Below are 57,671 nucleotides of genomic sequence, written 5' to 3'. Positions count from 1 at the left end.
CATCCGGAAACTTTACTGGAACACATCCGGAAAATGCACACAGCCACCACGAAGCCCTGGGGCGTTAATGTCCCGCTTTTATATCCGGAAATTGACAATCTGATCGATATGTTAATCCGTGAAAAAGTTAAAATCGTATTTACATCTGCCGGAAGTCCGAAAAAATATACCCCTTTGCTGAAGGCTCACGACATAACGGTAGTACATGTCGTCAGCAGCGCTACCTTCGCCCTGAAAAGCCAGGAAGCCGGAGTCGATGCCGTCGTAGCAGAAGGGTTTGAGGCCGGCGGACATAACGGCCGGGAAGAAACCACAACCCTGACTCTGATTCCCGATGTCGTCAGTCAATGTAATCTGCCGGTCATAGCTGCCGGCGGTATAGCCTCCGGAAAAGCCATGCTGGCTGCTTTCGCTTTAGGTGCTGCAGGTGTACAAATCGGTTCCCGCTTTGCAGTCGCGACCGAATCGTCCGCACATCAGGCATTCAAGCAAAGAGTATGGGATACCCCGGAAGGAGGAACGATGTTAGCATTAAAGAAAATCGCCCCGACCCGTCTCATTAAAAATGAATTTTACGAACAGGTAAAAGCATTGGAAGAAAAAGGCGCCGATACCGAAAAGTTAAAAGAATTACTAGGAAAAGGACGGGCTAAAATGGGTATTTTCGAAGGCGATATGAAGGAAGGCGAACTGGAAATCGGCCAAATTTCATCCATGCTTACCAAAGAAGAAAATGTGGAAGAAATTTTCAAAGCACTCCTTTCAGACTATAACAATACCCTGAAAACACTGAAATCTGATAATTTCCGGATGGAATAAGATAATCTTTCCTCCCTGAATTTCACATTTCCCAACTTTCAAATCTTTATTATGATTAAATTTTCACGCCATATTCTGGACAACGGTCTCACGTTGCTATGCAGCTACGATGCAGGTACTCCGTTCGTATCCGTCAACATATTGTACAAAGTAGGCTCCAAAAACGAAAACGCCGATAAAACGGGCTTTGCCCATCTTTTTGAGCACCTGATGTTCGGCGGCTCGCTCAATATACCGGATTTCGACCGGGAAATACAGCTTGCCGGCGGAGATAGTAATGCTTATACGACAAATGACTATACAAACTATTACATCACCGTCCCGGCTGCCAATATTGAAACCGCTCTCTGGCTGGAATCCGACCGTATGTTGAACCTGAATTTCTCTCCGCAGAGCCTGCATGTTCAGCAACAAGTCGTTACGGAGGAATACAAGCAACGTTACCTGAATGCACCATACGGAGATATCTGGCTGCGTTTGCGACCGCTGGCCTATAAAGTACATCCCTACCGCTGGCCTACGATCGGTATGTCGCTCGGGCACATCGAACAGGCTACATTGGAAGACGTGAAAGATTTTTTCAATAAATACTATACTCCGGACAATGCGATCATCAGCATTTGCGGCAATATAACCGAAGATAAAGCAGTAGCGCTCGTAAAAAAATGGTTCGGCGATATTCCTCCCGCCCATTACAGAAAACCCTTGTTGCCGGCAGAACCGAAACAACAGGAAGCCCGGAGACTTGTTCTGGAAAACAACCCGGTACCTGCCGATATGATCTGGAAAGTATACCACATGGGAAATCGTTTATCCGAAAATTTTTACCACTGTGACATCATCTCCGATATCTTATCCAACGGACAGTCATCACGCCTTTATCTCCACCTGATCAAAAACAGCGGCATTTTCTCGGATGTCGATGCTTATGTCAGCGGTGATACCGACCCGGGCCTGTTTATTTTCAGCGGTAAACTATCCGAAGGTGTTTCTGTTGAAGAAGCGGAAAAAGCGATGGAATCGGAATTGGAACATTTTATCAGTGATCCGATTTCCGAACGGGAACTACAAAAAATCATCCACAAAACGGAAGCCCGGATTTGCTACAGCGAGATCAGCTACCAAACCAAGGCCGGCAATCTGGCTTTCTTTGAATTTTTAGGAGACGCCGGGCTTATCAATTGTGAAAACAAAAAATACGAAGGGATCACCGTCGACAAATTAAAAAATACCGCCCGGGAATTATTCCGGCCGGAAAACTCATCGACACTGATTTACCGAAAAAAATAAATAATCCGACAAGCATTTAATCTTTTTATCCCATGAATATCAATCGAAAAATAAGTCCGGTAATCTCTGAATTAAGTGTTCCCACCCTTCTTTCATACACCCGTGAGACTTTTGCAAACGGAACGGAAGTGATCTGGGTACACGATCCCAATCAGGAAGTATTCAAAATGGACATAACTTTCGATGCAGGTGCATACTATCAGCCTCAGCCTTTAACAGCCTCCGCTACGATCAATATGCTGAATGAAGGCACAAAACGACACAGCTCCTCCCAAATAGCTGAAATTTTCGATTATTACGGAGCCTACACCGATTTCAACTCGGGTATGCACAAGGCCGAAGTCAATTTGTTTTCCATGAACAAATTTGCCGGAGAAACCATCCCGGTAGTAGCGGAACTGATAACCGAAAGTACGATTCCGGCCAACGAACTGGAAATATACCTTCGGAACAAATTACAGCAATTCAGGATAGAAAAGCAAAAAACAGCCTGGCTGGCCCGGAAAGAAATGTACCGGGTAATGTTCGGTACACGACACCCTTACGGCAATCAAATCTCCGAACAGGATTATACCCGGATAACCCCCGAATTGATCCGTCAATTCTATACCGCAAGAATCCTGAGCGGTAAAAGCCGGATAATACTCTCCGGTAATATCACGGAAACAATACGGAAACGGGTACAGGAATCATTTGCCATCTCCAACCGGCCGGTAAACGATTTACCGGAACCGGAACATGTATTCGAACCGGCAAAACCGGGCCGGTATCATATCGAAAAAGCCGATGCCGTACAAACCAGCATCCGGATCGGCAAAAAAGGTGTCGGTCTGGCAGACAAGGACTACGCCGGCTTTCTGCTGCTAAACACGGTGTTGGGCGGCTATTTCGGTTCCCGCCTGATGTCCAACATACGGGAGGAAAAAGGCTACACCTACGGTATACAATCGTTTAATGTATCCCTTCCTCTGACAGCCTATTGGGGTATCAGCACCGATGTAGACAACAAACACACCCGGGCCGCTATCGACGAGATATTGAAAGAAATCGAAAAGATCAGGCAGGAACCGATTCCTTCGGACGAATTAAACCGGGTTAAAAGTTTTTTTTATGGAGACTTGTTACGGGAAATCGACGGTGTTTTCTCTCAGGCAGATTCCCTGAAACAGAAATTAATCTACGGCAAAGACAACCGTTTCTATATCGACATTATCGACCGGGTAAAGCACTGTACTCCTGACGAACTACAGGAATTAGCCCAACGTTATCTGGATCCGGCAGAATTATACATTGTTACCGCAGGAAAAACAATATAAACCAAAACCGATGCCATGAAAAACATTTTTCTTTTATTATTGCTCTCCGTAAGCTTCACCTTACAAGCGCAGAATCATGTGGCCAAAGACAGCACATTTGAGCAATTACGAACTTTAATCGAAAGCGGGAACTTCCGTATCGAGGTAAACCGGGCATATCCCTCCGGAGGCCGGAGTGTCGACCTGTTTTCCAACCGGGGTTTTGTTAACGTAAAAGATTCCGTTGCCACAGGTTTCTTTCCTTTTTTCGGACGGGCCTATTCAGCTCCCCTCAACGGAGAAGGAGGAATAGAATTCAATGCACCCATGAAAAAAATTACCCTGACCGTAAAAAATAAAAAGAAGAACAAACGTATTCTATACCATTTTCAGGTAAAAGGGACAAACGACACGTATGACATTTATGTAGACGCTTCTGCAAGCGGCAGTTGTATGGTATCTGTACGAAGCAACCAGAAAAGTCATATTTCTTACAGCGGGGATGTCTTCCCACTTCCGGAAAAAAGTTCCAAACCTTAAAAATCACTTCATCGTATACGGAGAAAAAACTCCGTAACGATGAAACTTATCCTGCTTCTCTCTTTATTTTACATCTGTCAGTATTCCTACGGACAGAACGAAACCGAACGTATACAGAACGACTTTCAAAAAACCAAAGAAATCGTCGACGGCAATCATTTCAAAATCGTTTTCAGCATCGCAACGCCTTTAAGCGGTGTCAATGTTCGTATTGACAGTGCCTGGGTAGCTGTAAACGGAAAAAAAGCCTCCGGTTATCTCCCTTACTACACCGGAAATTACGGTTTCTCCATGACCGGAAATAAAGGTATTCTTTTCGACAACGAAATGCTCAACCGTACAGAAAAAATCAAAGGCCGGAAGGTAAAAAAAGCCATCAAATACAGTTTCGATATTGTCGGTAAAAACGATATCTACCGGCTCGAAATGGATATTCAATACGACAGAACCTGCTATCTTTATGTAACCAGCAACCGTCGTAGTCCGATCTCTTACATAGGTACCATTTATAAAACCGGCAGCCAATAACCGCCGGTTTTATATCCCGATTTTTTCTTTCAGGCAATTGAAACGCCCAATCCAAAACCGTACATCCGTAATCTATCTTTACAATTTCATCCGTTCATCCATACAGGCAGCAGCCCGGCGGCCATCCCCCATAGCCAGGATTACCGTAGCCCCCCCCCGGACAATATCGCCTCCGGCATACAAGCCCGGGATATTGGATTCCATCGTATTTTCGTCTACGACGATCGTTCCTTTTCTGGACACTTCCAATCCCGGTACCGAGTTCGGAATAATCGGATTCGGAGAAACACCGACAGCTACGACTACGACATCGGCATCGATCAGATATTCCGATCCTTCCACGGCTACCGGACTCCTCCGTCCGCTCTCATCCGGCTCTCCCAATTCCATTTTCTGCACCTTCACCTGTTTTACCCGTCCCTGCTCGTCCTGAATATATTCAACCGGATTCGTCAGTGTAATAAATTCACACCCTTCCTCCTTGGCATGTTTTACCTCTTCGATACGGGCAGGCATCTCCGCCTCACTCCGCCGGTATACGATCATAGCCTTATCCGCCCCCAGGCGAAGGGCTGTACGCACCGAATCCATAGCCGTATTTCCACCACCGACGACAACCACATTTTTCCCCCGGAAGACAGGTGTATCGGCATCCTCCTGATCGGCACCCATCAAATTAACCCGTGTCAGGTATTCATTGGATGACAACACCCCGTTCGCATTTTCTCCCGGAATATTCATAAAACGCGGCAATCCGGCTCCCGAACCGACATAAAATCCCCGGAATCCTTCGGCTTTCAGGTCTTCGATTGACGCTGTCTGACCAACAATAAAATTCGTAATGAATTTTACCCCCATTTGTCCCAAATTATCAATCTCTACATCTACAATCCGGTTGGGAAGACGAAATTCGGGTATACCGTACTTCAAAACACCTCCGATTTCGTGAAGGGCTTCGAATACCGTCACATCGTATCCCCGCTTGGCCATATCTCCGGCAAACGACAGTCCGGAAGGCCCGGAACCGATCACAGCTACTTTCATTCCATTGGAAGCAGCCACTTCAGGCACGGAAATATGTCCGGACTCCCGTTCGTAATCAGCGGCAAAACGTTCCAGATAACCGATCGCTACCGGATCTTTTTTCAATTTCTGCAAATAAAAACATTTCGACTCGCATTGCTTTTCCTGGGGACATACCCGACCGCACACAGCCGGTAAAGCACTCGTCTGCTTTAATACAGCCGCCGCTTCCCCTATTTCTCCCCGTTCTATATTTTTGATAAATCCCGGAATATCAATTCCGACGGGGCAACCTTCCATACAAGTCGGATTGACACAATCCATACAACGGGAAGCTTCCCGGCGGGCCATTTCTTCGGTTAAACCGGTATTTACTTCCAAACGCTGGCTTTTTACACGTTCCGAAGCCGCTCTTTCAGGCATCTTCACCCGTTCGATCTCCGTTCTTGCTTTACCCTTTATTTCTTCCCGGAGTTTCTTTCTCCAATCTGTATTTCTATCGCTTACGCTCATATATTCTAAATTTAAATCCCAAACGACGTCAACTTTCGGTTATCCGTAATCCAAGATTATTATATATGTTTCATTTTTTCAGTCTCTATATTCTTATATCCTCCCAATCTCGACATCATCTCATCGAAATCAATCTGGTGTGCATCAAATTCAGGGCCATCGACACAAGTAAATTTCGTTTTTCCGCCGACAGTTACCCGACAGGCACCGCACATCCCCGTACCATCCACCATAATAGCATTCAAACTCGCAATTGTCGGAATATCATACTTCTTTGTCAGTAAGGCACAAAATTTCATCATAACTGCCGGTCCGATCGTCACGGCCAAATCCACTTTTTCCCTTTGGATCACTTCCTCCATGCCTTCCGTAACCAATCCTTTCCGGCCGTAGCTACCGTCATCCGTCATCACAATTACCTCATCCGAATATCGTCTGATCTCATCTTCCAGTATAACCAAATCTTTATTGCGGGCCGCAATAACCGAAACCACCCGATTCCCGGCTTCTTTAAATCCCTGAACAATAGGCAGTAAAGGAGCAACACCGACACCTCCGCCACAAGCGAGCACTGTTCCGACCTTCTCGATATGAGTCGCTTTACCCAGCGGGCCGACCAAATCCGTAATATAATCCCCCTCGTTCAGATCACATAATTTTGTCGAAGAAACCCCCATCTTTTGAATAACCAAAGTAATACTTCCGCGCACGGTATCCGCCTCTGAAATCGTCAAAGGAACACGTTCGCCCCGTTCTCCGACCCTCACAATTACAAAATTTCCCGGCTTACGGGCCTTGGCAATCAACGGAGCCTCCACTTCCAGTTGTATGACCCGGTCAGAAAAATGTCTTTTTTTCAAAATTTTATTCATAGTTTTCTATCGGTTATAGTTTTTATCGTCTATATACAGTTGTTCAGACTTACAAAAATAAGTGGTATTTTTAACCTTACAAGTCTTCCGTAAATTTATTTTTAATTTATCCTCTTTGATTTACGCTTCCGGAAGAATCACAAAACCGTTCTGATTTTTAATTGTGCATTCCAACCGCATTTCCGGTCTTATTCCCTATTTTTAATTCTCCGGATATTCTGATTGTTATCTTCCAACCGGAATAAATAAAAACGGCTGCCCGACAAAAGCAATTTTAAAATATAAAACGCCCGAAAAGGAAAACCGGAAGACAGAAAACAAAATTTAAAAAATAAAATCCTCAGATAAAATCGTACATTTGCCGTATCGTTATTTATGAAAATCCATGCCGGACAATCTCATCGACAAAACCGGCAAAACCATTTCAGAAATAAACAAAACAACACGGAAAACCATGGCAAATAAAAAAGACAGAATCAATATCGTATATTCGACCAATCCCGATTTCAACTACGAATACAATCAGGAAGAAGCACAGGAAACCCTGAGTCCGGAAAAGCAAAATTTACGGGTAACACTGGACACCAAACAACGGGCCGGCAAAGTTGTCACACTGGTTCAAGGGTTTGTGGGTACGGAGAATGACCTGAAAGAACTCGCCAAACTACTGAAAAACAAATGCGGAGTAGGCGGCAGCATCAAAGACGGAATCATCATCATCCAGGGAGCCTTACGGGATAAAGTCCTGGCCATCCTCCAGGCCAACCGCTACCGCGCCAAATAAATTCAAGATTGTAGGTTTCGGATCGACGATTTGAAATTATCCCCACAATTCCCCTTAAATCTTTATGCTTCCAAATCTTCATCTCTGTTTAACACATCCTGTTACTTCCAAAATATAGAATATTTTATTCAAACGAAAAAAGAGATCGAAAAACAAAACTTCCCGATCTCTTTTTGATTTAAAACAGCTCTATAAACTACAGTTTAATTAAAAATTTTATCACCTTCAATTAAAAAGATAGACTGATACTTTTACGTATTTCTTTATTTCCAACCGAAACCATAATGCAAATAAAAACATACTTATCATCAGGATCCGAATTCTTAATCAAACAGAGATAACAAATAAGATATAACAGTTTAGAATATTATCATCAGAAACTCTCTTAATTCAGTTCAAATATATGTTCCTCAAAAACTATCCATAATTTACAAAAGCAATTGGAATCCTAATTTTGCTTTTTATTACCTCCTCCGAAAACAATACCAATGGAACATCCCCAAAAACTATAATCAGTCCTTAACAAACGATATTCAAATGTAACCCGGGCATGATGAAAAAACTCTGCTCCGATACGGGGATTTACACAATACGACTTCTCAACAACTCTATCGTTATCAATATCTATCGCTGCTAAACCGATTCCCAAACCGACAAAAGGATTGACTTTCTTACCTTGTCGGAAATTATAATCGGCAACCGGTTGGATAATAACATTCCGATATATTGTCTCCGAATTATCATTATTATTCAACCGTTCGTAAGCACCGACAAAAAGTTGCATTCCGAAATCAAAACATGCCTTGTAATTATAACGCATTTCCATAAATACATTTAATCCTGTCCGCACATCTTCTCCCTTTTGTTTCTGTATTCCCCAATTCGGTCCTATAGCTACTTCAAACTCAAATGGGGTAACAGTCTCCTGAGAAAAAGCAATAACAGGAATTAATACCAAAAACATAATAATTATTTTCATAGTGATCATATATTTAATCTCCTGTATAAATTCTGGCAGCTCTCCATTTCCCATTCCATTTAGCTGCCCCGTACACACAACCACGCTCGATATGGGCTCTATAAGGCTGACTATAACTTACAGAAGCATAAGCTATATTAGGATATAATTGTACTCCAACGGTATAACTTCCCGACCACCATGAGGTATCGAAACGATATACTTCCCTGCCGTCATTACGAGTATAACGCTCAATCTGAGGTATTACAACACGCAGGAAATTATCTTTCGGTTTGGGTTCACGGGTAAAGACCTGATATATATACAGGAGATACTCACCAAAACAAACAGACAGACAATCCCAAAATACTTTACTCCACCACACATTTTGTTACATATTTGGGATTAGGAGATTCCTTAATTTTACAAATATAAACTAAAATACCTATACTCCAACAACTTTATTTGTACAATTATAATCAAATAACTATACATTGGTAAATATTCCATTCAGTGATACACATAAAAATGTCATGCTGAACTTTGCCGGTAATTTTTTGTTTTATGGAAAAAATAAAAACGAGGTCCCTTTTCAGAGATCTCGTTTTAATGTGAAAAGCAGGCTTGATTAAACTGCTTTATTATTGTATCTGCACCGGATTACAGCCATTTTACTAAGGCGAAATCCTGACGGTGAGGCAGTAACGGATTTTTCGGATAAATACGCAATGCCAGATTGAGTACTCCCGGAGCATCGGCTGTCACATCGATATGATAAACAGCTTTTCCATCCTCCTGGGATACCGGTGTAAAATCGTGTTTCTCGCGAATCACCAGCTTGTCGTTATGTTGTTCGGCAGCTACCAGTTCCACACCTACATCTTCCATGGAAAGATCTCCGATTTCCAACGTCACTTTCCCCCAATACGATTTTCCGAGAGCGATGATCTGCTTGGAACGGCTCGGGATATCGAGGCTTACAATTTCAATGTTATCCCACTCCTGACTGACTTTTTTCTTCCAGGTTGCAATGTCCGTAGCCATAGCGAAATTATCGGCAATCATCTGATGATACCGCTCGGACATCGGAATATAGTATTGATTTTCGTAGTCGATCAGCATCCGGTTTGTGGTAAAATTAGAAGCCACTTTAGCGATCGTATTTTTGATGTAGCTGATCCAGCGCGGTGACATGCCGGCTGCATTCTTATCGTAGAACAAAGGAGCGATATCGTCGTCGATGATGTTATATATCATTTCAGAATCGAGTTCATCCTGATAAGCCTGGTTTTCATACGTCCGCTCCATCGGCAACATCCATCCGGCATCCGGACGATACCCTTCTACCCACCAGCCGTCGAGTACACTGAAATGCATAACGCCGTTCATGGCGGCTTTTTCCCCACTGGTACCGGAAGCTTCCTGGGGACGGGTAGGCGTATTCATCCATACATCCACCCCTTGTACCAGATTCTTCGCTAAATCCATATCGTAATTCGGCAAAAACAACACCTTACCGATGAATTTCGGATGTTTGGAGATTTCCACAATCCGTTTTATCAGATCCTGTCCTGCTTTATCGGCCGGATGCGCTTTACCGGCAAATATAAACTGTACCGGATGTTTCGGATTATTCACGATCTCATCCAGGCGGTCCAGATTCCGGAACAACAGATGAGCCCGTTTATAGGTAGCAAAGCGACGGGCAAAACCGATTGTAAGGATATCGTCACGCAATGTATCGTGAATCTCGATCACCTGACGCGGTGTAAAATAAGAAGCTGCCACGCCATTGGTCAGCATATGCTTGATATGGTCGATCAGACGCTTGCGCAAACTGTTACGCACCTGGAATACCGTTTCGTCGGGCACTTTATAGATTTCCTCAAAGCAACTCTTATCGTAATGGTGTGTCTGGAAAGCCTCTCCGAATATACGGGATTCGATCTTCTTCCATTCCGGAGCCGTCCATGTCGGATAGTGTACTCCGTTGGTTACATAGCTAATGTGCAATTCTTCCGGGAAATAACCGGGCCACAAGCCTTTGAAAATATCCCGGCTTACCTCACCGTGCAACCAGCTTACGCCGTTTACTTCCTGCGACAAGTTGGCCGCCAGGAAGCTCATCGAAAACTTCTCGTTCGGATCGGCTACATTGATCTTACCCAGTCCCAACAACTGCTCCCAACTGATTTTCAATCGATCGGCATAATGGGAAATGTAAGTACGCAACATGTTTTCAGAAAAAGCATCGTGTCCGGCAGGCACAGGCGTATGGGTCGTAAACAAAGAAGACGAACGGACAACCTCCATGGCTTCTGCAAACGACAGATTCTGTTCCGTAATATACTCTTTCAAGCGTTCGAGTCCGGTAAAAGCCGCATGTCCTTCATTGCAATGATAAGTCGAAGCTTCAATACCCAGTTTACGCAATGCCTGAATACCACCGCATCCCAGCAATAACTCCTGTTTCAGACGGTTTTCCCAATCTCCGCCGTACAAATGGTGTGTAATGGAACGGTCTTCCTGTAAATTATCCTCAAAATCGGTATCCAACAGATAAAGCTCAATCCGGCCCACATCTACCCGCCACATCCGGGCATATACGTTACGTCCCGGAAATACCAGGCTGACGGTCAACCAATTTCCGTCTTTATCCCGCACCGGCGTTACGGCAATCTTCATAAAATCCTGCGCCTCGTATTCGGCTTCCTGATCCCCCATTGCCGATAATTTCTGGGTAAAATAACCGTATCGGTACAACAGGCCGACAGCCGTAATTTTAGTGCCTTTATCACTGGCTTCTTTCAGATAGTCACCGGCCAGGATTCCAAGCCCTCCTGAATAAATCTTAAGGGAAGTATGCAAACCGTATTCCATACTGAAGTATGCGACTCCGGCCCCGCTCATATTCTCTTTAGCAGCCATATACGCCTTAAAATGCTCGTACACCGTCTGTAATTTACCCACAAATACCGGGTCGTTTTCCAATTCTTTGTAACGGCTCAACGAAATCTTATCCAGCAAAGCAATCGGATTGTGACCGCAAGCCCGCCACTGGTCGATATCGATACTCCGGAAGAGTTCCCGGGCTTCATCATTCCAACACCACCAAAGATTTTTCGCCAGTTCCTCGAGAGCTATCAGTTTTTCGGGTATCGAGCGATGAATCATCACACTCACCCAATGCGGGGTATTTACCGAAAGTTGTTTTTCTATATAAGAAACCTGCTCATTGACCGTAGCCGGCATATCTTTCAACCGGTCGTTTACACGATTCAAGGCAATCTCATACGCTTTTTTATAATATATGATCAGGTTATCCCACAAAGCAATCCGCGAAACATCCTTTGCATTCTCCTTATTATTCAATACCTCCTGACCACTTTGCAGGCTATATGATTTAATCCGTTCTGCAATTGCATCGATAACGGTATCGCTGTTTCCGTCTTCCCGGTGAATAACGTCTATCCCGGGATGATCCATATTGTAATGTTCTTTTACCCACAAACCGAAACCGGCCAAAGTCGTCGTAATCGTCGGCACTTTAAAGGCAAGGCTCTCAAGCGGAGTATATCCCCACGGTTCATAATAAGAAGGGAATATCGTCAAATCCATTCCAATCAGCAAATCGTAATAAGGCATATTGAAAATACCGTCGTCTCCGTTCAGATAACTCGGCACAAAGAATACTTTCACCATATCCCCTTCCCCGTTATACAATTTCTGCATCCGGATATTGTTCAGCACAGGATCGTGCATCGGATCGGTGAGGTAATGCGTAAGATAAGGATCGCCTACATTTACCGGTGAATTCGGAGTTTCCATATTGTGCTGCAAGTCCTTATTCGGACCGTTTTGTCCGGCAGGCACCAATACAAATGCCAAGACTTCCCGGCTTGTCCCGTGCTTCCGGTTCAAACGCCCCAAGGCTTCGATAAATACATCTATTCCCTTATTTTTAAACTCATACCGGCCGCTGATTCCGACAATCAAGGCATTGTCCGCCACCGGACGCCCCAATATGGCTTGGGCCACCTGCAAAAATTTTTCCCGGCCGGCTTCTCTTTTCTTCTCAAATTCAGAATCTTTCGGGGTAAATACGTTTTCAAATCCGTTCGGAGTAACAATATCTACCTCTTTATCCAGAAAATAAGCACATTCCGTCGCCGTAATTTCACTTACAGTCGTAAAACAATCCGCATTTTGGGCAGCGGTTTTTTCCAACGACTGTTTGGACACGACATTAAAGCGTCTGGCCAGTTCTTCCGGCACGTAATTTTTCATCTCACTGTACAACGGCAAGTTATTTCCGGCCACACAACGTCCCAATACTGTAGCATGAGTTGTAAACACACAACCCACTTGCGGCATGGCATATTTCAGATACAACAAACCGGTTCCTGTCATCCATTCGTGAAACTGCGCAATAATCCGCTGCCGCATCGTCGTATTGAAACGTACAAAACTTTCAATCACTTTTCCCGAAGCATACCCGAAAAGTGCCGGTTCGATATAATCCCACTGTCCGCTGATGGAGTCCAACTTATATTTTTCCCAAAAAGAAGAAAATATCGCATCTTTTTGTGTAATAAAAGTCGTAAAATCAACCAAAATCACGATCGGTTGGCCGGCCACATTCCAGCGTCCCACCTTGATACGCAACCCCTCCTGGGCCGCTCTAAGCCGCCAGGATCTGAACAAACGGGGATCATCGATAAATTCCGGATTCTGTTCCGTATATCTCCACACATCCGGACCGATTAAAATATGGCTGTTGCTGTATTCTTTCACCATATTCAATGCTTTCGTCGAAATCACGGTATGTATTCCTCCGACCTTATTACAAACTTCCCAACTTACCTCAAACAAATAGGCAGGATTCTTTAATTTATTGTTATCCATAATATTATATTTTACTTCAAGTGAGCGCAAAGGTATAAAAAAATAATTTTTGAACCACAAATCACGACTGAAAAGGAAGCTTAAAAATAGAAGCCAAGGAATAAGCGGCCTTACAGCCTTCTCATTCCCTGGCTTCCTCTATATCTCCCTTCAACTCATTCTCACTTTTTCTTCGTCTTTTTTACTTCAGATTCTACTTTTTTACCCGTCGTTTTCCGGGTTGTTTTTCCTTCCTCTTTTTTTACAGTTGCCGCTTTCTTCGTCACTTTGGCAGCCTGCGGCTCTGCCACTTTTTTAGCTACCGCCTTTGCCGGTTTCCCCTTCTTCTCGTCTTCCTCATCAACCCGGGCAATAAAATCACTCAATACATTCATGTAATTGATAAATGCCTCATAAGGTGAATCGTAAGGCGTAAAGTACTGATGCACAATTCCGTCGGCAAACAGCTTGGTACACATATAGTAAAAATGATCGCTGGCTTGCAGGCACTTGTAATCGTCGTTCAAAACCGGATCTTTCAACGCTTCTACCTTATGACGTATTTTGTACAATTCTTCAAAAGCTTCCATCTGTAATTCATTTCCCAGCCAAGCTGTCAGATCCCGTTCTTCATCCGCCCAGGAAATTGCAAAAGGAACGTGCAAAGGAGCCACCGGTAAATGTTTGGCAACCACTTCACGGGGTGTTAGAAATTCGAATGAACCGGTCGATAATACCTGTTCCGGCAAATTATATATAAAATCGAAAATTCCGGTATCAGAACTCTGATGTTCGCCCAAAGTCTCATAATCCATAAACAGATTGACAACATCGTCATCCTTTACAGCCTCACTCAGCCAACCGGTATATTTATCAGCACTCAAAGGCCATTCACTCCAGGATTTATCAGAAAAACGAAATGCTATATCATCGCTCAACCGGAAATTTTTCAACAATAATTTCAATTTAGGATTCAAGGCATTCGTATAGACATAATTAGGACTCTTCCAACCGAGAATATGTTTGGCTCCTTCGGTCAACATCGTCGTATATCCCATATGCGCTACCATTTCTCCGATCTTGTCCGAATATACCAACTCCGTATTCCGGAAGGTCACAGGGGTATAACCGAACAGTTTTTTAATCAGGTCGGCATGCATCTTTACCTGCAATTTGAATTCTTTCTCATCCACTAAACTTGCCAGAGAATGTGAATAAGTTTCGGCCAGAAATTCTACACATCCGGTTTTTGCCAATGCCTTAAAACTATCGATCACTTCCGGTGCGTATTTCTCAAACTGTTCGATTGCCAAACCGGATATGGAAAAAGTAACCTTAAAATTTTTTCCATATTTTTTTATCAGATCCAGCATCATCCTATTAGCCGGTAAATAACAGCGTTTAGCTACTTTTTGGGTAATAGTCCGATTGGCGAAGTCATCATAATATTCATGACTCTTACCGATATCAAAAAAGTGATATTTTTTTAAGCGTACCGGCTGATGAACCTGAAAGTACAAGCATAATGTCTTCTTATCCATAATATTATCAATTTATTGTTTATTTCGTATTGGTTCCCCCGTGATAAAAGCCTGTCTCCCTGTTGTTTTATTTCTTTACGTCTTCGTATATTTGCTTCAATAAATAAGCTGCATTTTCCCATTTCAGCGTATTTACTTCTTCCAAACCGCATCTTCCTGACATTTGCGATAATGCCGGATATTTCAGCAAACCGTAAATAGCATCTGCCAATGCGTCCACATCCCAGAAATCGACTTTCAAAGCATGTTTCAACACTTCCGCTACTCCGGATTGTTTGGAAATAATGGTCGGCACTCCGGAACGCATAGCTTCCAGCGGAGATATTCCGAACGGTTCGGAAACAGAGGGCATAACATATACGTCACTCTGAGCAAACATTTTCTGTACATCCTGTCCCCGGAGAAATCCCGTAAAATGAAAATGAGTAGCCATTCTCAATTTAGCGACCCTTCGGATGGAACGATTCATCAAATCCCCGCTTCCCGCCATTACAAAACGTACATCCGGATATGCCTTCAGTACTTTGTGGGCAGCTTCGATAAAATACTCCGGTCCTTTCTGATATGTGATACGTCCGAGGAAGGTAACGACTTTTTCCTTCACTCCGCGTTCCACATTCATATCTTTATACGACTGAAAATCAACAGCGTTATGTACAGTCACCACTTTTGCCGGATCTATTCCATAACGATTGACAACAATATTACGGGTCAGGTTACTTACTGTAATCACCCGATCGGCCGCAAGCATACCCTGACGTTCCAGATCAAACACCAACTGATTCACGTTTTCTCCGCTACGGTCGAATTCGGTAGCATGCACATGAATCACCAAAGGTTTTCCGGATACTTTCTTAGCAGCAATTCCGGCTGCATAAGTCAGCCAGTCGTGAGCATGTATAACATCAAACTGCTGCTGACGGGCGATAGTCGCAGCCACAATAGCATAACGGGCGACTTCTTCCATCAGGTTTGCCCCGTATTTACCCGAAAATGTATACTTATTCTTAAAACCGATACGATTTTCCTGATGACCGGTTTTCAACTGCTCGTTCACTTCTCTCTCAAAACGTTCCGGATCCATGTATGGAATCAGGTTCGACCCGATCTCCATAAAATTGATATTCTTCCAGTATTCCTCGATATCGACAACGTCGAACAAAGCTTCTACATCACTTGCATTGATAATTCTGGCGGCGCTCTGATCCTCATCCCCACTGGCTTTCGGCATCACAAACAAAACCTCAACACCCTGCTTGGCAAGCCCTTTCGTCAATCCCAAACAGGCAGTTCCCAATCCCCCGGCAATATGAGGCGGGAACTCCCAACCGAACATTAAAACTCTTGTTTTCATATATTCCTGATTTCTGATAATTAACAACCTTTATTTCTTCTTTCCCTTCGAAGCGCCCTTCTCAAACTTATGGATCAACGCCAGTCCTCTGAGAATTTCCCCAACACTCCAGGCCTGCGAGATGCAACCGTTAGGTGCATAAGGAGGATTACCGTCATATACTTCCGACACGGAACATACACCGTACAGAGTCATGTCTTCCTCAAAGCCGGCAAGCAATTCTTTCGCCTTAGATGCAAAAGACGTGCCATACAGCCTGAAATTAGCCTCAATATACGGTCCCGTCAACCAAGGCCATACCGTTCCCTGATGATAAGCTTCGTCCCGATCGGGCTGGCTTCCGCCATACAATCCCTTGTAATTGGGATTTTTCGGCGACAAGGTACGTAAACCCCTCGGGGTCAACAACTCTCTCTTTACAACGTCCAGAATCTTCCGCTTCATTTCATCAGTCAGCATGGAATATTCCAACGAACAGGCAATGACCTGATTCGGACGTACGAATATATTTTGTCCCTCCTGGCTTACATAATCAGCCAGATACTCTTTTTCTTCGTTCCAGAATATTTTCAGGAAACTGTCTTTTATACGCTCGGGCATCTGTTCCCAGGCATTCACAAATTTCGTGTCTCCGGCCTCTTGTGCCAATTTTAAGGTATAGCAAACGGCATTATACCACAAAGCATTGATCTCAACCTGATAACCGCCTCTCGGAGTTACCGGACGTCCATTTACGATGGCATCCATCCAGGTCAATGCTTTACCGGGCTCATCCGCCCATATCAAACCGTTCTCATGCATCTGCACATAGGCATTGACTCCTGCACGATAGGCCGTCAGGATAGATTTCATCCTGGAACCGTAATTTTTCCAAATCAATGCCGTATCACCGATTGCCTCGCCGTATTCCTGCAATGCCTTAAAATACCACATCGGAGCATCTACGGAATTGTAGGCGGCATTCTTGCCTTTTCCGACATTCGGGAACAATCCGTTGCACAACTGACGCGACATGGTATCGAGTACGTCTTTACACGTCCTGGTATCCCCGGCAGCAGACAATGTTACGCCCGGCAAAGCGATAAATGTATCCCGTCCCCAGGCTCCGAACCACGGATAACCGGCGATAATCTCCGTATCTTTCCCCTCTTTTACGACAAACTGGGAAGCTGAATATTTCAAACAATTCACAAAACTGTTTCGGGGAGCACGGGCATCAACCAGCTTCTGAAATTTACTCTTCAGCCTGCCCGTTGCTGCAGGTACGGTGGAAGCCGAGAAAATAATACTTTCCCCCTTCTTGATCGGTACTTCAAAATAGCCCGGTACAAATAAATCTTCCCGGAAGTCATATCCCCGGTTTTCTTCTTCCATATACTCGATATTCTTATACCAATCCGGGGTCGCAACAAACTCATTCCCCTTGCTCAACTGCATATGCAGGTAAGGGAAACCGTTATATAATTTAGAACGGATGCCGTTTTCTACCAACTCATATTTCGTATTGGCCATCATATTGGCCTTACACAGGCTATTCACATTGCGATATGCCAGGAACGGCTTCAGACGAAGTAAGGTTTCCGAATGGGCATCCACCAATGTATAACGGATAACGACCTGATCTTCATTATGCACCAGTACAATCTCTTTCTTCAAAACCACACCGCCGACCCTGTATGTCAGAGTATATACCGGCTCATATTCAAAATCAACAATATATTTATGTCCCCTGGGCTCATAATTACCCGGATATTTATGAATACCGAGATTAAAAGCCTGTCCGTGTTGTATCACAGTTTCATCCAGGGAAGACAATAACACGTGGTTCTCATTGTTGAACTCCTCGATAGGTACAATCAACAATCCATGATATTTTCGGGTATTACAGCAAATAATTGTGGAGGACATATAGCCACCCGCCCGGTTTGTTGCGAGAACCTCACGCTTCAGTGAATATTCCAGATTCACCAATTCATCTTTGTTAAATTTTAAATAGGCCATAATGAAATGATATCTTTTAATTTATTTTGATCTCGGTTATTAATCCTGTAATTTCAATACCAAAGCCGAACGGGCCGGTAAATATATGCTCATCTGATTTCCGTCACTCTCATCATACAATGTAAAATGTGCTGTTTTCTTATCGATCCGGCCGAATCCGTCGAATAACGTATCGTCAGTATCCAGTACATCCACGTATTTCCCCGGCTGTGTCCCGAAACGGTAATCGGAAAAAGACCGGGTCGGATTGAAATTAAAGGCCAGTACCAGACTTCCTCTGGAAAAAATCAGAATTTGCCTCTCATTATCCCTCACCATCGGTTCCGGACGATACCGGAATATTTTCTCCTTTTTCACCAACTTCAACATGGCCTTATCGAAAGCATTCAGATAACGGTAACGCAAATTGTCATCATCAACCAGATGCCATAACCGGCGTGCATGTTCATAGCTCCAGCCATTCCCTTCCCGGGGAAAATCAATCCATTCCGGATGTCCCCATTCATTTCCCATAAAATTCAGATAACCGTCTCCGGCGGTTGTAATCGTCAGCAAACGGATCATTTTATGCAAAGCCATTCCCCGGTCGACCACCATATTCCGCTGAAACACATTCATCGAAGAATAGATTTCCTTATCCAGTAAACGGAACAAAATCGTTTTATCTCCAACCATCGCCTGATCGTGGCTCTCGGCATAACTGACCGTATGCTCGTCCGCCCGTTTATTCGTCATCTGATAAAACAAATCCCCCACATGCCACTCTTCATCCTTCTTATCCTCAATCAATTTTATCCAGTAATCCGGGACTCCCATGCTCATCCGGAAATCAAACCCGATTCCCTCCTCCTCGATCGGGGCTGCCAATCCCGGCATCCCGCTCATATCCTCCGCAATCGTAACAGCATTCTTGTTGATCTGATGTATCAGCCGGTTGGCCATTGTCAGGTAAATAATCGCATCCTCATCCTGATTCCCGTCATAATAATATTTATACTCCGTAAAATCCCGGCCTAACCCATGATCCCAATACAACATACTGGTTATACCATCGAAACGGAATCCGTCGAAACGGTACTCCTCCTGCCAATATTTACAATTCGATAACAGGAAATTCAACACTTCATTTTTCCCATAATCAAAACAACGCGAATTCCAAAGCTTATGTTCACCCTGTTCCCCGGAATGGAAATACAGATCATATGCTCCGTCAAAACGACTCAATCCTTCCATCTCATTTTTTACGGCATGAGAATGGACAATATCCATAATCACGGCTATTCCCCGGCCATGTGCATCATCGATCAACCGCTTTAAATCCTCCGGTGTTCCGAAACGCGAACTCACCGCAAAAAAATTGGCCACCTGATAACCAAAAGAACCGTAATAGGGATGCTCCTGAACAGCCATCAATTGTATAGCATTATATCCCAAACCGGCCACCCGGGGCAGCACTTCATTCCGGAATTCTTCAAAGGTGGAAACACCCGGTTTTTCAGTACTCATTCCGACATGAGCCTCATAGATCAATGGATTTTTCAACTTTTTCGAAAAGTCATTCTGCCATTCATACACATGTTCAGGATACCATACCTCTGCCGAAAAAATCTTAGTCTGTTCGTCCTGCACAGCCCGGGTTGTATGACTCGGCAAACGTTCCCCATATCCTCCGTCCCACTCTACCCACAAACGGTATTTCATGCCATGCCGGAGCTGCCCGTCAACCAACGCAATCTCCCAATTTCCATTTCCGACAGGATACAAACGAAATTCTTCTTTCTTCTGCCAATCCGTAAAATCTCCGATCAGATAAAGAGCAGTCGCGTGCGGAGCCCATTCCCGAAAAACCCATCCCCCTTCTGTCCGATGCAAACCATAATACAGATATGAATTAAATGTATCCGCCAATTTCCGTTTTCCTTCGGTAAAACCAATCTCACGCAACACAAAGTTTTCATAACGCTTCCTGATTATGTTACGAAAGGGCTCAAGCAAAACATCTCGATCGGCAAAACTACATTTCATTTTTTTATCTGATAATTATATTCAAACTGTTTTATCAACCCATGGGTTCTTTTTAAAATAATTAAAAAAGATACACCATCTTTGACAAACTTTTATCTGCATACAAAAGTAATACATTTATAATAATATCAATTCCAATCACTCAACTAATTACGAATTTATTCGCGCATACGTTTCCTATACCTCTTTTCAATCTGTTTTCACATTATTAACATATTATACGACACTATGAGTAAAAATAACATTTAATATACATCACATCCTGCATCGGCAAGATCTGAAGTGCATTCGCAATATAACATTTATTAGTTTTATTTGCAAATTTTAAGTGTATTTTTATGTGCAAAATTTCCCGAATATTTGACTTTGATGACAAATACTACATATCATACTTGTAAATCAAATTATTATACAAACAAAAGTATTAATGAATTTTTAATATAATTTTACACAAAATCACATTACAATTTCATCGTAATTTATTCACCACTTATTACTAATTAAAATAATAAGGTTAAAATTTGATTTATACAAACGGAAAATAAGTTCGAAAAGTTTCTTTTCCAAGTTCATTTTCCAGGTTTTTAAATCGTTTTAACATTCTTTGATTTAAGACTATTTTCTGTAAATCACCAGTAAAGTATTCTGAAACATTCAAATACTTATGTTCACCTGAAAGCAACACAAACACTCAACGCATTTGCTTTTCTTCCCCCGTCCTCTTCCTGTAAAATACCAATATATCAGGATTTCAGATTCTTTCCGTTTCAGTCACATTTGTATATCTATAAAATGAAAAAACGGTATGATACGGAAAATTACCAAAAGCTTGTCTGCAAAAGATAAACTCACCCAAACTCCGGTTTATAGGTAAAGTATGAAAACAAGTGTGAAAAAAATAATATTTATTCTGTTCTCCCTATTTATTGCGATATCGGTACAAGCACAAGCCGGAAAAGTCGTTTCCTTTTCCGGCCGGGTCGTATCGGCGCAAACCCAAGACCCTCTCGAGTCGGCTACATTACAACTCTACTCTGAGAAAGGCGTCTTTTTCGGTACGACGACAGATGTAAAAGGAATTTTCCGGGTAAAAATCCCCACAGGCAAATACCGGGTTACCGTTTCTTACATCGGTTATAATTCCCTGACCCGAAATATCGAACTCGTCCGGAACGATTCGGTTACATACCATTTAGCCCTTTCCACCGAAAATCTGGACGAAGTTATTGTTACGGCTACCGAAGCTAAAGGCAGCAGCAGTACTACAAAAATCGACCGGGAAGCGATGCAGCACCGGCAACCCACGAGTTTCGGAGACCTGTTATCTCTTTTGCCCGGCGGTATGTCCGCCGTTCCCGCGATCGGTTCGGCTTCACTGATCATCCTGCGGCAGGCAGGTACGGCAGGAGAAGACTATGACATCAGTTCCCTGGGGACCGCTTTCCTTGTCGACGGCCATCGTCTGGCAACGGATGCCAATATGCAAAAAGTCGTCCAGATATCCGGTTCCAGTACAGACAGTCACAGCGCACTGGAATTTGCCAATCGCGGAATAGACATGCGTTCCCTGTCGACAGACCAGATCGAAAGCGTCGAAATCGTCAGAGGCTTGGCCTCTGTAGAATATGGAGACCTGACCAGCGGTTTGGTAAAAATCAATCGCAAAAAGGGATTCACTCCCTGGGAAGCCCGCTTCAAAGCCGATCAATACGGGAAACTGTTTGCTTTAGGAAAAGGTATTGAGTTTAAAAATCGCCGGTTAAGCCTCAATGCAGGACTCGATTACACCGATGCCCGCCCCGACCCCCGGGATGCCTTCTCTTCTTACAAACGCCTGACGGCCTCCATCCGTTTAAATAAACAGTGGGACATTACCGGTTATCGGTTGTCCTGGTCAATGACCGGTGATTATACCGGTTCTTTCGACGATCGGAAATCCGATCCGGAAATTACAAAACAAAAGGAAGACCGTTATAAAGCTTCTTACAATGCCCTCTCATTAGGAAATACCCTGCGTGCTGATTATAATCACGATCAGACGATAAAATTTCTGGAACTGACAACATCCCTGAGTTCTCAGACAGACAAAATCAAACAAACCAAAGTCGTCCAGCTGGACCGGGACCGGACCGTTCCGAACTCGCTCGAAGCCGGAGAACACGACGGCTTGTTTCTCCCCTATAAATACACTGCCCATCTGCTGGTCGACGGAAAACCTTTCCGGGCTGCCGCCAAACTAAAAACCGGACTGTCTTTTTCCGGACAGCGCATAACCCACCGGGTTCTTCTGGGAACAGAGTGGAGTATGGATAAAAACTACGGCCGGGGACAAGTATACGACATCAACCGACCGTTAAATCCGACGACGGCCTTACGTCCTACCTCATTTAGGGAAATTCCGGCAGGACACAAACTGTCCCTGTTTGCCGAAGACAATATAAACCTTTCTTTCGGAGCTCATCTTTTCAGATTTACAGCCGGTGTACGGGGGCAAATGCAAATGAATCTGAACCGACACTATCTGCTCCGGAATAAAATGTATTTCGATCCCCGGATTTCAGCCCAATGGCATTTACCCGCCATCGGTCCTAAAATAACTGCCGTATTATCCGGAGGCATCGGTTGGCAAACCAAAATGCCGACCTTACAACAATTACATCCCTATAAAATATATAACGACATCACTCAACTCAACTATTTCCATTTAAATCCGGACTACAGACGTATCAATATCCGGACGTATATTATCGATCCGACCAATTACGACCTCAAACCGGCCCGTAACCGCAAATGGGAAATTAAATCTGATCTTAGCTATGCCGGCAACAATCTGGTTGTCACTTATTTTCAGGAAGCTACACATTCCGGTTTCCGTTCATCTACCGAAGTCGCCCCTTACAGTTATAAAAAATACAACACCGACAATATCGATCCGAATGCCTTACAAGGACCGCCTGATCTGGTTGACTTGCAATGGCAAGCGGATACGATTCTGCAAAGCTACGGCAAAACCACAAACGGCAGTTCCCTGTTGAAAAAAGGAATAGAATTCCAGTTCGTCTCCCACCGGATAGAAGTATTGAAAACCAAACTGACCGTCAACGGCGCCTGGTTTCATACTACCTACAAAAATAGCCGTCCCATGTATTACTCTGTAAGTAAAGTGATCAACAACGTCGCTCTCAACGATAAATACATCGGTTACTACAACTGGAACGACGGATCTGTAAAACAGCAGTTCAATACGACATTCATACTGGATACCCGACTGAAACAACTGGGACTGACACTTTCCACCTGGATCGAATGCATGTGGTTCAGCAGCTCGCGGCGAATGCGGCAAAACGGTGTTCCCACAGCTTATATGGACGTTACGGGTACCCTACATCCCTATACCGAAGCCGACAGGGAAGACATATATAAAAAATGGCTGGTCCGGGAATACAATGACGAGTTATTCAAAAAAACGACAGAACCGTTTTACATGTATCTCAATTTCAAAGCCAGTAAGGATTTCGGGAAATACCTGAATCTTTCACTTTTTGTCGATCGGATACTCGACTATACACCGGATTATGATTCAAACGGTTACACGATACGGCGTAACATCAATCCCTATTTCGGTATGGAACTGAATTTCAGATTATAACAAAATAATATTACAAAATTAAAACTCAATTATATTGTTTAACTCAAAATAAATAAACATGAAAACACATTACTTAATGTTAGTATTTGCACTTCTTATCGGCTTTACAGCCTGTGACGACGACAAGAACAGTGTACCGCAAGTTACCGTCCCCATCAGTTTAAGTGCTCCGGACAGTGTACAAAATGCCGTAATTTCGAATGTAACGGCCACTCTGAAAAACATCGCTACCGGCAAGGAATCGACCGTCGTTGCCGCCCCTAATAACGTAAGAGCCACAACAACGTTTGATTTTACCGTTACAATAGATGAAGGTCTGTATAACATTACAGTTGAAGGAGATATCGCCTATACCTTCCAGGACAAAGAATGGACCAGCAGAGTAAGAGGATACAAAGGGAACGTTCAATTGACAGGTAATTCAGGCAGTACGACACCAACTGTTGCGTTGGAAGGTTTTCTGTATACCGACAATACGACGACCGGAGGGGATTTTGTCATCGCCGAAATATTCTTTACCGGAACTGAAACTCCTGAAGGCAAGCAATACACCGGAGATAAATATTTTCGCATCTTTAACAATTCTTCCGACACCTTGTATGCCGACAGGCTGATGATCGCCGAATCCCAATTCCAAACCGTAAAAAAATACGATTATACACCGGACATCACAGCCAATGCCCTGGCTGTCCAAGCCGTATATGTCGTCCCAGGTAACGGTAAGGATTATCCTGTAGCTCCCGGCAAATCAATCCTGATCTGCGACAATGCCATTGATCATACCAAGGCCAATACCAACTCATTCGACCTGACCAAAGCCGATTTCGAGTGGTACGATGAGTCGAGCAATCCGAATTTCACGGATGTCAACAACCCTGATGTACCCGATATGGATAAATACTACTGTTACACCGCAACGATCTGGGGACCGCACAACCGGGGTTTCCATGCATATGCATTGGCTCGCCTAGGCGAAAACGAGACCAAAACCTCTTATCTGAAAAATTATGCACACGCCTACACCTACAACATGGTCATCGGAGGAAATACCTACCCCATGTCCGATGACGGATACAAAATTCCGAATAGTTGGATTTTAGACGCCGTCAATTGCAGTATCAAATCCGAATTTGTCTGGCTGGTAACCTCACCCTCGTTAGACCTGGGCTGGACTTATTGCGGAACAGTCGATAAAGATGCCAGCCGTTACGGTAAAAGCGTACGCCGGAAAGTGGAATCCATTACTGAAGACGGAAGGGTTATCTTAAAAGATACCAATAATTCCAGCGTAGATTTCGACGCAGAAGTAAAAGCCGATCCTTATTATGTGTTTAAATAAACCCGATGAACTTACGTTTTTTTCTATTTCTCATAATTCTACTAACCAATGAAGTCGGTCAGGCTCAAAATACCATTCCTAGCCTGGCCCGGGTGACAGAATATCTGTCACCCGTCCCCGATTTCACACCCCTGGCCACATTAAATCCCGCCCTTCAATATTACCATTACGAATATTCGCATACCGAACTGTCACTGACCGGGAATTACCGGAAAGCCGATCGGGCGCAAATTATGCAGGAGGGTAACGGCTGGAAAGGTTTTCATATTCAGGCCCGTTCGTGGAACAAATTAAACAACAATTCCTGCGTATGGGGAGAAGCTCTGTATCAAAACGGCCGGACCGCCAATGTCCGCTGGAACGAAACGTCCGACTTCCAAACCGTCTATCCTTATATCATGGCGGACACAATAGGAGGTGACCTGCAATCCGAAACATACCGTTTTCAAGGGGGATATGCCCGGGATCACCGCCATTTCACCTGGGGAGCGGTACTTGCTTACAAGGCCATTATGGAATATCGGAAAAAAGACCCACGTCCCCGCAACATCGTTTCGGACCTGGATATCAAAGCAGGAATCGCATGGAAAATCGGTGGAAATTATGTCGTTGGTACTTCTATCCGGGCCCGCAAATACAAGCAGACCAACAACGTCAGATTTTTCAGCGAACTGGGAGTATACGAAGTCTATCACATGAGCGGACTCGGCATGAATTATGTCCGTTTTTCCGGTACGAACAACAACACTTATTACAAAGGTCATACATTAGACGGAAGTATCGAACTCTATCCCCGGACAAAGCAAGGAATATCGCTTTCTGTTCGTTACGATCGCTTTACTTTCGAAAAGATATTGTCCGACCTGAATAATTTACCCCTGAATAAAGTCACAGAAAACGACTTACAGGGAGAAGCCGGCTGGCAACACCGGTACGGTTTACAATACTGGGGCATCCGGTTATCCGGTCGTATCAAAAAACGCAAAGGCATTGAAAATCTGTTCGGTGATCCGGTAAGCAATGCTTACCCGCAAATCGGTAAGATCGAACAATATACCGACCGGCAAATCGAAGCCAATGTCATCCTGCTTTATGAAAACAGGCAAAAAACACGATTCGGATGGAATATCCGACCTACCGCAGGCTACCGTAAAATCAAAGAAAGTTATCTTTCTCCGGCACGGCAGATGATATACGACGAAATAAGTGCAGGACTGCAATTACAAACCGTCCACATCTTTGGGAAAGCCTGCCTGCTGCATCTTACGGCCACGGGTACACATTTCCAAAACCTGAGTTCCGATCTACAGTTAAACTCACTGGATGACAACCACAAACTCAATGAAATGTTATACAGCAATTACGAAATGTTAAGTTCCAACCGAACGACCCTTGCTTTATCCGCCCGCTGTGATTACAGCGGCTGGCTCAACAATAAAACCGTATTCTCTCAGATACAATGGCAATACAATCGATGGAAATCCGATATAAAATCCGACTATTTCTCGGTTTCATTAGGGATCGTATTATAGAGAAATTGCAGATTTCAGACGGAAAGATAAGATTGAAAAATCAGTGTGTCAGATGGAAAAGTTTCAATTACCCTACAGACTCACTTTACCGAAATATAAAAATATGAGAATCAGAACAGCTTATACCGATAAAATTTACAGTCTGAAATTCTTACAGACTTTGTGACTTATAATTAAAATAAATACAATGGAAAACGTGATCGAATGCAAAAACCTCACTCATTACTACGGTAAAAGGTTGATATATGATAATTTAAGCTTTAACGTTCCTCGCGGGCGTATTCTCGGTTTACTGGGAAAAAACGGCACCGGAAAAACCACAACTATCAACATACTCAGCGGTTATCTGCAACCCCAAGCCGGAGATTGTCTGATTTTCGGAGAAAACATCCGGCAGATGAATCCGCTTACCCGCCGGAGAATCGCCTTACAATTAGAAGGACATGTACAATACACTTTTATGAACATCGAGCAAATCGAAAAGTTCTATGCTGCTTTCTATCCGAAATGGGATCGGGCTGCTTATTATGAGTTAATGAAAAAACTGAAAGTCGCTCCCCGCCAAATGATTTCCCGTATGTCCTGCGGTCAGCGGTCACAAGTTGCACTCGGCCTGATTCTGGCACAAAATGCCGACCTTCTGATTCTGGATGATTTTTCCCTGGGCCTGGACCCGGGCTACCGCCGGTTGTTCATCGACTATCTCAAGGAATATACCAAAGCCGAAGAAAAAACCGTTTTTCTAACCTCTCACATCATTCAGGATATGGAAAAACTCGTCGACGACTGCATTATCATGGATTACGGTCATATTCTGCTGCAAATGCCAGTGACGGAACTATTGCAAACTTTTCATAAATACACCTTCCGGACCCCCGTTTCCGAACTCCCGGAAAACCCGAAATTATACCATCCGACAGTCATCAGAAACGAGGCCGAAGTATACTCCTTCCAAGCAATCGGATACGTAAAAGAATGGCTATATCAACATCAGATTCAGCACGAAAATTTATCCTCCACTCTGTTAAATCTGGAAGATACCTTTATCGGACTGACCGGAAAATATTAATCACATTTACATCTCATTAGTATGAAAAAAGCAATATTTATAAAGGAATGGATCAAAATGCGGATATTCTGGCTGATAGCCACAGTTGCCGGATCGGGCTTTATCGGCTACGCATTGTTTCAAATATACCGGATCACTCAATTTAAAGGAGTGGGACATGTATGGGAAATACTATTACAGAAAGACACCGTCTTTATCGATCTGCTTCAATACCTTCCCCTGTTTATCGGAATATTGGCAGGTATTGTGCAATTCGTACCTGAAATGCAAATGAATCGGCTGAAATTGACTCTCCACCTGCCTTATTCACATCTGCGAATGATTCTCATGATGCTGTGTATCGGATTCATGATGCTGATGTCACTCTTCATTCTGCATTACTTATTATTAGGCGGATATCTATATACAATCCTTGCATCGGAACTGGTTTCCCGTATCCTACTGACAACTTTACCCTGGTATATGGCCGGTCTTGTAGCTTACCTGTTGACTGCCTGGTTATGTCTGGAACCCACCTGGAAAGGCAGAGTCATCAATGCAATCATTACCGCAGCAACACTAAGGCTCTTTTTCCTATCCGATATTCCGGAAGCCTATAATCCGATGATTCTGATATTACTTATACTTACGGTATGTGTCGTCGGTTTTCCCTGGTTATCGGTACTACGTTTCACTGCCGGAAAACAGGATTGACCAGCTCCGGATTATGACTAAAACTCAATTCAATATCTGATTCAACATTTATACCTGATTTACGATTCTTCTCTTTACAGAAAAAGATTGCGGAATCAATCTAAAATCGTAAATCTGTAATCAAAAATCTAAATATGCATTTATCATGACTAAATTCAGCAAAATCATATTATTCATCCTAATTACTGCTCTTTCGGCATGGTTACTCCCCTGGAGCTATCGTTTCGCAACAGTCCGTCCGGACTCTTATCCTTTTACTTTATACAGTCCGATTGTACATTCTTTTGCCTTTCCGGATTACGCTAACGGGAAAGTCGAATACAAAGATGTTTTGGGACGTACCTATTCAGAACATCAATTCGACAGCATATTGCCCACATTCTACTATCGTCAATTACTATCCGACGGACGTTTACCGGCAACGATCGAAGGCATTCCGGTTGACGGCCGCTCCATACAACGCGAATACTTCATATTCCGGAGCAACACCACCCATATCAACACCGCAAAAACGCCGCTTTATCCCCTGCTCGAAGCAATGCCCGAACGGGTCGACCTGGAAATGCCCGACGACGTATTCCGGATGACCGACCGGATGGAATTTGTCGAAATGGCTACCAATCGGATACGGGAAGAAAAAAGCGGACATTTTACCCGCGCACTGCAAGAAAAAGGCTTTACTTTTCCCGCGCGTATCGTTGCCGGCAATCCGACAGCCCGCAAGGACTACGACGAAGGTTATCTTATTACAGATCGTAATCATCGCTTATTCCATGTTAAAAAACTTCGGGACCGTCCCTACGTACGCCCTATCGAAATTCCGGTGGAAATACATCCGCAACACTTGTATGTCACCGAATATCCCGGCCGGCATTACCTCGGCTTTCTCACGGACGATCAAAACCGGTTCTACGTTCTCGAATCGGGAAGCTATAAACTTCAACAATTACCTATTCCGGGCTTCGACCCCCAAACAGAAGATATGATGATTATCGGAGATGCTTTTTACTGGACGATCCGGATCAGCGGAAAAAAAAGCGAAAAGATATATGCCGTAAATCCCCGGAATTACAACCTAGAGGACAGTTTAAACATAGCACACCGGGAACAGGTTAGCACAGAAATCGCACAATACCTTTTCCCTTTTCAATTGTCGTTCACCTCTTACGAAGACCGCTTTGTCACCCCCAGGATTTCGGATATCTCCTACAAAGCACTGGTTCTTAATTTCGGATTAGCCGTTATCTGTCTTCTGATCTGTCCCGGAAAATTCCGGTTTCGTTTGAAAAACGCCGTGATACTATGTATCTTGGGACTGTTCGGGTTAATTCCCTTATTCCTTCGGAAAAAATAAATACCAAGTGAAAAAAACGGTTTAACAATTTACGATTCTTTGATTAACTCCCTACAGGTATCGCGAACTCAGCGAAATCTGTAGGAACAACAAGAATCGCAAATTCCATTCATTCTCCGTGTACGAACCATTCTTTAAATTCTGCCACGCGTACCCTGCTGATCAGAATCTTTTCAGGAACAGGAACGATCAAATTGACAGACAAACGGCCGTTAAACCACAAATCAATGTCTTTTATGGCTTTACGGGCAATAAGGTATTGACGATTGACCCGGAAAAAACGCATGGGATTCAAAGAATCAGCTATTTCATCCAATGTATGGGAAACCGGGTATTCTTTCCCCTCCATCGTAACGGCTTTCACAATCCCTTCATTGATATAAAAATAGTAAACAGACTCTACAGACAACGGGAGTAATTTATCTCCCTTTTGGGGAACCAGAAAATGAGTTTTGTAACTCTCCTGTCGTCTCAACATCCGGATTAATCCTTGTATATCTTCTCCGGACTCCGGTTCTCCGGTCGCCGTACGAAAAAGCTCCAGCTTTTTCAATGCATTACGCACATCTTCCGCGCCTATGGGCTTTAACAGATAATCCACGCTATTCACCTTAAAAGCTTTCAAAGCATATTCGTCATAAGCAGTTGTAAAAATCACAGGACAGGCTATTTCGATGTGCCTGAAAATCTCAAATGCCGATCCGTCCGCCAAATGAATATCCATAAATACCAGATCGGGACTTTTATGTTCTTTAAACCATTCCACCGATTCGGAAATACTGTCCAAAACAGCGATTACTTCCATTTCGGGCGTCACATCCGTCAACAAAGCCGTAAGATTACGTACGGCAGCCCTTTCGTCCTCAACAATTACCGCTTTCATAACAATGGAATTTTTACACAAAAGACATTATCCGAAGTTTCTATTACGATTTGTCGCTGAAACAGCAATTCATAACGTTTATTCAAATTTGCCAATCCGACACCAGTGGTCGATTCTCCTGTAATTTTCGGTTGGATCGGATTGCATACACTTAACCATGCTTCCTTTTCGTTCCGAATCGTTATGGTCAGCGGACGACGGTTGCTGATTTCATTGTGTTTTATGGCATTTTCTATCAGAAGTTGCACAGCCATCGGCGGAACCTGTTTGTCATACAATCTTTTGTCGACCTTTATATCGAATGTCAGATTGTCTTCATACCGCATCATTTGCAGAAAGATATAAGCGTTCACAAATTCCATCTCTCCGGACAAAGGCACCTGATGCATTTCATTTCCCTGCAACGTATACCGCAACACCCGCGACAACTCCTGAATATACTCCTGAGCCTTATCCTGGGATTCCCGCACCAGCGAGCGTAACGTATTCAATGAATTGAAAAGCATATGCGGATTCATCTGACTTTTCAACGCCTCGTATTGATTTTGCAGACTCTCGGCCCTCAACTGTTCATTTTCCAACTGTATCGATTGCTGACGTCCGACCAGATGAATGATATAACAACTTCCCGTTACAATACTGGTAATAATAAAATCCCGCAACGGATGCAAATAATGATGTACCATCGCGTCGATGGCTGGAATATCAAAATGCTCGTGTAAATAAACGAAAAACTGTCCCAGGCAACTACTCGATATCCAGGTAATCACAAAAGAAAATGCAATATGCCCGATTCCGATCTTCACATTTTTATCGTCAAACCTGAAAACCAATGTATTTATGGCAAACAAAACCAACAGAGAAAGAAAGGTAAAGATAATTTCAAAAGCCACATCCAGTCCTCTCATCCCCGGAAAAAGGCTGAACGCCTCATAGACATCGAAAAGCGATATCAATTCAGGAAAATGAATCAAGGATGCGACGACTGCCGATATGATGGTTATAATCAGCAAAAAACGCCTTCTGAAAATAACGGGATATAGTTTCATCGAAGGTCAAAATTAATAAATTTATCCTTGTTGTAAAACAACGCATATATTTTACACCACCGATAAGGTTCCGGACTCATTTAGGTCTGTCAATGAAGAATCCGCGCCGTGACATACATTCCGGGACGAAACATCTCTTCAACCGTATCCACCCGGGCATAAATCTCCAGCGAACGACTGATTTCGTCGACCTGCTGACCGACAGAAATCAATGTACCCCGGAAAACCTGATTCCCGATACCGTTCACAGTAAATTCGACTACGGCTCCTTTTTGTATATATGCCAGATCTTTTTCATAAGCCACTAAGCGTAACAATGTCCGCTCTTTATTGATCACATCACATACCGGCTCTCCGGCCGCAATATGTTTTCCCGGATTGATGCGCACATTTCCCACATACCCGTCTATAGGGGATTTTACCTCCAAATAAGGACGTATCCCGCTTTCTTCTATGCGGATTGGATCGATCCCCAACAATTGCAATTGGGCTGCTGCCGCCTGTTCCTTACTCTTCATCGATAAATAATCGGCTTTACTCTGTTGCAGTTTTTTCTGCGAAGCGGCTTGTTCTTTAGCCAGTGTCTGTTGTCGCCTGTATTCCGCTTCCAGGTATTCCAACTGTGCACGACTATCCAAATACGACTGTTGCAGGTCAATAAAAGCCGGATTCTCAAGTATCACCAATACCTGTCCTTTTCGGACAACCGTTCCGGACAACAGACTGCTGTTTTTCACCGTTCCTCCCATAAGGACGGTAACGGTCGCCTGACAATCGGGCGGCACGATCATCGTTCCGTTAAACAATACCTCATTCGGCTTCGATGTTGCAGAAGTGACGGCATCCGTCTTTATCGTATCCGGATCGGCTAAAGTCGTCAAAACAGTGTCCGTTGTAACGGCCGTTTCTTTTTCAGCCCGGTTGCCGGAACCGCTACATGCCGCTAATACGGATAACAACAACGGTAAAACTATTCTTTGTTTCATCTTATATTAAATTTAATCATATTCCTATTTGTTGAACTTCTCCTTCTCCGGATCGGTTTCTTTAATTTACTGCTTTCGTCGCTTCCTCAAAAACACCCGGAATTCGCAGATCGGCTTTTCAATTACAAATAAAAGACACTATCTTTCCTAAAATCCTTAAATCTACGACAGCCGGCAGATGCTCCCCGATTATTAATTTCACCTATATAATTCATATTCCAAAGCCGCAATATTATACTGATATACGGCCTCGATATATCCTCTGCGTATTTCCTTAACAGCATTCAGGCTCTGTATATATTCAACGATATCCGTCTCGCTTTCCCGAAACATCAGATCGGCGGCTTTCATCAATTCCTCCGCTTCACGAAGGGCAGAAGAACGGTAATATCTCACGCTTTCTCCATATTTATTCAACTGCACCCTCAATTCATCGACCCGGTTGTGCAATTCCCGGATACTCCGGTCGGTTTCTATCCGGCTGATATCGGCAGCTATCCGCGCTTGTCTGATTTTACTACGCTGAGGTACAAAATAAAGCGGTACGGCAACACCGACAGTCCACGAGTTCAATCCCTTCAACGGCATTATATTCTGACGTACATATCCGAACGACAGTTCCGGGAAAAAACGGCTCCGCTCCACATTCAGCATCGCCTTCTTCTCATTTGTCAGGCTATTGTAATAATTCCGGTATACGTCGTTTTCCATTACGGAATCTACTGCATACAATGACATATCCACCCGTACCGGCTCGATCAGCGTATCCGTATAGCAAGCCCATTGCAAACGCCGGGCTGCCACTTTCAATTCTTCCTGTGCCTGAAACAGACGGGTTCGCATATCCGCCGCCAACGTAGAGGTCATGCTCTTTTCCAACAAGGTAATCTCCCCCTGCCGGTAACGTAACTCCCCGGCCTGCTGTAAGCGATCAGCCAGACCGGATTGCTCCCGGTATAACTCCGACAGATGGTAAGCATATACATAATAACTCCAGGCCCTTTTGGCTTCGGCCTTTACTTCCCTCTCTACCAATAGCTTATAATTTTTACCGGTTTCCAGTTGCCGTTTTACCAAAACATTCTTATAAAAAGGAGTCAATACCGAACCCAAACTCTGACTGACTTCCAGTTGATAATCGTCACGTCCTTCGCCGTTCAGCTGGCCCCATGAATAATTAAATTCCGTTGCAGGTAACTCGGCAATCTCTCCCCGTCCTACCCGGTTGCTCTCCATCTGCGCCTCTGCAATTTTCAAACGGGGGCTGTTTTTTACGGCCAAATCCACCACCTGTTCTAAAGTCAAACGCCGCACCTGATCCTGCGCCTGCATCCGTCCCGGCAACAGTAACATCAATCCCAGCATAACGACACCGAAAAATCGCTTTAATAAATACCCTCTTTTCAACATAACAACGGAATGGACAATCAGATAAAATACCGGAATAACAATCAACGTCAGGATTGTCGAAACAACCAACCCGCCGATCACAACCGTAGCCAAAGGCCGTTGTACTTCCGCCCCGGCCGAAGTAGCAATAGCCATAGGTACAAAACCCAGCGAAGCGACCAACCCGGTCAGAAATACCGGACGTAACAAATGAGGAGTACTCTCCCGGATCACGACCCGGGTGGTCTTCTCATACCGGCTTTCCTTCCGGCATTCGGTAAAACGATTGATCATCAATATACCGTTTAACACAGCGACTCCGAAAAGAGCGATAAACCCGACACCGGCCGAAATACTAAAAGGCAGTCCCCGCAACCACAAAGCCAGTATACCCCCGATCAGCGACAGGGGTACCGTACTGAACACCACCAGTGTATAGGTCACACTACGGAAAGCAAAGAACAACAACAACAGTATCAATGCCAATGCTACCGGAATCACAATCAGCAGTGTACTGATAGCATTCTGCAAATTCTCAAACTGACCTCCGTACTCGAAATAATATCCCGGTTTCAGACGTACATTCTTATCCAATGTTTCCTGAATCTGCGCTACCACCTGCTGAATATCAGCATCCCGCACATTCACCCCGATCACAATCCGTCGTTTGGTAGCATCCCGGTTGATTTGCAAAGGCCCGTTCACCAAATCGATCCTGGCCACCTCACTCAAAGGAAGTTGTATGCCTTCCGACGTGTGTACGAACAACTTATCGATGTTAAAATCAGCAACCTTATCCTTATCCAAACGCACCACCAAATCAAAACGCCGCTCATTCTCAAACACGACCCCGGCAATCTCTCCGGCGTAAGCCGTACGGATCACCGTATTCAACTCCTCGATATTAATTCCGTAACGGGCCAGTTTCGTCCGGTCGTATTCCACTACCAACTGAGGTAATCCCATTGTCTGCTCTACAATGACATCGGCTGCACCGGGAATCTTTTCCACATATGCGGCGGCTTCTTTTGCCCGGGCATACAATTCATGCACATCTTCCCCATAAAGTTTGACGGCAATATCCGCTTTGGCACCCGTCATCAGCTCATTGAAACGCAATTGTATCGGCTGGCTGAAGTTAAATTCCGCTTTAGATTCCAGCGGTTCCAGTGCTTTTTTCATCTTCTCCACCATTTCGGCACGACTTGCAGCACTCGTCCACTCATCGAAAGGTTTCATGATAATCATTACATCTGCATCTTCTACCGCCATCGGATCCGTCGGAACTTCCGCCGTACCGATTTTAGCCACCACATGTTTAATTTCAGGAAATTTTTTCATCAGGACATCCTGCGCCTGCGTGGAGATTTCGATACTATTGCTCAATGAACTTCCGGCAGGTAAAGTCATCTGCATGGCAAAATCGCCCTCGTCCAATGTCGGAATAAATTCGGCCCCCAATCTGGTAAAAAGCAATACACTCCCGATCAAAGCAGAAAAAGCAACCACCACAGTACTCCACTTAAACCGCAGACAAAATGTCAATGTCCGCTGATATACTTTATTCAAACCGTTAAAAAACCGATCGCTCCAGGTTTGTTTGTCCCTGATTTCTTTCTTTAAAAACAGCGAAGCCATCATCGGTACGTAAGTCAACGACAACAATAAGGCTCCGATAATACAAAACACCAAAGTCTTCGCCATCGGAATAAAATATTTTCCCTCGATGCCCGTCAACGTCAGGATCGGGAAAAATACAATCAGAATAATCAGTACGGCAAAAGTAGCGGAACGTACGACACTTCCGGCACCTTCAGCAACCTCCGTATCCATTTCTGCCTGTGTAAGATGTCTTCCCCGGAATTGCCGGCTATAAATATGAGCCAATATTCCTTCCAGAATCACAATAGAACCATCCACCACAATCCCGAAGTCAATCGCTCCCAAACTCATCAGATTAGCCGAAACCCCGAACACCCGCATCAGAATAAAAGCAAACAGCATCGCCAACGGTATCACAGAAGCCACAATCAAGCCCCCCCGCAAATTTCCTAAAAACAAAATCAATACTAAAAATACGATAACGGCTCCATCTATCAGATTGGATATTACCGTAGAAATATTCCGGTTTACCAGAGCGGAACGGTTCAGGTAAGGTTCGATAGAAATACCCTCCGGCAGTATCTTTTGTAACTTTTCAACCCGTTTTTCCAATTCCTGAGTCACCACATTGGCATTAGCTCCTTTCAGCATCATGGCAATACCGCCGACACATTCTCCCTGCCCGTCCATTGTCATCGCCCCAAAACGCTTCGGTGCCCCAAAACGTACTTTTGCCAAATCGTTAATATGAACAGGTATACCGTTTCGGTTAGCCACGACAATATGCTCGATATCCTTCAGGCTATTGATCATACCTTCCGAACGGATATAATAAGCATGGTTTACTTTCTCTATATAACTGCCTCCCGTATTCTGGTTGTTTTTCGTCAAAGCATCGAATACATCACTAATGGTAATATTCAACGAATACAAAGCCGACGGATCAACCGCCACCTCGTATTGCTTTAAATAGCCTCCGAAACTATTGATTTCCACAATCCCGGGGATTCCGGATAACTGCCGTTTAACGATCCAATCCTGAATCGTCCGCAACTCCATCGCATCATACCTCTTCTCATATCCCGGAGCAACCTTCAAAATATATTGATAAATCTCTCCTAACCCTGTCGTAATCGGCATCAACTCCGGCGTTCCCAATTCCGAAGGAATCTCTCCGGCCACAGCCTGTATCTGCTCGTTGATCAACTGCCGGGCATCCAATGTCGGTACTTTTTCATCAAATACCACCGTCACAAGCGATAGTCCGAAACGAGACACTGAACGGATTTCCGTTACATTCATGATATTACTCATGGCTATTTCAACCGGGGAGGTAATCAGTTGCTCCACTTCCTGCGGAGCCAATGTCGGAGACACCGTCACAATTTGCACCTGATTATTGGTAATATCGGGAACGGCATCTACCGGTAAAGTCATCATCGCATACAAACCTCCGAGCAATAAGAACAATGTCGTCAATCCGACAAACAATTTGTTTCTGATTGAAAAATGTACAATGGCGTGAAACATCTGAAATATTTTATATAGTTCGGAACAAAAATATTTTTTTCCGAAAGACAATGAATCCGGAATCCATTGAAACAGATATTTTCAATACTGAAACGACAAAACTGACGGTTAAATGGAAATAACGCAAAAGAAGAAACAGGAAAACGGTTGTATAAAAATCTGAAGGGACATCAGATTCCCGCCGTTCAAAATAGAAATTAAATACATTCTTTATTTACGACAGAATCCGCAAAATTTGCGGATTCTGTCGTAAATAAAACCTACCATTTCACAAACAACACTTTCGGATTGATATTAAGGGAGAGCCATCCCCAATCCTGCCAGCATTTATGGTCTCCCCCCTTCACGATATCCATCGTCTTTGAACCTGCCATAAATGAATAACCGGCAGAAAGTTTTACGTCTTTCATCACCGTCACATCCAGTTGAAAATCAAGTTCCGATCCCAATCCCTTATCGTATTTTTTCCCGGCCGATTCGACCTTGGCTGTCGTAGCAAAATAATGGTAATTAAGGCTCAATCCGACTTTAGAGCAAGGCTTAAAGCCCACTCCCAATTGGGAGTCCCACAACCCCGGGTTAAAACCGGCCGCAAAATTGGAAGCATAAAAATAGTCCATACCGCCATAAAATTTATGGTGCGTACCATACAACGGATCAAAAGCCTTGAATTTTTTACCTCCAGGTTTATTACCGCTCAGATAATCGCTGGCGGCCATAAAATTCCAACGCTCATTCAGATTATATTGTGCCCGCAGATTCCACATATAAGCCGTAACACTCCGGTTTGTCTTATTTTTTCCTCCCTGATAATACAATGCTCCCGATAAATTCCATCTCCCCGGCTGATAGGTCAGATAAGTTCCCATCGTCTGCAAATAGCGGGTCCGGGCATCTTCCTCCGTCCCTGTCTCCAATCCCAGATTGATAAAAAGCAAAGAAGCGTTAAAATCCTGTTTACCGCTTTTATAATGATACCACAGAGTCTCCATATTCTTATAAGGTTGTCCGCCGTCTTTATAATAGGTTCCGCCGATCGTTTTCTCATCATTCTGATTGAAAGCCAGAATCAGGTGTAACTGATGTTTTCCGGCAGCATATCCCAATTTCAATGCATCGTGATAACGCCCTGCCACATTCCAATCCAATCCGCCCAAAATCCGTTCGTCATCGTACGACAATGTCTGCCGTCCCAACTATGCGAAAAATCCGGCTCCGAAGTTCAGCTTTGCCCAAGCCTCGTTCAATGCCAACCGGGCATCTCCCTTTTTATCCACCTGCGGTGACTGCCCCCATACCCCGACATGCTGTCCGGAAATTTTCATCGAAAGATCGTGCCGACGGTATTCCATGGAAAGCCGTGCCCGGTTATAGATAAAATAAGCAGGTACTTCTCCCTCCGAACGGGGAGATAAAGCTCCGTTGCGATACTCTGCACGCGGCCGTATCTGGGCCGTCATATCAAATTCGTTTTGCTGTTTCTCATTCTGCGCCCACACAGCGGCAGACATGAGCAGCAAGCAAGCTGTCAATACTTTTCTCATAAACCAATATATTTAGATTAATACTATCCCGTAAAATTATCCGGACAACCCGAATTTATCCCACATTATAAGTATGCACACTCACGCCCTGTGCAGCAGGCAGATAATTGATGCCGTACCAGCACATCTGCAACAACACGAAAGAGACGAGCATAACCACCAATGCCCGGCGATAAAAAACCGGATGATGACGCCGGAAATGAATATACACCAGATAAGCCAGCCACGTAGCGGCAGCCCAGGTCTCTTTCGGATCCCAGCTCCAATAATGTCCCCAGGCCTCTTTAGCCCATAAAGCCCCGAAAAGCATCCCCAATGTCATAAATGCCAGTCCCACATATACTAAATTATCCGTCAATTCCATTTCACGGCAATCAGCCTCCCCTCTTTTTATCCACAACAGGTAAACCGCCATAACGACAGCAGCCCCCAGCATGGCGTACGCAAACATATACACGATAACATGGGGAGCGAACCAAGGACTCTGTAAAGCCGGCATCAATGTTTTATTGTGTATCTCCGGTTTAAACAGATTGATGCAGATAAATACACAGGCAAGTATAAAACTGAACATAAGAATCCATTTGTATTTCCAGCGGACATAGGTGATCAATCCGACCAGAGGCAGAAAAAACGAATACCACAAACGGGTTTCTCCCATCGTACGCATAGGCGGTCTTTCCAAAGAAATCCACAAACCTAAAATAAAAGCAAAAAACACAACCAATCCGGTACCGGTCAGCACCAGAGACACCCAGGGACTCTTCTGTCGCCAGGCAACCACGGCTCCGGCCAGCCAACACCCCATTGCCACAAAAGCAAACCACAAAAAATAATCCCAACTCATAACTGCTCCTCCTTTCTTTTAGAAGCTGTAACAAACATCCATACTGCCCCCGCTATCAACATCCAGATTCCAATATACACCAACGGCAGCCAAGGATCGCGCACCAACTCAAACACACTGATATCGCTCCATTTTCCTTTACTCTCATCGTAACTCAACTGATATACTTTCCACCCCTCTACGGTCAAAGGCCGATTCACTTCGATAACCGCCTCCAGCTTTCTTCCCGACTGCGTATAAAGTTTCACATCAGAAGCAAAGCGCTGAGGTTCCCGCTCCGGCATTACCAGACTAACCTGTTCATCCAATCGCAAAGCTTTATACGGGAAAAGGAAACTCCCGCAACTTACCCAGCCTTCCCGCCGTACGCCCGTAAGCCTGTTGTCAGCTTCAATATACACCGCATACGTCGCTCCTATTGAATGAAATGCGACAAACTTTACCGTATCTTCCGTAGCCACCCGCGCCGACTCAGCCATCTGTCGTACAACCCGGATACGCCAGTCTGCCAATTGTCCCTCCTGTTCCCCAGCCCCCAATAACAGATGCTCCGGTTTTCCTTCCGGCAACACCTTACCCGTCCCGTTATCTATAAGCATCAGTTTGGGAGGGTATTCATCGATCGTAAAATGTTGAAGTTCTATTGCCAAAGGCAATTCCGACTGTTGTCCGGCCTCGTCATAGGCCCGCCATTCAGCCTTTCCGACAACAGTGGTCATCTTCAGCCGCTGCAGATCTGCATTTCCCAAAACCGCCGCCACCACAGCTACGAACAATCCCAAATGATTCAACAAAAAAGGAATATTCCGCCAACGAAAAGGATACAAATGCCGGAAAGCAGTCAATCCCAATACGGTGATCAACCAAGTGAACAACAAGGCAAACGGCCAGGCCGACAACATCTGTGAAAAACCCAGCCAAGGAGCCACGCCGCTCACCGTTTGCGGTCCGGTTTGCCGGATCAATCCCATAATAACCGTCATCACCACGACCGCAGCCAGCGAAGTTACAGCGGCGGCATAGCTTCCCAGCCAACGGAACAGATATATCCGTCCCGACAAACCGGATACCATCACCAACACAATGATATAAACGAGCAGCAGAATAATATTGACAGGCCAGGACAACAACTCCCAATCGATTTTCCCGACAGACCCCTGCAATAATATGCCTGTCAACAGCAACCCGGCAGCAATCGTTGCTCCTTCTCTATATCCCCAAGGCTTTTTCCACATATCATCAATTGCAAACGATCAGTTTCCCTTCCTCTTTTGCCTTTTGCAGCCATTGCGGAACCACCGTTTTCAGGAATTTCTCCTTGGCTTCACGCTCCTGCTTTATATCCAGTCCGATATATTTCTGCGCTTTCTCTTTTGTCGAGATATCCGGCATAGGAACATCTTCGGTAATCCCATGCTTCGCCAACACTTTAGCTACCGTCAAACGTGCCTGTAAAGCTTTGTCCAGACCGTGGGAAAGAATACGCTGTATCTCCTGTGGGGCATGAAATGCCCCCCCGTGTGAAGCGACCCCGAAATCCCAACGCCATTGAGCCTGACGGATCAGTTCCAGCACATCCTTCATTTGTTCCTCCGTAGCTCCGTGATCCCAGGCATATTTTGCTTCGATATGCGCCTTAACCAATTCCGTCTCCAGGCGATTACGGGCCTCGTTTGCCTTTCTCTGTCGTTCGTATACATTATTACGCAACGTCTCTTCACTCTCCCGGTGACACACCTGACACGTACGGTCGATCATTGCCAAAGGACTCTGAATATGGTGGTCGCTGAACTTTACGCCCCCCTCACTCTTATACGGCATATGGCAATCGGCACAGGAAACTCCCCGCTGGGCATGAATACCCATTTGTGATATTTCATAATCCGGATGCTGCGCTTTCAAAATCGGAGTCCTACTCAATGAATGTTTGTAGTCAAAAAAATCAGCCTCATCATAATAAGCTTCCATATCTTCAACCGTAAAACCCTTGTCCCACGGGAACGTCAAATACTTCCCGTCCCCTTTAAAATAATACTCTACGTGACATTGGGCACATACCAACGAACGCATTTCCTGAGGAGTCGCTTTTGTAATATCCTTTCCCTGACGGGCAAAAGCTTCAATCAAGGCCGGACGGCTGATATGCAGATTCATATTCTCCGGCTCATGACAATCGGCACAACCGATCGGATTGACAATTTCACTGCCCAATGCAGCCCATTTATTATTATAGAATGCCTCCACACCGAGGGCTTCCATCATACGGGGTACGTCCGGACTCTTACAAGTCCAGCAGGTAGAAGGTTGAGGACCGCTCTTATCGTCCATCGGAGCGCCTGTACGCAACGATTGGCGGATATCTTCCACAGCATGCATATGTCCGCGAGGCGTGGAATAATCCTTAGAAAAAGCATATCCGGCCCACAATATCACCATTTCGGGCCGTTTCTCCAACACATCCACCATTACGTTCCCGTTAAATTCACTCTCGAAATCCGTACGGGCCGTTTCTGTCCATGTCTGATATTCCCGGGGATAATCCGGCTTAAACTCTTCATTACGCGATTCGATTCCCGTAATCACCTTACGTTTGTTATTGAACACACTGGCCACTTCTGCCCGTCTTTCCATCAGAGCCGATACAGCCAATCCCAGACAAAATACGACAGCCATTGTTCCGCCGAACAACAGCCAACCTTGCCATGACTTTAATTTCTTTTCCATATCACGAGGTATTATTATATTTATTTTAGCATTTTCTTCAACCAATCAGGAGCCGGAGCGTCCGGATAAGGCACCAGCGCATTCGGGGTCATCGCCAGATTACTCTGTCCGCCATGAGGCACATCACGATGGCAATCCCAGCAAGCTTTACCTTCCCCGACTTTCGTTTTCATATAATCAATCTTTCCGGTCTTTACAAACTCCGTATTCAACTGGGTATGACAACGGATGCAGTTTTCCATAATCACCTGCGAACTCTGGTCGTTCGGCCGGATGACCTGCGGCTCTCCATTGGTCAGGAAAACCGCTACATGCCGCATACCGTCCATCCCTTTGAAGGCCCATTTTTTTATCCTATTTTCATGCGGTACATGACAATCGTTACAAGTTGCATTCCGGCTATGCGAACTATGAAACCAGGTAGCATAATAAGGAGCCATAATATGACAATTCACACAAGCCGACGGACTGTCTCCCAGATAAGTATGTGCCCGAAGCATGTAAAGGAATAAACCTCCCCCGCCTGCCAGCATACCCGCCAGGACGATCGCTCCGATTTTCCGTCTCCGGGTCGGAAAAAGGTATCCTATCAATCGTTTCAATTTTATCATTGCTTATCTTTTTTTACAAAAATAAAGGAATCATCCATCCGAATATGTAATTTAAATTACACTTCAAACATTTTTCTTTACTTTATTTTACTATTTTTGTAAAAACATCATAGCTGTTCCATGGATAAAATTGAATGTACAGATAAAATACAGGAATTACTTTTCAATATTCCGCTATTCAAAGACCTGCCGTCCAATATCAAACAGACTCTGTTAGAAAAACTCGATTGCCAGTTTTTTCATATTGGCAAAAAAGAAGTCATAGCCCGGCAAAATACCCCCTGTAAATATCTGTACGTCTTGCTGGAAGGAAAATTACGGACAGATATTATCGATGCTTTGGGAAACGAAATCCTGATCGAATACATCGAAGCACCACGGACATTTGCTACCCCTCATTTATTCAGTGCCGATTGTACCCTGCCCGCAACTTTTACCGTTTTGGAAGAAGGTATATTGCTTACCGCTACCAAAGAATCCTTTTTCCGGCTTTTTGCACAGGAACCGGGAATATTACGTAATTTTCTCCGGATTACGGGAAATTGCACGCATTGTACCGTCAAACGGCTACGCATGCTTTCCTATAAAAGTATCCGCAGCCGTATTACCGCTTATCTGATGGAACATCGCCAGGCAGGCAGCGATACGGTTACAATGGTACACAATCAGCAGCAACTCGCCGAATACCTCGGTGTCACCCGCCCGGCACTTTCCAAAGAAATCAACAAAATGGCCAAAGAAAACCTCATTCGCCTGGACACGCCTAAAGTGCATCTTCTCGCCCCTGACCTACTACAGCAATTCATATAATATAACCGGTCTTTATCTTTTCACCCCACATATTAAATAAACATAATTAACACAGAATAACTAACCTATCGACTTTTAGAAACGTTTCTATACACATATTTACGTATAATAAAAACGATGAATTATTCATGGTTTTTCAGAAATTGTATCCAAAAGCCGGTCGTGTTTGTTCTGACACTCCTGCTCCTCACTTGCTGTACAGACACAATCGGATTGTCCGTACCGGACAATTCCATTCATTTTTCCAACGAAATCGGTATACCCTCGTCACGTACCAATATGAACGGAAGTAACGCATCTTTTACGGCGAACGACCAGATCGGCGTATTCGAAACCCTGACCAACCGGGATAACGTACTTTACACTTACGACACCCCCAACTGGACGACCACCACTCCTATGTATTGGAGAAACAACATATCCCTGCACAAATTCTATGCCTATTATCCGTACAACTCCTCCTCTACCGGCCAGGCCGTCGCCGTTCCTGCCCTCTCGGGACAAACAATCTCCTCTTCCCCCGATGCCCGCTATGATTTACTGACTGCTTCCCTGAATACAACACATACCGCATCCGTCAACTTCAATTTCAACCACGCCCTGACCTTACTGAAATTCAATGTCTCTTTTGCCACAAGTCTCTTATCCACCTTAGCCTCAAGTAAGATAACCATTACCGGCGGAAATTCCACGACAAGCACGTATCCTTCGGGATTATTCAACACAACAGCCAGCCTGAGCAATCTCAGCTACAATTTAATCAATCAGCAACTGGTTATCGCTAACAATACAAGCAGCACTTTCCAGCAAAGTTTTACAGCTACCCTTCCCACCCTCGTTTCCGGAGCTACGACCATTTATGTCTTAGTACTCCCGGGCACTTACACCAATCCGGCTCCCTATGTCAAATTCAGTGTAAAGCTTATCAGTTTAATCGAACTCTCCACCTCCAGCCCTTCGCTCAATACAACAACCTTTCAACCTAACACGGTATATGAATATAATGTACAAGTTATTCCAAAACTTCTTTCCAGAGCAAATTCACCGGCTGATTCTATTGAGGTATTTATCACTCCTGTAAAGGAATTTTCCGGCACACACACGATTCAATAATGTATCACTTAAACTTTAAACTATGAAAACACTTCTATTTATCGCGTCCATAGCTGTATTATTTACAGCTTGCACAAAAGACGATTCTTACGACAATTGCAAAGACAACGACAAAGTATCTATTTCGGCACTAATGGCCGGATTAGCTCCCAACAGCCGGACCACAGACGACGGAACGAATGCGAATTGGGTAACCAACGATTCCATCGGACTCTTTTGCACACAATCGAATCCGGTTGCCAATAATCTGAAATACACCTACTCGGGTAGTAGTTGGTCAACCGTAACACCGATCTTTTGGAAGGATTATACCACACTTCATCAATTTTACGCCTACGCTCCATATGCCGGCGGAAACACGTTGACAGCCGTAAAGATTCCGGTTTTAAACACCCAAACCGGAACAATTAACCCCACGCACAATGTCCTTTATTCGAATAACCAAAGAGCCGGTATCAACCGACCGGCAAATAACGGAAGCGTTCCTTTGACATTCAAGCACGTCCTGGCATTAATACAACTGAATATCAAAATCGACGGGACCGTACCCGCAAACACGACATTAACAAGTGTGACTATCAACGGACAAGCCGGAGAAGGGTTAACAACATCGGCCACAGGAGCCACTTTCAGCTTATCGGACAGCACCTATACGGCAAACGGAGCAACAAACAACCTGATTACCGTCCAGCCGTCGTCCGCGCCCACACTCTCTACGTCGACAGCAACGACCCTGAATATATTGGTATTTCCAATCGCTACCACCACTCCTACCCTGACGATAAATTGTACTTTTCCGAACTCCACAACCGGTAGCGCCAGCATTTCTCTCGGCAGCAATCTTACCTTTACAAGGTCCACCAAATACATTTATACGGTCACTCTTTCCAGAAATGCCATCGTTATCACCAACGTAACCATTAATCCATGGCTTCCCGGAGGCAGCAGCACCATCAACCCGATATTATAAAACAAAATAAGCCCGCTGATTTCGCTGATTGATTTACGAGTGAACATCCGATAAAATGTTAATTTGAAATTTGCAAAAATTACGATCTCATCCGAAGAAGTAATCGCTCATTTTAAATCTGAAATTCATTAGCGAAATCAGCGGGTCCCATCCGGAATCAAAAATATCGTCTCAAAATCTCCCGGTCTGTAACAACCACTTTCCGTTGTTTGAATTCCACTGCCCCATCTTTTGCCAATTCTGTCAATACCCGGACCAAAGAAGGACGAGCCACGCCTAAACGGTCCGCTAATTGTTGCTGATTCCGGATCTCTCCGTTTTCATATAGCCAAACCGATAAACGCCCTTTTAAATCTTGCAACGCAAAAGCATTGACTTTACGACTCAAGAAAATACTCCGATCGGAAATCAGTCGCAGAAAATTCATCATCACGACCGGTTCCTGATGCATAAACCTGGCCATTTCCTCCCGGTTGACGACCCGGATCCTGCATTCCGCCAAGGTCACGATACTCACAGGAAAACGGTTATCCGTTGCAAATACAAATGCAGGCGCCAATACATCCGGAGCATCCAGTTCCTCCACGATAATCTGCTTTCCGTCACTCCCTGTCATATACGAGCGTACCCGACCGCTACACAGCAAATAAAGCCCCGTACAACGGGAATCCTGCATAGCAACGAATTCTCCTGCCGAATAATGTTTCACACCCAATGAAACCGAACCCGAAAAACGACGCAGATTCTCTTCCGGTAAACCCCGGAAAACAGATATTTCCAACAAATCTTCTATATTCTCCATACCGATTTATATAAAACAACGGTTCGACATGACAAAATTAAACACATTGTCTCTTCCGACGTGTAATCAAAAATACAAAGTAATCCGGAAATTCTATATTTCCCCGGCTATAAATACATTCCCACCACCTTAACTGACAAATTTCATTCTAAAACAAAGGATTGTAACATATGTGACAGTCCCGGAGTAAAAAAAACAGAATATTTGCCACCAGAAATAACCTAAAATTTCAGAAAATATGAAAGAAAACATGTTTTGCTTCCAGTGTCAGGAAACCGCCAAAGGTATAGGATGTACCGTTAAAGGCGTATGCGGGAAAATGAGTAGTACGTCGGCCATGATGGATATGTTGTTATTCTCCGTCCGTGGAATTGCTATCGTAGCCAATACGCTAAGAAACGGCCATCGCAAGATAGACGAAAAAATCAACCGGTTTATTGTCGACGCACTATTTACCACAATTACCAATGCCAATTTCGACGATCAGCGTATTATCCGGCTCATACGCAAAGGCATGGAACTCCGGAACGAACTGATAAACCAAGCCCGTCAAGCCGGCATCCCCCTACCCGAAACAGACGAATTACAATGGCAGGGCACAGAAGAGGAATATACCGCCAAAGCCTCACAAGTCGGCGTACTCCGGGAAACGGACGAAAACCTGCGTTCACTGAAAGAACTCACCCTATACGGCTTAAAAGGCATGGCTGCCTATACGGAACACGCCATGCACCTCGGCTTCAATGACGAATCTATACACACATTCATGCAACAGGCCTTATCCGATATGACGACCCAAAAACTCACCGTTCCGGAGCTCACCCAACTGGTACTCGAAACAGGAAAATACGGCGTAAGCGCTATGGCCCTGCTCGACAAAGCCAATACCCAAAGCTACGGTAATCCGGAAATAACGAAAGTCGATATCGGCGTTCGTTCCAACCCGGGTATCCTGATCAGCGGTCATGACCTGAAAGACCTGGAAGAATTGCTCGAACAAACGGAAGGTACAGGCGTAGACGTTTATACCCACAGCGAGATGCTCCCGGCCCACTATTATCCGGCATTCAAAAAATACAGCCACTTCGCCGGTAATTACGGGAATTCATGGTGGCGTCAACGGGAAGAATTCGAGACATTCAACGGCCCGATTTACTTCACGACCAATTGCATCGTTCCCCCGCTGCCTTCAGCTTCCTATATCAACCGGATGTATACCGGAAATTCTACCGGATATCCCGGATGCAAACACATTCAGGAAAATACGGATGGCTACAAAGACTTTTCGGAGATTATCGCGCAAGCTAAAAAATGCCTGCCGCCTACGGAAATAGAAACAGGCCATATTACCGGCGGTTTTGCCCACAATCAGGTTGTACAACTAGCACCTCAGATTATCGAAGCCGTACGCAGCGGAGCCATCCGCAAATTCATCGTTATGGCCGGTTGCGACGGACGAATGAAAAACCGCGAATATTACATGGAATTTGCCGAAGCACTCCCCCCAAATACAGTTATCCTTACCGCCGGTTGTGCCAAATACCGTTACAACAAACTGGGATTAGGCGATATCAACGGCATTCCGCGTGTCCTGGACGCCGGACAATGCAACGACAGTTACTCCCTGGCTCTTATTGCCCTAAAATTAAAAGAGATATTCGGCCTGGCAAATGTCAACGACTTGCCCATCGCCTTCAACATCGCCTGGTATGAGCAAAAAGCTGTCATCGTTCTTTTAGCTTTACTCAGCCTCGGTTTTAAAAACATACACATCGGTCCGACTCTTCCGGCTTTCGTATCTCCGGCTATACTGAACGTACTCGCCGAACAGTTCAATCTCGGAGGTATTACCGATGTAAAACAAGACCTCCAACGACTCCACATTGCCTGATACATCCGACCGCAGACTGTGCTTTAACCGGCACAGTCGTGTCTTTTAGCGATCGAGCATTTGCTGAAACTCTTTCAGAAAGCAACCGATCTGAAAGCCGCTGACAAAACCGTGATTCACCGACAAAGCGACGGGCATCACCCGTTTCCCATGTTCTTCAGTTACCTTACCAAAAGTAAAAATAGGGATATTCTCATGCGGCACCTGAGGTATTCCTACCTGCACACTCGTAAAGCGATACCACGGATTTACACTGATCAGAATAAAATCCCGGTTATGATCTTTCTCTTCGTGAGCCTGTCCCTCTCCCCGCTTGGCACGCTCAACAACCGGCAAAGCCTTTTCAAGAAAAACGTCCAAATCGTCTTCCAGCGGCAACAGCACCGACCGGTAGCTCCCGTCGGCAATAGAAATAGGGGTAAATAAATTTACCCGATCGTATAAAACCACCTCTTCCCCCTCCTGCCGGTAGCGCAATTCTTCAATACGATTGGCTGCCACCAATGCCGCATGCATATAATACAGCGAAAAAGGCACGCCCAACTCTTTAGCCCGCTGATATGCCAAGGTACAATCCACCTCGACCGTCACCGACACCATCGGATTCTGGAAGGTCCGGAAAAATAAAAATTCCTCCTTCCGCTTCCAATTTTCAATATCGATCACCTGTCTCATATTCAAATTTATAAAAAATCTCACTTCAAATCTGCAAACAAATGCTTACCTCTGCCGGCAAGCTACAAACGACAGAACCGGAACACAGCCTGCCCTCTATTCCGTCTTCAAAAATAAGGATAAAATAAGACTTTTACCGGCATTCGGACATTTTAACAAAACAACCGGTATATACCGGTGATCAATTACCGGGCACACTTTCAAGCCGGGCCACCAACTGATCACATTCATCCAAAACCTTTTGATCGAATTCTTTCAGATAAATCCGCGTTGTTTTTTCCGAGGTATGTCCGAGTCCTTCACTGATCACCGAAACAGGAATACCACACTCCTTGGCCTGAGTTGCCCAGCTATGGCGGGCGACATAGGTGGTCAACCCGACCTCATATCCCAACCGATCTCCCAATAGCTTGAGCTTCCGCTCCACCTTGCTGAGCGCACGGCGATATTGCCGGTAAGGCGACAGATAGGAAGATTCATCTATAACCGGAAATATGTAATCCGAGTCGCTCTGATAACGCGAGATAATCTCTTTCAATTTATCCGTCAGACTGACCCGGATAAGCTGCCGTGTCTTATGACGGTAATATTCGATAAAATTACATTTTATATTCTCCTTTTTTAAAAAAACCATATCCACAAAAGACATTCCCCGGGCATAAAAGCTGAACATAAACAGATTACGGATAAAATTAAGATCAGGAACATCCTCCAGCGGAAGCTGCATCAAACGACGGATATGATCACGGCTCATCGCCCGCTTGACAGTCTTGGCAGGACGGGTCTGCACATGCCGGAAAGGATTCACAGCCGGCTCTATTTCCCCCTCCAAAACGGCCTGATTATAGATAGCCCGCAGATTACGCATATAAAAACTCACCGTATTGCAACATACCCCGCTTTTTAATAGGTGTCTCTCATAAGTTCTGACAAAAGCGGGAGTCACCTCGGAAACAGCCATCTTTTCTTTACCGGTAAAATGCAACAGAGATGAACGGGTACTGCGGTAGGCTGCCGCAGTACCATATTTGCCCAGTTCCTCTTTCTGCCGGACACAACCGTCTATAAAGGCAAACAACCCTTCCCCTCTTATTTGTCCCTCGTAATATCCGGCAATATCGGCTACGGTAAAATCCGGCATACACTTTTTCAACTCACCGATCAGGCCGTTCAGCTTTTTTCGCTCCTTGATGATCCAACGATTGATACTGCGGACTTCACGGTGGGTCAACCTGTCCTTACAGTAAACTACTTTTTCTTTTACCGTATCAAACTCCGGGCCAGCAACCCGGAACGGACTATAAATCAATTTTTTACGCCTAGAATGTATAATCTGGAACACCAAAGGATAAGTTCCATTCAATAAAACACGATCTTTGTTTAATTTCAGTTTGACAGACGTCATATTTCTACCATTAATAAGTGCCATAAAACACTTCATATGAACATACGGCTTCGTAGTAAACAAAAATCCGGGAATAATTATCGGCAAATGAGGTTAAAAAGCTCAATTTCAAACCTAATATCAAGAAAAAAAACAACGCTTAAAACCCTGCACATACGCGGACAAATATGCAAAATAATTCCAAATCTACAAACAAAAACAGAATATTTGACACAGCAACCAATGGATTGTAAATAGTACATTATAGACTATAAACATGGAATTATTTGACAAACGGATCTGTTGCCGGATTCATTCAGAATCTGTCTTTATCTTTGATTTACGATTGGGAAAAAATTACACACTGGGACGGACTCATTGTGTAATTTTGGGTTTACGATTTTTGATTGAATCCCGCAGATTTAAGGGATTTTGCAGATGGATTACAAATATAAAAGCGTTGGCCGACTGATTCGTCGTCGGATTCATTTAATTTAAATTTAAAATCAAAATCCGGAATTACTTATCTCTCTGAAACGGCGTAAATAAGTCCACGTCCTCAATTGCAAGCAAAATAATCGAACTGAACTGTAAAAACACCCCCAATTTATGATGATTTAAAGATAATCGACAGCTTCCGGACCTGTATTAAAAAGTAAATCCAATATACTTAAATCCGGCGTAAACGGGAAACGGTCGGCAAACGTCTGGGTATAGGGTTTTGCTTTAAACAGAATGTCCTCCTTTTCCTGGCGGGCCGGTTTCGGATGGATCACACCACGCATATCACATACTTCTTCGGGGTAAGTTTGATAATCCGTTGTAAAAACAAGGGATCGCCGAATCTGTAAAATACCGAGTACCGTTTCCAGAATCGCCGAATTTAAATCGAGCAGATATTTTTCTTTTTTCTCAAAAAACGGAATAAAATCTTCCATGTAATAATCGTAATACGGAGAATTCTTATAGGCAGACTCGATTCCCTTGAAATGCAATTTTTGCCAACGGGTCGAATAATCGATACATGCCTCCTTTGTCAGAAATTTAACTTCGTTCGTCTTTTTCACGGGCACGGTAAGAGACAGAATACCATTGGCGGACAAAATCTCACAGCGGTTACGGTAACTTTGCTTCCCGTAGCTTTCCCATTGCTCTATACCAACCTCATCGTATCGATTCACACAGGCGAGATATTGTACCGGAGGAAAATAAGCCGTATTCAGTATTACTTTTGACATTGTATTGCTTAAAATCAAACACAAAAATAATTGTAAATTTACGATTTCAGATTAAATGAATCCCGCAACGGATCAGTTTGTCGAACGATTTACAATCTGTCTGCAAAATCTGCAGAATTCAATCAAAAATCGCAAATCAAAAATCAAGTTTTCACGGCAAAATTAATAAAATTCGAGTATTTTTCCCTCATCCTTCCGTATTCCCGGTTTTCTCTTTAATTTTGCAATACTAAACAAAACAGGAAAACGAAGTGATATATCCGGAAAATTTTGAGAGTAAGATAAAGTTCGACAGAATCCGGGAAATGCTTACCGGCAGATGCCGAAGTGATATGGGACGGGAACTGGTAAAAGCCATGACCTTTTCAGAGGAGGACATTTTTATCCGGGAAAATCTGGAAGAAACGGCCGAATTTATGCGTATTGTGCGGGAAGAAGAGTTTCCGGGAGACTACTATGCCGATGCCCGTCCTTTTCTGAATAAGATCCGCATCGAAGGACTTTATCTGGATATCCCCGAATTGGTTGCATTAAAAAACTCATTGGAAAGTCTGACCGCCATTGTCCGTTTTTTCAACGGTAAAAATGAACAGTATCCCCACCTGACTCAAAAAGCCGGACAGATACAGTTGTTTCCTTATGTTTTACAACGCCTGGACTCGATTGTTTCCAAACACGGTACGATTAAGGATAACGCCTCTTCCGAACTGAACGACATACGCCGCAATATCCTGAAAAAACAGTCAGGTATATCCCGGCGCATGCAATCCTTATTACAGCAGGCCCAATCTGAAGGATGGGCAGAAAAGGACTCTTCTATCGCCATCCGTGACGGACGCATGGTTATTCCTGTTCCCTCGGCCTACAAACGCCGCATCAACGGTATCGTACATGACGAATCGACGACCGGAAAAACCTCCTATATCGAACCGGCAGAAATCATCGAAACGAACAACGAGATACGGGAACTTCAACTGGAAGAAAAACGGGAGATCATCCGGATATTGCGTAAGTTCTCTGACGATATACGTCCTTACATCGACCACCTGATTCCGGCCTACAATTTTTTGGCCCATGTCGATTTCGTCAAGGCCAAAGCACTATTTTCCATTGAAATCGAAGCCATTGTTCCGGTATTTCAAAATCTTCCCGAAATGTGGTGGTATGAAGCCAGACATCCCTTGTTGTACCTGGCTTTTAAAAATACGGAAAAAAAACTGATTCCCTTAAAACTGGAAGTCAACGACGAACAACGAATCATACTGATTTCCGGACCGAATGCAGGAGGAAAATCCGTGTGTCTGCAAACAGCCGGACTTCTGCAATACATGTTTCAGTGCGGTTTACCGGTACCGGTAAGCGAGGCGAGTCGTTTCGGTATCTTTAAAAAAATTCTGATCGATATCGGTGACGAGCAATCCATCGAAAACGATTTGAGTACTTACAGTTCACACCTGATCAACATGAAAAACTTTGTCCGTTACGGCGACAAAGACACCTTGATATTGATCGACGAATTCGGCACCGGTACAGAGCCCATGCTGGGTGGAGCCATTGCCGAAGCAATTCTGCATGCTTTAAACAACAAAGAAGTAAAAGGAGTTATCACCACACACTATACCAACCTCAAACATTTTGCTTCAGCCACTCCCGGTATTGAAAACGGAGCCATGCTATACGACAACCACCGGATGATGCCCCTTTTCGAACTGCAAATCGGCAAACCGGGTTCATCCTTTGCTTTCGAGATTGCCAATAAAATCGGCTTGCCAAAAGAAATTCTGGACGAAGCTGCCGGAAAAATAGGCGAAGACCATATCAATTATGATAAACACCTGAAAGACATTGCCCGGGATAAACGCTATTGGGAAGAAAAGCGAAGGAAAATCCACGAAAATGAAAAACGCCTGGATGATGTCGTCGCAAAATACAGTAACGAACTCCAGGAAGCCTCCCGGCTACGAAAAGAAATCATCCGGGAAGCCCAGCTTAAAGCACAGGAAATTATTGCTAATGCCAACAAAACAATAGAAACTACCATCCGGGAAATCCGGGAAAGCCAGGCCGAGAAAGAAAAAACCCGGATTGTACGTGCACAACTGGAAGCAGAAAAACAAAAATTGCTCTCTGAAGAAGAGGAAGAAGAACGCCTGAAACGGAAAATCGAAAAAATAAAAAACCGGGAAAACCGGAAAAAGAAAAAAACCGAAAAAGAAACCGTTTCTGAATATGACAAGAAAGAAACATCCCTCCTCCTGCAAAAAGGAGATTATGTCAAGCTACCCAACCAGGCCATCGGAGAAATTCTGGACATCAAAGCCGGAAAAGCACTGATAGCACTCGGTAACATTCGTACCCAGATTGCAGTAGAACAACTCCGTAAAGCCTCTGCCAACCAGATCAAAAAGCAAACCCGCCCGGCAAACAGGTCTGCCTATCCGGATTTCCGGGAAAATATGAGTCAGAAACGCCTGATGTTCAAACCGGAAATCGATGTTCGTGGCCTTCGGGGAGACGAAGCCCTGCAAAAGGTCACCGAATTCATCGATGAAGCCGTAATGCTCGATTCCAAAAACCTGCGCATCCTCCACGGCACAGGCACCGGGGCCTTGCGGCAAATCATCCGCGAATACCTTAGTACCAATCCCGTCGTCGGTTCTTACTCCGACGAACAAGTACAACTAGGAGGGGCAGGCATTACAGTCGTCAAACTGGATATCTGACATCCGACATTTTGGTCGACCGAAATTATACGACAGTCCGGCAACTCTACGTGTATCTCCCGGACAAAACAGATATCCCCCCACTGGAATACCTCCAAAAAATACTGAAAAAAATCAGATTATAAAGGAAGCCCGCAGATTTCGGTGTTCTCGCAGATAATTAATTTAAAATCAATATATCTCCCGAATCTGTGGGCCACTTAATATTATCTCTGCCTCATTATTTAAATAATATTTTCTTTTCCGATATATTCGTTATGCCTTTCGACTGCAAATAGGCTCTTACTTTGGCAATAGTTTCCGGCCGGATCTTTTCAAAAATTTCAAGTTCCACATTTTTCACCTTGTCCGTACGAATCTGATCGATAAAAGAAACTGCATTTTCATATTTCCATACATCCCGCCTGGCCTGTAACCCGGAATTATAGGTAAATACCATCGTCAACTGGGGAAGTGCCCCTGTTTCCTGTGATATCAAGGTAGGCTGAATGCCTTTATCCTTCAAAAAAGAAACGATTTTATCCTTTGATAACCGACCTTTTATCTGCAGTTCGATATCTCCTTGTGATATCGGCCAGCCCTCTTTTTCCAACTTTTCTCCAAGTTGTTCGATATTTACAGCCCTAAGATGTACCGCCTTGCCTTCAGCCGTCTTATAGATCAGATTGATCGGATAAGCAGGTGGAGGTGGAGGAGCCTGAACCAGAGAAGGATCGAGGTACGGCTCTGTAATATGCGGCTTTGCAATATTCACCAATACAGGAAATTTTTTATCCATTTTATCCCGGTCGGACTCCGGAAGCTGCTGCCGCACCTCCGTTGTAAATCTATCACACACTTCACCGACAATATTTAACAGATCCTGCCATTTCTTATCGGAAGTTTCCTTATCCCTCATCATCACAATATATACCGGAGAAAAACGGGTATGCATCCCTTTGAGTTGTGCCGCCAATTTATCCGCTAACTGATCCCAGGTAACATTATCGGCTAATAAATTATTGACAATTAAAAGGATGTTTTTGCGATTGATGTATAAATTAAGAACACGCTCTTTCTCCAATTTCACGTTTTCAACACGGTCACCGAAATATTCCTTCCAGGTCTGCTGAAAAAAATCTTCCGTCCATTTTTCGGGCTTATCCGGAATTTGATTAACTTTGTCAAAGGAAGCCAGTTTCTCCATGGAAGAAGCTACTTCCGGACGAGCAAAAGCCTGCGCTATCAGCACTGCTAACGGTAAGAAAAATAAAATTTTCAACCGTGCCCAACGATTTGATTTTTCTTTTAACATCATAGTAATTCGATTTTTTAGTTTACTGTGATTAAAGCTGTTGGCAATAGATTCGACCCTGGAGCCGACAGCTTTTTTCACCAATAATAATTGATATTTAGTTGCATCGATGCCTTGTTTGATAACGCCTTCGTCAGCCTCATACTCATGAATATCCTGCAATTCCCGCCTTAACAGCCACACGGCCGGATTGAACCAATGAAACACGAGTAACAACTGAATCAGATATAAATCCCAAGTGTGTTTCTTACGAATATGGATACATTCGTGTGCAATGATTTCCTTATACCCTTCATAATCCTGGCGGGATAATACAATATAATTCCGCCAACTGAAAGGACAAATTTTCCCGGAAACAACGACTAATGTATACCCTTCTCTAGGTATAGATTCCCCGCTGCGAAGAATACCGAACATTCTCCGATAAGCAAGTAGCCAAAATAAAAGACAGATACCCATTCCCCCTACATAAATCCATCCGGTATAAGGAATATTTCCTTTGCTTTCTGTCAGGACTTCTGTATCGGTTGTTGGCAGCGCATAAATCATGGCAGTCTGTTCTTCTTCCGGTACATAACCCGTTATGACTTTTTCCAATTCATTCAGATGCTGGCGGAAAGGCGACGGTTCAGCTTCAAACTCAACAAAAGGCCATACCAGACAAAACAGTATCCCTCCCAGCAAAATAAAGCGATTCCATCTGAAAAAAGTATCCCGGCACAACAATACCTTAAAAAATATCAAAAACAAAGTCAGGCAAATCGTCGAACGAAAAATATAAAGTAAAAAAGCTTCCATAACTACCGTTTTCTTTTATTCTCGATCTGACGGATCAGGTCCTTCAGTTCATTTACAGAAATATTTTCTTCCTCAATCAAGGCCGATACAACCCGCGTATAAGAGTTATTGAAATATTTCGATACCACATTCTTAAGCGTGCCACGCCGGTACTCTTCGCGGGATACGGCTGCATAATACTGATAGGTATTACCATAAACCGTATAAGCAATAAAACCTTTTTCCTCCAATCCCCGTACGATGGTCGACAGCGTATTATAATGCGGTTTCGGCTCTTTGTAAAATTCCAGCAATTGTTTTACAAATAAAGGTCCCTTATCCCAAAAGAACCCCATAATTTCTTCTTCTTTAGCCGTTAATCTTTCCATTACCCAATTATTTAATAAGAACATTACAAATATAACTATATTTTTTAATTATACAACTACATGGAATAGTTTTTCAACTAAATAATTTAGTTGTTATTCGGAATAAAAAATAAAGGAGGAAGACATCTCCTCCTTTTATTCAGATTTTCATCACTCAAACCCGATAAATACGACACTCACAACTCCCGGAGACAGCTTGCAAACTTTAAATCAAGCATACAATCCCCCTTATTAAAAGAATCGTAAATCAAAAATTACACGCTGGGACGGACTCATTGTGTAACTTTCACCTCCCTGTTCTCAATTTTAAATCTAAAATCTAAAATTTAAAATCATAAACAACCTCCTCGAAAACCCTCTACAAATCAGCAATCTCC

39 protein-coding genes and 2 pseudogenes (1 of these 41 cut by a window edge) are annotated in these 57,671 nt (G+C 44.1%); 17 read left to right on the top strand and 24 right to left on the bottom strand.

Features of this window, described 5'->3' with window-relative positions; genetic code table 11:
• The 5 genes in view from DD657_RS00310 to DD657_RS00290 are tightly spaced (at most 51 nt apart) and all read left to right on the top strand, a layout consistent with a single transcriptional unit that may run on beyond the window.
• On the top strand, positions 1 to 819 hold the 3' portion of the coding sequence (locus DD657_RS00310; RefSeq protein WP_021987162.1) for an NAD(P)H-dependent flavin oxidoreductase. It extends 135 nt beyond the left edge of the window; 819 of the gene's 954 nt are visible here — the last part of the coding sequence; the start codon falls outside the window, past its left edge; the stop codon is at positions 817 to 819.
• 51 nt (positions 820 to 870) lie between these two features.
• A complete protein-coding gene (locus DD657_RS00305; protein WP_287047953.1) occupies positions 871 to 2,109 on the top strand; it encodes a M16 family metallopeptidase in 1,239 nt (412 codons plus the stop codon).
• A 32-nt stretch (positions 2,110 to 2,141) separates the two neighbouring features.
• A complete protein-coding gene (locus tag DD657_RS00300; protein WP_021987164.1) occupies positions 2,142 to 3,425 on the top strand; it encodes a M16 family metallopeptidase in 1,284 nt (427 codons plus the stop codon).
• 15 nt (positions 3,426 to 3,440) lie between these two features.
• The gene (locus DD657_RS00295; protein ID WP_021987165.1) at positions 3,441 to 3,944 is read left to right on the top strand and encodes a DUF4251 domain-containing protein; all 504 of its coding nucleotides are present in this window, start codon (positions 3,441 to 3,443) and stop codon (positions 3,942 to 3,944) included.
• Positions 3,945 to 3,983: 39 nt separating this feature from the next.
• A complete protein-coding gene (locus tag DD657_RS00290) occupies positions 3,984 to 4,472 on the top strand; it encodes a DUF4251 domain-containing protein (RefSeq protein ID WP_068688710.1) in 489 nt (162 codons plus the stop codon).
• Between the two features lie 78 nt (positions 4,473 to 4,550).
• Here the strand turns inward: DD657_RS00290 and gltA are convergent.
• Positions 4,551 to 5,993 (bottom strand): annotated as a pseudogene (gltA, locus tag DD657_RS00285) (NADPH-dependent glutamate synthase); the annotation flags it as partial.
• Between the two features lie 74 nt (positions 5,994 to 6,067).
• Positions 6,068 to 6,880: a sulfide/dihydroorotate dehydrogenase-like FAD/NAD-binding protein gene (locus DD657_RS00280; RefSeq protein ID WP_021987168.1), complete on the bottom strand. Its 813-nt coding sequence runs from the start codon at positions 6,878 to 6,880 to the stop codon at positions 6,068 to 6,070.
• A 454-nt stretch (positions 6,881 to 7,334) separates the two neighbouring features.
• Here DD657_RS00280 and DD657_RS00275 point away from each other — a divergent pair, with 454 nt between their 5' ends.
• A complete protein-coding gene (locus DD657_RS00275; protein WP_068692049.1) occupies positions 7,335 to 7,664 on the top strand; it encodes a translation initiation factor in 330 nt (109 codons plus the stop codon).
• A gap of 448 nt (positions 7,665 to 8,112) precedes the next feature.
• Here DD657_RS00275 and DD657_RS00270 read toward each other — a convergent pair whose 3' ends face one another.
• The 7 genes from DD657_RS00270 to DD657_RS00240 all read right to left on the bottom strand — a co-directional run bounded on the left by DD657_RS00270 (position 8,113) and on the right by DD657_RS00240 (position 20,427).
• A complete protein-coding gene (locus tag DD657_RS00270; protein WP_287047951.1) occupies positions 8,113 to 8,643 on the bottom strand; it encodes an outer membrane beta-barrel protein in 531 nt (176 codons plus the stop codon).
• Between the two features lie 13 nt (positions 8,644 to 8,656).
• Positions 8,657 to 9,007 (bottom strand): hypothetical protein, encoded by a 351-nt coding sequence (locus DD657_RS00265; RefSeq protein ID WP_148453131.1) that lies wholly within the window; start codon positions 9,005 to 9,007, stop codon positions 8,657 to 8,659.
• A gap of 275 nt (positions 9,008 to 9,282) precedes the next feature.
• Entirely contained in the window at positions 9,283 to 13,527 is a 4,245-nt protein-coding gene (gene glgP / locus DD657_RS00260) for an alpha-glucan family phosphorylase (RefSeq protein ID WP_021987170.1), read from the bottom strand.
• 161 nt (positions 13,528 to 13,688) lie between these two features.
• Entirely contained in the window at positions 13,689 to 15,047 is a 1,359-nt protein-coding gene (locus DD657_RS00255; RefSeq protein ID WP_021987171.1) for a glycoside hydrolase family 57 protein, read from the bottom strand.
• Positions 15,048 to 15,114: 67 nt separating this feature from the next.
• The gene (locus tag DD657_RS00250) at positions 15,115 to 16,401 is read right to left on the bottom strand and encodes a glycosyltransferase family 4 protein (protein ID WP_068688704.1); all 1,287 of its coding nucleotides are present in this window, start codon (positions 16,399 to 16,401) and stop codon (positions 15,115 to 15,117) included.
• Between the two features lie 30 nt (positions 16,402 to 16,431).
• A complete protein-coding gene (locus DD657_RS00245; RefSeq protein WP_068688703.1) occupies positions 16,432 to 18,402 on the bottom strand; it encodes an amylo-alpha-1,6-glucosidase in 1,971 nt (656 codons plus the stop codon).
• Between the two features lie 39 nt (positions 18,403 to 18,441).
• The gene (locus DD657_RS00240; RefSeq protein WP_021987174.1) at positions 18,442 to 20,427 is read right to left on the bottom strand and encodes an alpha amylase C-terminal domain-containing protein; all 1,986 of its coding nucleotides are present in this window, start codon (positions 20,425 to 20,427) and stop codon (positions 18,442 to 18,444) included.
• An 877-nt stretch (positions 20,428 to 21,304) separates the two neighbouring features.
• Between DD657_RS00240 and DD657_RS00235 the strand changes: the two genes are divergently transcribed.
• From DD657_RS00235 to DD657_RS00210, 6 genes are all read left to right on the top strand, one after another.
• Complete coding sequence (locus tag DD657_RS00235; protein ID WP_287047950.1) at positions 21,305 to 24,076, top strand: TonB-dependent receptor; 2,772 nt, start codon at positions 21,305 to 21,307, stop codon at positions 24,074 to 24,076.
• Between the two features lie 58 nt (positions 24,077 to 24,134).
• Positions 24,135 to 25,415 (top strand): DUF4876 domain-containing protein, encoded by a 1,281-nt coding sequence (locus tag DD657_RS00230; RefSeq protein WP_287047949.1) that lies wholly within the window; start codon positions 24,135 to 24,137, stop codon positions 25,413 to 25,415.
• A gap of 5 nt (positions 25,416 to 25,420) precedes the next feature.
• Complete coding sequence (locus DD657_RS00225; RefSeq protein ID WP_287047948.1) at positions 25,421 to 26,947, top strand: DUF6850 family outer membrane beta-barrel protein; 1,527 nt, start codon at positions 25,421 to 25,423, stop codon at positions 26,945 to 26,947.
• A gap of 187 nt (positions 26,948 to 27,134) precedes the next feature.
• Positions 27,135 to 28,016, top strand: coding sequence for an ABC transporter ATP-binding protein (locus tag DD657_RS00220; protein ID WP_287047947.1), 882 nt, complete (start codon positions 27,135 to 27,137; stop codon positions 28,014 to 28,016).
• Between the two features lie 21 nt (positions 28,017 to 28,037).
• Entirely contained in the window at positions 28,038 to 28,709 is a 672-nt protein-coding gene (locus DD657_RS00215; RefSeq protein ID WP_273134268.1) for a hypothetical protein, read from the top strand.
• 145 nt (positions 28,710 to 28,854) lie between these two features.
• Positions 28,855 to 30,063 (top strand): DUF4857 domain-containing protein, encoded by a 1,209-nt coding sequence (locus DD657_RS00210; protein ID WP_287047946.1) that lies wholly within the window; start codon positions 28,855 to 28,857, stop codon positions 30,061 to 30,063.
• Between the two features lie 109 nt (positions 30,064 to 30,172).
• Here DD657_RS00210 and DD657_RS00205 read toward each other — a convergent pair whose 3' ends face one another.
• The 9 genes and pseudogenes from DD657_RS00205 to nrfH all read right to left on the bottom strand — a co-directional run bounded on the left by DD657_RS00205 (position 30,173) and on the right by nrfH (position 43,228).
• Positions 30,173 to 30,946 (bottom strand): LytR/AlgR family response regulator transcription factor, encoded by a 774-nt coding sequence (locus DD657_RS00205; protein WP_287047945.1) that lies wholly within the window; start codon positions 30,944 to 30,946, stop codon positions 30,173 to 30,175.
• Positions 30,943 to 31,995, bottom strand: a complete 1,053-nt coding sequence (locus DD657_RS00200; RefSeq protein ID WP_021987184.1) for a sensor histidine kinase — start codon at positions 31,993 to 31,995, stop codon at positions 30,943 to 30,945. Before DD657_RS00200 ends, DD657_RS00205 begins: the two co-directional genes overlap by 4 nt.
• 89 nt (positions 31,996 to 32,084) lie before the next feature.
• Complete coding sequence (locus DD657_RS00195; RefSeq protein WP_068688689.1) at positions 32,085 to 32,981, bottom strand: efflux RND transporter periplasmic adaptor subunit; 897 nt, start codon at positions 32,979 to 32,981, stop codon at positions 32,085 to 32,087.
• Positions 32,982 to 33,179: 198 nt separating this feature from the next.
• Positions 33,180 to 37,502 (bottom strand): CusA/CzcA family heavy metal efflux RND transporter, encoded by a 4,323-nt coding sequence (locus tag DD657_RS00190; protein ID WP_287047944.1) that lies wholly within the window; start codon positions 37,500 to 37,502, stop codon positions 33,180 to 33,182.
• Positions 37,503 to 37,762: 260 nt separating this feature from the next.
• Positions 37,763 to 39,046: pseudogene (locus DD657_RS00185) on the bottom strand (alginate export family protein).
• Positions 39,047 to 39,101: 55 nt separating this feature from the next.
• Positions 39,102 to 39,893 carry a cytochrome c biogenesis protein CcsA gene (gene ccsA / locus DD657_RS00180; RefSeq protein ID WP_068688685.1) on the bottom strand — a complete coding sequence of 264 codons (792 nt, stop codon included), beginning with the start codon at positions 39,891 to 39,893 and terminating at the stop codon, positions 39,102 to 39,104.
• A complete protein-coding gene (locus DD657_RS00175) occupies positions 39,890 to 41,128 on the bottom strand; it encodes a cytochrome c biogenesis ResB family protein (protein WP_287047943.1) in 1,239 nt (412 codons plus the stop codon). The genes ccsA and DD657_RS00175 overlap by 4 nt, the downstream gene beginning before the upstream one ends.
• A gap of 4 nt (positions 41,129 to 41,132) precedes the next feature.
• Positions 41,133 to 42,617: an ammonia-forming cytochrome c nitrite reductase gene (gene nrfA / locus DD657_RS00170; protein WP_287047942.1), complete on the bottom strand. Its 1,485-nt coding sequence runs from the start codon at positions 42,615 to 42,617 to the stop codon at positions 41,133 to 41,135.
• Positions 42,618 to 42,637: 20 nt separating this feature from the next.
• Complete coding sequence (gene nrfH, locus DD657_RS00165) at positions 42,638 to 43,228, bottom strand: cytochrome c nitrite reductase small subunit (protein ID WP_021987191.1); 591 nt, start codon at positions 43,226 to 43,228, stop codon at positions 42,638 to 42,640.
• A 120-nt stretch (positions 43,229 to 43,348) separates the two neighbouring features.
• Between nrfH and DD657_RS00160 the strand changes: the two genes are divergently transcribed.
• From DD657_RS00160 to DD657_RS00150, 3 genes are all read left to right on the top strand, one after another.
• A complete protein-coding gene (locus DD657_RS00160) occupies positions 43,349 to 44,038 on the top strand; it encodes a Crp/Fnr family transcriptional regulator (protein ID WP_068688678.1) in 690 nt (229 codons plus the stop codon).
• Between the two features lie 117 nt (positions 44,039 to 44,155).
• On the top strand, positions 44,156 to 45,151 hold the full coding sequence (locus DD657_RS00155; protein ID WP_287047941.1) for a fimbrillin family protein: 996 nt from the start codon (positions 44,156 to 44,158) through the stop codon (positions 45,149 to 45,151).
• A gap of 22 nt (positions 45,152 to 45,173) precedes the next feature.
• Entirely contained in the window at positions 45,174 to 46,121 is a 948-nt protein-coding gene (locus DD657_RS00150; RefSeq protein WP_068688674.1) for a fimbrillin family protein, read from the top strand.
• Between the two features lie 157 nt (positions 46,122 to 46,278).
• Here DD657_RS00150 and DD657_RS00145 read toward each other — a convergent pair whose 3' ends face one another.
• Positions 46,279 to 46,923, bottom strand: coding sequence for a Crp/Fnr family transcriptional regulator (locus tag DD657_RS00145; RefSeq protein WP_021987195.1), 645 nt, complete (start codon positions 46,921 to 46,923; stop codon positions 46,279 to 46,281).
• Between the two features lie 238 nt (positions 46,924 to 47,161).
• Here DD657_RS00145 and hcp point away from each other — a divergent pair, with 238 nt between their 5' ends.
• Entirely contained in the window at positions 47,162 to 48,814 is a 1,653-nt protein-coding gene (hcp, locus tag DD657_RS00140; protein ID WP_287047940.1) for a hydroxylamine reductase, read from the top strand.
• Positions 48,815 to 48,859: 45 nt separating this feature from the next.
• On the opposite strand, the gene DD657_RS00135 is transcribed toward hcp, so the two are convergent.
• From DD657_RS00135 to DD657_RS00125, 3 genes are all read right to left on the bottom strand, one after another.
• Entirely contained in the window at positions 48,860 to 49,489 is a 630-nt protein-coding gene (locus tag DD657_RS00135) for a CatA-like O-acetyltransferase (protein WP_021987197.1), read from the bottom strand.
• A 181-nt stretch (positions 49,490 to 49,670) separates the two neighbouring features.
• The gene (locus DD657_RS00130; protein WP_161945845.1) at positions 49,671 to 50,918 is read right to left on the bottom strand and encodes a site-specific integrase; all 1,248 of its coding nucleotides are present in this window, start codon (positions 50,916 to 50,918) and stop codon (positions 49,671 to 49,673) included.
• A 572-nt stretch (positions 50,919 to 51,490) separates the two neighbouring features.
• On the bottom strand, positions 51,491 to 52,111 hold the full coding sequence (locus tag DD657_RS00125) for a WbqC family protein (RefSeq protein ID WP_287047939.1): 621 nt from the start codon (positions 52,109 to 52,111) through the stop codon (positions 51,491 to 51,493).
• Between the two features lie 251 nt (positions 52,112 to 52,362).
• Here DD657_RS00125 and DD657_RS00120 point away from each other — a divergent pair, with 251 nt between their 5' ends.
• Positions 52,363 to 54,834, top strand: coding sequence for an endonuclease MutS2 (locus DD657_RS00120; protein ID WP_287047938.1), 2,472 nt, complete (start codon positions 52,363 to 52,365; stop codon positions 54,832 to 54,834).
• Between the two features lie 220 nt (positions 54,835 to 55,054).
• Here DD657_RS00120 and DD657_RS00115 read toward each other — a convergent pair whose 3' ends face one another.
• Both DD657_RS00115 and DD657_RS00110 read right to left on the bottom strand, forming a co-directional pair.
• The gene (locus DD657_RS00115) at positions 55,055 to 56,926 is read right to left on the bottom strand and encodes a M56 family metallopeptidase (protein WP_287047937.1); all 1,872 of its coding nucleotides are present in this window, start codon (positions 56,924 to 56,926) and stop codon (positions 55,055 to 55,057) included.
• Positions 56,927 to 56,928: 2 nt separating this feature from the next.
• Positions 56,929 to 57,294, bottom strand: a complete 366-nt coding sequence (locus DD657_RS00110; RefSeq protein WP_021987205.1) for a BlaI/MecI/CopY family transcriptional regulator — start codon at positions 57,292 to 57,294, stop codon at positions 56,929 to 56,931.
• Positions 57,295 to 57,671: the final 377 nt, after the last annotated feature.

Source organism: Culturomica sp. (assembly GCF_003524185.1).
GTDB classification, from domain to species: domain Bacteria; phylum Bacteroidota; class Bacteroidia; order Bacteroidales; family Marinifilaceae; genus Culturomica; species Culturomica massiliensis.
This window is presented reverse-complemented; position numbering and strand designations above follow the sequence as displayed.

What these genes read in the sequence shown, in the direction of transcription:
- nrfA (WP_287047942.1), bottom strand. Translation starts at nt 42,617, where the DNA reads ATGGAAAAGAAATTAAAGTCATGGCAAGGTTGGCTGTTGTTCGGCGGA.
- hcp (WP_287047940.1), top strand. Translation starts at nt 47,162, where the DNA reads ATGAAAGAAAACATGTTTTGCTTCCAGTGTCAGGAAACCGCCAAAGGT.
- DD657_RS00130 (WP_161945845.1), bottom strand. Translation starts at nt 50,918, where the DNA reads ATGGCACTTATTAATGGTAGAAATATGACGTCTGTCAAACTGAAATTA.
- DD657_RS00250 (WP_068688704.1), bottom strand. Translation starts at nt 16,401, where the DNA reads ATGAAAACAAGAGTTTTAATGTTCGGTTGGGAGTTCCCGCCTCATATT.
- DD657_RS00150 (WP_068688674.1), top strand. Translation starts at nt 45,174, where the DNA reads ATGAAAACACTTCTATTTATCGCGTCCATAGCTGTATTATTTACAGCT.
- DD657_RS00155 (WP_287047941.1), top strand. Translation starts at nt 44,156, where the DNA reads ATGAATTATTCATGGTTTTTCAGAAATTGTATCCAAAAGCCGGTCGTG.
- DD657_RS00240 (WP_021987174.1), bottom strand. Translation starts at nt 20,427, where the DNA reads ATGAAATGTAGTTTTGCCGATCGAGATGTTTTGCTTGAGCCCTTTCGT.
- ccsA (WP_068688685.1), bottom strand. Translation starts at nt 39,893, where the DNA reads ATGAGTTGGGATTATTTTTTGTGGTTTGCTTTTGTGGCAATGGGGTGT.
- DD657_RS00160 (WP_068688678.1), top strand. Translation starts at nt 43,349, where the DNA reads ATGGATAAAATTGAATGTACAGATAAAATACAGGAATTACTTTTCAAT.
- nrfH (WP_021987191.1), bottom strand. Translation starts at nt 43,228, where the DNA reads ATGATAAAATTGAAACGATTGATAGGATACCTTTTTCCGACCCGGAGA.
- DD657_RS00115 (WP_287047937.1), bottom strand. Translation starts at nt 56,926, where the DNA reads ATGGAAGCTTTTTTACTTTATATTTTTCGTTCGACGATTTGCCTGACT.
- glgP (WP_021987170.1), bottom strand. Translation starts at nt 13,527, where the DNA reads ATGGATAACAATAAATTAAAGAATCCTGCCTATTTGTTTGAGGTAAGT.
- DD657_RS00255 (WP_021987171.1), bottom strand. Translation starts at nt 15,047, where the DNA reads ATGGATAAGAAGACATTATGCTTGTACTTTCAGGTTCATCAGCCGGTA.
- DD657_RS00235 (WP_287047950.1), top strand. Translation starts at nt 21,305, where the DNA reads ATGAAAACAAGTGTGAAAAAAATAATATTTATTCTGTTCTCCCTATTT.
- DD657_RS00125 (WP_287047939.1), bottom strand. Translation starts at nt 52,111, where the DNA reads ATGTCAAAAGTAATACTGAATACGGCTTATTTTCCTCCGGTACAATAT.
- DD657_RS00275 (WP_068692049.1), top strand. Translation starts at nt 7,335, where the DNA reads ATGGCAAATAAAAAAGACAGAATCAATATCGTATATTCGACCAATCCC.
- DD657_RS00210 (WP_287047946.1), top strand. Translation starts at nt 28,855, where the DNA reads ATGACTAAATTCAGCAAAATCATATTATTCATCCTAATTACTGCTCTT.
- DD657_RS00245 (WP_068688703.1), bottom strand. Translation starts at nt 18,402, where the DNA reads ATGGCCTATTTAAAATTTAACAAAGATGAATTGGTGAATCTGGAATAT.
- DD657_RS00270 (WP_287047951.1), bottom strand. Translation starts at nt 8,643, where the DNA reads ATGAAAATAATTATTATGTTTTTGGTATTAATTCCTGTTATTGCTTTT.
- DD657_RS00230 (WP_287047949.1), top strand. Translation starts at nt 24,135, where the DNA reads ATGAAAACACATTACTTAATGTTAGTATTTGCACTTCTTATCGGCTTT.
- DD657_RS00290 (WP_068688710.1), top strand. Translation starts at nt 3,984, where the DNA reads ATGAAACTTATCCTGCTTCTCTCTTTATTTTACATCTGTCAGTATTCC.
- DD657_RS00135 (WP_021987197.1), bottom strand. Translation starts at nt 49,489, where the DNA reads ATGAGACAGGTGATCGATATTGAAAATTGGAAGCGGAAGGAGGAATTT.
- DD657_RS00280 (WP_021987168.1), bottom strand. Translation starts at nt 6,880, where the DNA reads ATGAATAAAATTTTGAAAAAAAGACATTTTTCTGACCGGGTCATACAA.
- DD657_RS00190 (WP_287047944.1), bottom strand. Translation starts at nt 37,502, where the DNA reads ATGTTTCACGCCATTGTACATTTTTCAATCAGAAACAAATTGTTTGTC.
- DD657_RS00220 (WP_287047947.1), top strand. Translation starts at nt 27,135, where the DNA reads ATGGAAAACGTGATCGAATGCAAAAACCTCACTCATTACTACGGTAAA.
- DD657_RS00215 (WP_273134268.1), top strand. Translation starts at nt 28,038, where the DNA reads ATGAAAAAAGCAATATTTATAAAGGAATGGATCAAAATGCGGATATTC.
- DD657_RS00295 (WP_021987165.1), top strand. Translation starts at nt 3,441, where the DNA reads ATGAAAAACATTTTTCTTTTATTATTGCTCTCCGTAAGCTTCACCTTA.
- DD657_RS00305 (WP_287047953.1), top strand. Translation starts at nt 871, where the DNA reads ATGATTAAATTTTCACGCCATATTCTGGACAACGGTCTCACGTTGCTA.
- DD657_RS00200 (WP_021987184.1), bottom strand. Translation starts at nt 31,995, where the DNA reads ATGAAACTATATCCCGTTATTTTCAGAAGGCGTTTTTTGCTGATTATA.
- DD657_RS00300 (WP_021987164.1), top strand. Translation starts at nt 2,142, where the DNA reads ATGAATATCAATCGAAAAATAAGTCCGGTAATCTCTGAATTAAGTGTT.
- DD657_RS00205 (WP_287047945.1), bottom strand. Translation starts at nt 30,946, where the DNA reads ATGAAAGCGGTAATTGTTGAGGACGAAAGGGCTGCCGTACGTAATCTT.
- DD657_RS00145 (WP_021987195.1), bottom strand. Translation starts at nt 46,923, where the DNA reads ATGGAGAATATAGAAGATTTGTTGGAAATATCTGTTTTCCGGGGTTTA.
- DD657_RS00175 (WP_287047943.1), bottom strand. Translation starts at nt 41,128, where the DNA reads ATGTGGAAAAAGCCTTGGGGATATAGAGAAGGAGCAACGATTGCTGCC.
- DD657_RS00195 (WP_068688689.1), bottom strand. Translation starts at nt 32,981, where the DNA reads ATGAAACAAAGAATAGTTTTACCGTTGTTGTTATCCGTATTAGCGGCA.
- DD657_RS00110 (WP_021987205.1), bottom strand. Translation starts at nt 57,294, where the DNA reads ATGGAAAGATTAACGGCTAAAGAAGAAGAAATTATGGGGTTCTTTTGG.
- DD657_RS00225 (WP_287047948.1), top strand. Translation starts at nt 25,421, where the DNA reads ATGAACTTACGTTTTTTTCTATTTCTCATAATTCTACTAACCAATGAA.